We start from the raw sequence: 57,068 nt of genomic DNA, 5'->3' as shown, positions 1-57,068 counted from the left end.
ACCGAGCTCCGGTTGCGTCGCGCCTGGCGGGAGCGTCTGGCCAATGGGACGCGAGAACGCCTGGCCCGAAACGCCGATGGAGGACGCACGGCCGTGATAGCCGATGGGGACCCATTTGTAGTTTGGCATCAGGGGATTGTCCGGGCGGAACAGCTTGCCGATATTGGTTGCGTGATGCACAGAGGTGTAAAAATCCGTGTAGTCACCGATGCGTGCCGGAACCGTGTACTCCGCCTGCGCTTGCGGGACCAGCGTGCCAGCCAGGATCGTAGCCTCGGGCGCGCCTGTGCGCAATGCTCGAGATAGCGCGAGCCGCAGTGCGGACCAGATCGCGGGTCCCATCGCCATCAGCCGGTTCAGACTTGCGTCGCCGCACGCAGTTGCGCCGGAGGCCGCTTCACCCGAGAAAACGCCGCTGCCTGCGGCCGCCCCAAGATCGACGATCTGGTCGCCAATGGCTATGCCACCGCGGAACGCCTCGTCGCTACCCTTGCGGCGAAACACGGCGAATGGAAGATTTTGGATCGGGAAATCGCTTCCCGGTTCGTTTGCCTGCGCGACCCAACTCTTCAGACTCGGGTCGTGCGATTCATTGATCAATGACATACGGTATCTCCTTGGTGCGGATTCAGCGCTGCGCCGGATTAAAATGCTTCTTCAGACCTTGCCAGCAACGGTAGTACTCGCTCTGCAATTGGGACGATTCGAGCGCGTAGCGCGTCGGCCGGATGACGGCAGGTGTTTCGAACATGAATGCCATGGTGTTCGTGATCTGGTCGGGCCGAGTCGTGTCTGCTTTGCTGGCCTTGGCGAACGTATCGGCGTCCGGACCATGGCCGCTCATGCAATTGTGAAGCGACGCACCGCCTGGCGCGAAGCCTTCCGCCTTCGCGTCGTAGGCGCCATGAATCAGGCCCATGAACTCGCTGGCAAAGTTGCGGTGAAACCATGGCGGGCGAAAAGTGTTTTCCATCGACAGCCAGCGCGGCGGGAAAATGACGAAGTCGATGGCGTCGACGCCTGGCGTATCGGTGGGGGCCTGGAGCACCAGAAAGATTGATGGGTCGGGATGATCGTAGCTGATCGAACCGATCGCGTTGAAGCGGCGCAAGTCGTATTTGTACGGCGCATAGTTGCCGTGCCACGCGACCACGTCGAGCGGGGAATGGTCGATCTCAGCGCGCCACAGATTGCCTTCAAATTTCGCGACCAGTTCGAACTCGCCTTCACGGTCTTCGTACCAAGCCACCGGCGTGAGGAAGTCGCGCGGATTAGCCAGGCCGTTGGAGCCGATCACGCCAAGATCCGGTAGCTTGAACAGCGCGCCATAGTTCTCGCAAACGTAGCCGCGCGCCTCGCCATCGGGCAACTCCACGCGAAAACGGACGCCTCGCGGAATGACCACGATTTCCTGCGGCTCGACTTCGAGCAGCCCCATTTCAGTCGCCAGGCGCAGCCGTCCTTGCTGGGGCACGATGAGCAACTCGCCGTCGGCATTGTAGAAGAAACGATCGGTCATCGAGCAGTTTGCGGCATACAGGTGAATACCGCATCCGCTGCCCCCGTCAGGCGCGCCGTTGCCCGCCATGGTCACCAGGCTCGACACGAAATCGGTCGGTGCATCGGGCATCGGGAGGGGATCCCAGCGCAACTGATTCGGTGGTGTCGGTACTTCGTCGAAGCGGCTCAGCAGGCGCGCGTTCTCGATACGTTCGAACGGCAAATGCATGGCCGCCGGCCGGATCCGGTACAACCAGGAACGCCGGTTGTTATGGCGCGGCGCAGTGAATGCCGTGCCCGAGAGTTGCTCGGCGTACAGACCATAAGGCGCGCGTTGCGGAGAATTGCGCCCCACGGGAAGCGCACCGGGCAGCGCCTCGGTAGCAAATTCGTTGGCAAAGCCGGTTTGATAGTTGAGTGTCATTGTGTCGATCCTCTGCAAAGGACATTGGCCCCCGATGAAGGCGGCGGTGCCGCCCTCGCTTGCATGTGCGCCCGCACCCGGCACTATTCGGGTATCCCCTCGCTGGCATCGTCGATCAGGTTCAGCGCGACGGCCGGGTCGTCGATCGTGTCGATCGCGAGCATTGCGAAACGCGCGAGAAACAGGGGAGCGCTGGCCTCGCCCGCTTGGGTCATGGCCTTGCACAGTCGGGTATAGACGGTATCGAGGTCGCTGTCGGTCATGGCGTTCTCCTTTATGAGGTGGGTCGTGATCACGTGTTAAGGGCGTGGTGGATGGCTGCAGCAATATCCGCGGCGGCTGCCGCGTGCCAGCGTCCCAGTACATGCCCGTCCGGGCGAACCAGATACACGGTGCCGGGTTTGGCCCCGTACATGGCAAACAGCCGGCCCGTATGGTCCCAGTTGTGATCGCTTTTGGTCTCAGGGTGCAGATGCGCAGTCACGGGGATCAGCTTAAAAGGCAGCTTTTCGCTATGAAGTGTTTTTTCGAGCGCGGAGAATTCTGCGGGCACCTGACCGTCTTCGCTAAAATGCAAGGCCGTGAAGCAGGGGGTGATCAGGTCTGTTAGGTGGGCTTCCCTTGCGTTGCCGCCCTCGACGATCGTCAACGGACATTCGGGAAGCACGGCACCCGGCACAGGGCCAGCGGTGAATGCGCTCGACATTGTTTCGGGAGCATTCAATGGCGACGCGTTATAGGTGATGGCCGAAGTCTGCCGCGGATTGATCAAGGAGCGCACGCGTTCATGCTTGATCGCTAAACTCAACACTGCTTTGCGCATCAACTCAAAGGCGAACGACGGCGGCGCCATGAACTCGGTACTCTTGGTGCCGTAACTGAGGTTTTCGTGGGCGGCAAAGACGCGCTCGGATGAGTAGCTGTCGAGCAGTCCCTCGGAGGCGAGGCCCTGCACCACGAAAGCCAGTTTCCACGCCAGATTGTCCGCGTCGTCAATGCCGGAGTTTGCACCGCGCACCCCAAAAATCGGAACCAGGTGGGCTGCATCGCCGCCAAACAGCACGCGGTCGTGACGATAGCTTTCCAGGGTTAGGGCATTGGCCTTGTAGATCGTGATCCAGATGGGGGCCCAATCACCACGCTCGCCCATCATGTCCAACAAGCTCTGCACCCGCGGGAACACATTCTCCGGCTTCACCGCCTGCTCGGCGTCTTCGCCGTCACGCAATTGGTAGTCGATGCGCCAGACATTGTCAGGCTGCTTGTGGACCAGCACGGTGGAGCCCGGGTTGGACGACGGGTCGAAGTAGGCCAGGCGCTCAGTCGGCCGGTCGCTCTCAAGCTCGATATCGACGATCACATAGCGGCCCTCGTAGCTCGTTCCCTTGAGTTGCAGACCTAACGCTTCGCGAACCGTGCTGCGCCCGCCGTCACAGGCGACGACCCAGTCGCTATTGAGCGCATAGTCGCCTTCGGGCGTGGAGAGGCGGAGCGTGGCGCCGTCCGCGCGTGAATCGACGGCCGTGACGCGTGTCTGCCAGCGGATGTCAATCAGATCGGCTTTCTTTTCTGCGGCGTCCAGCAGAAACTGTTCGATGTGATATTGCGCAAGGTTCACCATCGGCGGCAGTTTCTGGTTGTCGTCCTGCGGCATTTTGAAGTGCAGCACTTCGGTGTCGCGGTAGAAGCTGCGCCCACCGGCCCACGGCAGCCCGGTCGTCAGAAACCCATCCGCTGCGCCCAGGCGCTCGATGATTTCCAGGCTCCGTCGCGAGATGCAAATGGCCCGGCTGCCGTGGCACACGGAGTCGTCGGCTTCAATCAATACCGAGGGAACGCCATGGTTGGCCAGGCCGAGGGCTACCGTCAGACCGACCGGACCGCCGCCGACGATCGTAACTGCATGTCGCTTCGCCTCGATGCCGTTGTCCAACTGCGGTAACTTTGCAGCGTATTTTTTTGCAGTGAAGGGATAGGTTTTGAATTCCATCGTTTGCTCCTTAACGAGTTCTCGAACGAAGTGCGGCTCGGGACCATGGTTTGCCTGTCCCTCGTCGCTAAACACTTCGCCATAGTTTGAGTCGCACAACTAGCGCGGCTAGATACCGTCTAACTAGCAGTGTTTGACGGATCCGTGCGGCGCTGACGCGTGGGTTCGATCGGCAGTACGGCCACTACGATCGCGCCGATGACGAGCAGTGCCGCCGCATACAGCAACCCGGCCGAGAAACTATGCGTCAGGTCTTTTAGCCATCCCACCACCAGTGGATTCAAGGCCGAGCCGATATTGCCCGTGGCATTGATCACGGCGATGCCGACCGCGCGGGCGCGGAAACTCAGCGCGTGATCGGGCGTCGTCCAAAAGATCGACATGGCGGTGTACGATCCGGCTGATGCCAGGCAGATCCCCAGCATTTGGACGATGGGGTTTGCCGAGTAAGCCGTGCAAAGCCAGCCAGCAGCGGAAAACAGCATGGGCAACATCAGGTGCCATTTGCGCTCCTGCTTGCGATCGGAACGCCTTCCCCACCAGATCATCGCGACGATCGTGCAAATTTGCGGGATCGCAGCCAGCAGACCGATGGTGCGGTTGCTTGCGTCGGCGCTGAAGCTCTTCACGATCAGCGGGGTCCAGACTGCAACCATCGCGAGCGTATTGACGAGACAAAAATAGGCGAGCGCAAACTTGAGCACGGTCGGTGAGACGAGTTCGCTGAAAAGGCTTCTTTTTTCGGTTGCCGATGTGCGCGGTACCGGATCGGCCCGGTGCTCCGCGGCGAGCGTCTGCGACAGCGTGCGTTTTTCATCGGCGCTGAGCCAGGTCGCCTTTGCCGGACCATCGTGCAGATAAGCGAACACAACCAGACCCAGGATCGCCGAGGGCAAGCCTTCCAGGAAAAATAGCCATTGCCACCCTCTGAGCCCAAGGGTCCCGTCCAGTGCCAGGATATATCCTGACAGCGCGGAGCCGACGGCGGCTGTGACAGGCATTGCGATCATGAACATGGCGTTGGCGCGCGCGCGGTAGGCACTCGGAAACCAGTACGTCATGTAGAGCAGAACGCCTGGCAGAAAGCCGGCTTCAGTCACGCCGACCAAAACGCGCAACAGGTATAACGTGTTCGGGCTGGACGCAAACATGGTCGCGGTGGATGCCAGACCCCATGCGATCATAATGGTCCCGATCCATTTCCTCGCGCCAATGCGGGCCAAAACGATATTGCTGGGAATGCCAAATGCGATGTAGGCGATATAGAACAACGTTGTCGCCAGACCGAACTGGGTCCCGGAAAGGCCCAGATCCTTCATCATGGTGAGTCCGGCGAATCCGATATTGATGCGGTCCAGGAACGAAAAGAAGAACAGGGTGAAGAGGAACCAAAGCAGGTGGCGAGAAACCTTGGCGATGACATGCTGCTCTTGCAGTGAAGCGCCCGGTCCAGCACCGTTCGCCGGCCGGTCAGGCTGTGGGCCACGGTTGGCCGATGGGGTCGTTTCCATGTAGGTCGTCTCCAGAATCAGTCTATGTCGAGCGCCACAGCGCTCAATGCAATCGCGTCAGGTTCGTCAGAGCGGCGAGGTATGGCGATGACTGGAGTATGGTTGTACCGTCGCCTCGCGCTGTCCCCAAAATGGGTACACGTGAAGGGCGAGATGGGCTAGGGGAAACCCTTGGGCGTGCGCGACCGAATGAGCGTCCGACGTTTGATTTGGCGCGGCAGGCAGAATCAGTTTTTACCGGGGGCCAGGCACAAGGCGAATAACTGACGTTGGCTCGAAATGCCAAGGCGGCGGTAAGCGCGCTTCTGGTAGGTCACGACGCTGGAGGCCTTGACGCCCATCAGTTCGCCGATTTCTTGCGCGGTTCGACCCTCCAAGACGCCGCAGAGCACGTCGAGTTCTCGCTTGGATAAATCTGGGCAGATTCCGCGGACTCGCGCCAGCATGAGCTGCGGAATGCCGCTCTGAATTTGGCCAGATAGCGCGTAATGATGCTTGGCGGCATGAGCGATCAGCGGGGCGAAGGCTTCGATCAGCGCGATTTCGCTCGCGTGAAAATTGCCACGCCTACGGTCCCGATAGAGATTGACTGAGAGCCAGATGTCCTGCGACGGCTGCAACAAAAGACAAAGCCGGCCCGACACGTCAGGCTGGTGATAACAAGCGGCTCGATAGCCTTCATGCGAGATGTCTTCGCTGGCCTGCTGGTGAAGCAAAACGGCAGAGTCCAGTTTTTCGGGACGGGCTGCCGAGATAATCGTCTGATTGCCGTCCAGTGTGTAGAAAGTCTTGGTGTACGTATCTGCCACATTGCGCAAGAATCGACCGCCGCGATGGTCCGCCACGGAGACGGTCCGGGGTCGATTGTTAAACTCGTACGCAAACACGGTGCACTGGGAGATACCCGCGGCATCCCCTAGCAACTTCAAGACTTCCGCGGCAAATGCATTGGCATCATCAGCTCCAATGGCAGATACCAGGCTCGTTGCCCGGGAAAGATCCAGGTGTCCTGCGATAGTGGGACGATCGAGCCGCCATGAGCGCATGATTGACTTCGGAGAATCTAGACTGAGGCAATTTTGAACACCGCCTCAGCGGACGATCCCGCGCTCGCGGCCCCTTCGGGTTTTGCCGAGACGATGCCAATTAGCACGGTGCGATGTTCGAACATCATACCCTGTGGGGCCGGTTGCCCCAGCTTTTCGGCGCGAGTCATAGCTTGGGCTCTTTGCAGCGACGAAGGTGGATCGCCCGGTATCACTGCAGAGCGCTCATCCAAAGGTTTGCCATTTTCCGATTCCACGAATGTCCGCATGCAAGTCTAGCCTTTCACGTCGTGTTCTTTTTTTTAACAACTGGAAGGCTCCACGCGTAACGCAAGGCGAGAAATCGGATTACAAAGCAGACGGAGGATGCGAACCAAGGCGTCACCGCGAGTGACCAACCCATTCGCTGTCCAATCACTTGAGTGGAGGCTCCGGCGAGTGCGGCGACTGCATAAATCTCCTTCTGCAGGATTACGGGGATTCTATTGACCAAAACGTCTCTCAACGTGCCTCCGCCGACAGCGGTCACCGCTCCCAGAACGATCGCCACCTCGATGTTCTGATACAGCAGCAGCGCTTTATGTGCGCCCACGACAGCGAAGAAGCCTAGTCCAAGCGAATCGAAGAACACGACCGGATGTCTGAGATGATCGATAGCTGCGCGCGCCCAAATCGCTACCGCTGCGGCTAACGCCGCACATGCTATATATCGCCCGTCCGCCATCCCAGCAGGAGGCAGCGCACCTAGGCACACATCCCGAATAATCCCTCCGCCGCAAGCCGTAACGTAAGCAATCGCCAACGTACCGAAGAGATCGAGACGACGTTGCTCGGCAGCTACCGCACCGCTTACGGCAAACGCGAAGGTGCCAAGCATATCCACCAGCACAAACAAGCTGTGTTCCATTACGCTTCTTGCTTTTCGCTCAGCCAAGCCGAGGCTGCAGTCAACAGCGCTTGCAGACCCGTTTCTAGTGTTGGATCGATGACGGGCGCAAACTTCGGTGAATGATTGCTCGGGATCTTGTTGATTTGCTTTTCTTTTTTTGCCCGCGCGAAGACATCGGGGTCAGTGCCACCAACGAACCAGAAAACGTATGGCACGTTCCAAGTTCGCCCGAAAATGCTGAAGTCTTCGCTTGCCGACGCTGGCTTAGTCTCGTAGGCTTTCTCTCCAAAATGCGCTGCGAACGCGACCGCAACCCTTTGGGTCGCGGCCTCATCGTTCTCGGTCAGAGGGTAGCTGCTGATCGTCGTAAATTCCGGTGGTCGTTCGGCGTTCGATGCGTCGCATTCGGCGCAACAGATCCGTCGGATTGACGACAGCATATACTCTCGTACGTCGTCGTCGAATGTGCGCACGTTGAGCTTGATCGTTGCTTCGTCCGGGATGATGTTTTCCTTGGTACCGGCCTGTAGTGCGCCGATCGTAAGCACCGCATTGTCTAGCGGAGATATCTCCCGAGAGACGATGGTCTGCAAACGCATTGTGGTGGATGCCGCCATGATCACCGGATCGATCGCGGTCTGCGGCTGTGAGCCATGCGAGCCGCGCCCGAACAGTCTTATTTTCAGGCTGTCGCCAGCCGACAGGATGACGCCGGGGCGATACATTACGGTTCCGCTTGGCCCCACCATCACGTGCTGGCCAAGAATGATGTCCGGCCGGGGGAAGCGCTTGTCGTCCCAGTCGTTGACCATGGCGGCCGCCCCGCGTGCTTCCTCCTCGCCGGGCTGAAATACGACAACGACGGTGCCACTCCACGCGTCCTTGTGATGAGCCAGAACGTGCGCGGCTCCCATCAGCCAGGTCGTGTGAAAGTCATGGCCGCAGGAGTGCGCCACGCCCACGTCGATGCCATCTTCGTCCTTTGCTCGCACGGTGCTGGCATACGGCAAACCCGTGTTTTCCTCCACATTCAGACCGGCATGAACGTGTCGGCGCCCACGGTAGGGTCCTCGTATCGCGTCGGGTCCAGATGCAGGGGCAGTTCCGAATGGTGATAGGCGAACATGTCCAATCAGCGAAGCGCTCCCGCCTCCGGCTGGCCGGCACGAACGACCGTCCTTTATCGCTTATCTCCTACTCGGAGACCTGTTATATCGGACGCTGCCTCGCAGTCCTGCTTGCCCATGCGGACGCGGCTCCCGCCTTGCGGCTTCCTTCATTACGAATCGGACATGGCGGAAGTGGTCAAGAACAGCGTTCTGGAAGGCGAGGGACTCGCGTGGCTGCCGCGAAGCTCCATTGTGGCCGGGCTTGACGCTGGCGACCTGGTACCGACCGGAACGGCAGGATGGCGACTTGAAGTCGAGCTTCGGGTGTACGGGGATGCCTGAACCCACAGCGAATTCTGCAGTCACCCGCGTCGGTCACCGCGGAGATCAGCGTTGAGCGGGCGCTGGAGACCGAGATGTGATGATGTCGTCAACCCGAAGGTCATGGGCACCTTCGTCACACCCATGCCGCTGCGAATGCTGGGGTGGATTTCAACCGGTGTGATGGCCGCCGCCGTGATCGCGATGATCGTTTTCATCTGAGAAGCGACTCAGATCGGCACGCGGTAACCGTAAAACTCATGATCCTCGTTGTAGCCGCCTTCGCCCGCGCCGAGGTCGGAGAAATCGTGCACGAACTCTACGGCCGCAATCCACTTGACCATTTTGAAGCCGAGTTCGTTCTCGCAGCGCAGCCGCAATGGCGCGCCATGTAGCACGCTTAGCGGCGCCCCGTTCATCTCATAGGCGAGCATCGTCAATTCGTGCCGCATGTTGGCGATGCTGTGCACATCGTAGTAACGTCCGCCATCGCCGCCATCGGCCAGTGAATAGAAAACCGCGTAGCGAGCGTCGGCCGCCGGTTTCACCAGATCGAGGAGATGGCGCATCGGAACGCCGCCCCACCTGGCGACGCCCGACCATCCCTGGATGCAGAAATGCGTGGTGATCTGTTCCTGCTTTGGCATCGCCTTCAGCTCGGCGTACGTGAGCTCTACTGGCTTTGCAACCAGACCATCGATTCTCAGCCGGTAATGCGCAAAGCCGTCCTTCACGAGCTGATCAAACTCGTCGGACGCCGGCATCGTCCCGTTGGGCCAGAAGTATGGGGAGATGTCCTGTTCGGTGAGCTGGCTCGTCGGGTCCCACCACTGCGTCACGCTATTGAAAGGGCGGGCCAAGAATCCTCCGATCCGCTGAACCAGACGCGCATGACGGAGCGTGAACGGAGACGCCAGCCACCACGTCACAGCCACCAACGCCATGGCCGGGACGAAGACCAGCACGCCGCTCCAGGAGTCACCGTTCGTGCCGGCGAACATCATGTTCAGATTCACCCGAGCACCGGTGATGAACACCAGCGTCACATGCGCAAGGATATAGAACAGGAACCAGCACAGCGCAATGAAATGGATCGAACGCGCCCGCTGCCGGTTCAACGCCCGGCCGACCCATCCGAGCCGGTTGGAGATCGCCGGGCTCTGCATGAAGCCGGTCAGGATGGAAATGGGCGCAGCGACGAACACGGTGATGGAATAGGTGATCTGTTGCAGGCTGTTGTAGCGCAGCCAGCTGTGATCGGTGGGGAATGTGAGCGACAGGTACTGCAGAGCGGTCGAGGCTGCGTTCGGGATCACCTCCCAGGTCGTCGGCACCAACCGCAGCCACTGGCCGGTCGTGAAAAGTAGTGCGTAGAAGACGATTCCGTTAACCATCCACAAGAGCGTAATCGAAAAATGCCACCATCTGGCAAGGCCAATGGAGTGACGGATTCCAGGAATTCCGAGCCACGCGGGTAGCGTGACCGAATCGTCCTTCGCGGTCCACACGCGGCCGGCCGGCACCGCCGTCTGGAAGCGAAACCATTCGGTGCCGGGCGTGCAGTCGCGTTTCCAGTACAGCCGTGGGTGGTCGGCTAGAATCTGGAGTCCTGCGCGAATAATGAACGCCATAAAGAACAAGTTGAGGAAATGCTGCAGCCTGAGCCAGGCGGGGAAGCCCGTGACGACAGCCACTGCGGACAGCGGGGCGCCGGGGTAGCGAATGAGGAATTCCTGAACCGCCGGGACTTGCCGCAGTGCCTGCGCGATGGCCACGCCCATAACCAGCAGTACGAAGCCGAGCGGCAATGTCCACAGCACGTTAATCCAGTGCTGACCGATCCGGATCCGGGGAACCACGCCTGCCTGCGGCGGTAGCCAGTGATTCAGGCGGACCCGGTCGTCCGCGGGGCTCAGACCCGCCTGCACTAGATCACGCGGGGGTGCGGGGTGAATGCCGGCCATCCCATCTCCTCGTTGCGGGTCCCGCAACTTCGCGTTTAATCCGTCGCGCATCAACGGCTGTGATTCAAGCCGACCGGCAAACCATCATGGCCTCGTGTCCAGCGCGCCCTCGAGTCGAGGAACGTAAAAACACGCTCAACGACCGGACGAACGCCTGGAACGCCGCAATACGTTGATTCACCGAGAAGGTCCAGGACGAGCGCAACGCCTGCCGTGCGTTGATCTCGAAATCCTGTGCGCGCCGTCGAGCGGTTCGCACGCGGCGCAGTGGGGGACCGCTGAAGCGCCATTTGCGCGGCGTGATGCCTTGCGGCTCGACTGCGCATGTTGCGATCCACAACGTCAGCTGTTTTTCCGACGCGCCGCTTGCTCCGCACAATCCAACGAGCGTGAACTCGACCTCTTTCTACGTCACTAATTCTTTCAGCTTCCTGTCACCGCGGCGATAGGCGATCGTGCAATTTCGCGTTTCGACAATCTCATGATGAACCATCAATGTACTCCACTATAGATCACGTTGTGACATAGCTTAAAGCTAGTTGCATTGCGCTGATTCCGGGCGCACAAGATAGGATGAAACTGCACCGGGCAGGCGCATCAGGGGAACAGTGGCGCCGATCATTCAATGAGCGGGCATCCCCGCGGCAACTTGGTCGATATAAATCCCGTGGAATGACAAGGCATGGCCGTTGGACTCGGATTGCCCGATAGCCCGAATCGAAGGAGCAACGCATAGCATTCGAACGTATCGATTCGAAGTGTAGTAGAGGTGACTGTTGATGGCGCAGCGCAGACGCTTGCCAGGGCGATTGGCGCGGTCGACCCCAATGCGAAAGTCAATGTCGACGCTGATGCCAGAACCGTAAAGGTCGACTTTTGGATGATGGCCGAGGAATTCCTGGTTGCGTTCGAGGACGCAGGCGACAAGGCTAAGATTGGCTAAGGCTGATCTGATATTCGGACGGGTAGTTGGGCCTCAGCTTGCCCGCGTCGTCATCATTCCGACAGGGTGTGCATTCGGCGTCGCGGTTGTGGCGCCGTCATTGAACCCGCATTGGGAGTCAAAGCCATGGACAAAGCAATGAATCCAACGTCGGGCCCCGGAATCGCTGCAAGGCGCAAAAAATTGGCACCCGGGCCGCTCGCAGCATTCAAGGCATTCAGCGACAGTGCTTTCGCCGATGGCGCGCTGCCCGTGAAGACGAAACAACTGATCGCCATGGCCGTCGCCCATGTCAGCCAGTGCCCTTATTGCATACGCGGTCACACAGCGGCCGCCCTGAAAAGCGGCGCGACCGGACAGGTGATCATGGAGGCCATCTGGGGTGCGGCGGAGATGCGTGGTGGCGCGGTTATGCGAAGTCGGCGCTCGCATTCGACGCGATGGCCGCGAATACGATACGAATACGAGTACGAATCCGAACTTGAACTCGAACCCGGATGAGGCGCCCCATGTCAAAAGTCATTGAGCGCCTGCAAGCCGAACATGGCAGGCTGGGACGACTTGTCCAACTGCTAAATGAGGAGCCGTCGCTGCGCACTGATCCAGGCGCACCGAACATCGCGCTCTTGGTGGATGCGCTTTATTACCTGACCCGCTTTCCCGATGTGGCCCATCATGCGATCGAGGATCGCATCGCGGAGAAACTGCGGGACAAGAATGCGCTGTCCGGCGAGATTGCGCGGGAAATTGAGACGCAGCACGTCACACTGATTTCACAGGGCCACGAACTTCTCCAGGATCTAGAAGCGGCGGCCCGCGAAGAAAACATGTCACAGGAACTGGTCGAAATCCACGTCCGTCTCTACGCGGAGCGGCTGCGACATAACATGAGGGTCGAAGAGCTGACGCTGTTTCCCGCCGCCGTACGCTACCTCGACAATGACGACTGGCATGCCATCGAGCTTGTTGATGCGGGCGAACAACCAGATCCTCTGTTCGAGGGCCCGGTCGATGCGCGATTTGCCCAGCTCCATCGGGTTATTTTGGCGGAGCGGGCGGCTCCGGCGGACATTGACGCTGGGAGTGAAAACCAGCCAGCTCACCGGCTGCCTTATTGATGCGTGACGGCGGAATGCCGTCCCCCATAAGCAGCACGATCGAGCTCAGAACCCGGAACACAAGGTGGAGATGCACGATGAGCGACAGCCGCGTAATTGAGATTTTCCGGTATGACCCGGACACGGAGACCAAGCCGCATATGCAGGCGTTCGAGGTTGACATCGATCCGCGCGACCGGATGCTGTTGGACGTCCTCGTCAGGCTGAAGTCGGTCGACGAATCGATTTCGCTACGGCGTTCATGCCGCGAAGGCATCTGTGGGTCCGACGCTATCAACATCAATGGCAGGAACGCTCTTGCATGCCAGATTAACATGAACGACCTGCCGTCGCGGATTGTCTTGCGGCCATTGCCCGGCTTGCCCGTGATCCGTGACCTGATCGTCGATATGACCTCGTTCTTCAACCAATATCATTCGGTGATGCCGTATCTGATCAACAATACGCCGCCGCCGGAACGAGAGCGCCTGCAAAGTCCCGAAGAACGCGACCAGCTCGACGGCCTGTACGAGTGCATCCTGTGCGCGTGCTGTTCAACGGCGTGTCCGTCGTACTGGTGGAATCCGGACAAGTACGTTGGACCGGCTGGCCTGCTGCAGGCCTACCGGTTCCTCGTCGATTCACGCGACATGGCCACGCAGGCGAGACTGGACAATCTCGAAGATCCGTACCGGCTCTTTCGCTGCCGCACGATTCTAAACTGCACCGACATCTGCCCGAAGAACCTGAATCCCGCGTATGCGATCGGCCAGATCAGATCGATGCTCACGCGCCGCGCGGTGTAATGCTGGGTCACATGCCCGCTATCTTGTGTTGTTATGAATTAGACTCGCGCCGCGACCAGGCCTCCAGGCTTGCCGGTCCGTACGTCACCTGCGCACAAGTGTCGGGCACCTCATAGACGCCAATCACGAGTCGACGCACACATCCCGCCGGTCAATCGAAACCCGCTGGAGACCGACCATGAGACCCGTTGCCCATCCATACGACCCGAGACTGACCCCGGAGTCACTGGTGTTCGGCAGGCTCGCACCCGTCAGTCGACCGGTCAGCAGCAGGACGGGCAAGGGTACGGAAGCCGTCTCTCGCAGCGCTGGATCAAGTCTGTATGGCTTCCGGCAAGTCATTTCCAGCTAGCGATCCCCTAGCGTTGCGCTCGCGCGAGGTGCCGGTGCGCGCTATCCGTTTTCTACCGCGGCCCGGATTTCCGGCATGGTGCGGAGTATGCTATCGCAACACGCGCGGCGGACCGCCTGACGATCCACACTACAACTGACTCGATCGGGTTGTACGTCAAAAAGGAGAGACCGGTGGCTATATCACATCTATCGTCTGGGGAAGTTGCGAGCCTCCTACCGCTCGGAGCCATGTTCGAACAGACTCGAACCACGGCGCTGTTCAAGGAGGAGCGCCTCGAGGTCATGAGGATCGTTCTTCCGGCTGGCAAAGGGATGCCTGTGCATGCGGTTGATGGCCCGGTAACGGTGCAATGCATCGAAGGTGAAGTCGATCTCGAAATGAATGAAGGCCACCAGGTCCTTCATACCGGGGACCTTATCTATCTGGCAGCGGGCGTCCCGCATGCACTGACAGCCTTCCAGAACACATCGATACTCGTAACCGTCGTACTTGTCGGGCCGGACGGCATGGCGGGGTTCGCTGGTGAGCGACGCAAACACCATGACGACAACCTGGAAATGAAGTGGCCGGAAAACGAATAGACCCTCGTCCTTCGCTCGATGCGCTTCTGACTGACGTGCGTGCCTGTCGGACATGTTCGCCGCGCCTGCCACTCGGTCCTCGCCCTATCGTGCGCGCGGGAGCCGACGCGCGCATCCTGATTCTCGGACAGGCGCCTGGTGCGCCCGCGCACGCGTCGGGCATACCGTGGGATGACCCGAGCGGCGACAGTTTCAAAGCGAAATCCTTTCCATACTGGGCAAAGGGTTGATCTGCTCGTAGCGTAACCTGGAGCGGGCCGGGTAACGCGTATCGGGAAATCGGACTGGACAGAGCCCAATGCCACACAAGGAACGGGAGAGCTTGAAGATCTTTGTCAAACGGGCTTACGAGGATGCAGCCCCGGAAGACGGCTATCGCGTCCTCGTTGACCGCCTCTGGCCTCGCGGACGCAGCAAGGAGATGCTGGCGCTTGGCCAGTGGGCGCGCGACCTCGCGCCAAGCGCTGCCTTGCGCAAATGGTTCGGACACACGCCCACTCGATGGAAAGCTTTTCAGCAACGGTACCGTTTTGAACTCGATGCTGAAGAACAGCAGCAACGCATGCGGAGTCTCCTTGCTGATGCGAAAGGGCAGCCAATTACGCTGGTCTATGGCGCGAAGGACGAGGAGCATAACCAGGCGATCGTGTTGCAAGACGTTCTTTCGCATCTGTCGGAGGAGTAACCGCTGATCTTTCAATATCCTGCTGTGTGCCCCGAATGGAAAAAGACAGCGTGCGGGCGACGTCGGCTCGCGCCTGGCCAACCCAATGAGTGACGTGGCGCCGGTGCAACACCGACCCCGCGTCCGCCCGGTCCGAAATGACTCTTTCCAGCTTGCCTGAGACACGCTGTCCGGTACTGTGGCGCCGGGGCAGCTCCGCTGGCGTCAATCTGCCTGTCGAAATCTGCCTGTCGCAGTGCGCCCGGCATCATGCACATCATGCTGGCCAGCACAGGCTGGTGCTCAGCGAAAGCAGTGAAGGCACGAAAGCACGATGGTCACCTCACGGCGCCGTTCCGGTCCTCGCGAGCTGTGCCTTCAGCGCGCGCATCTCTTCTTGGCGCTTCGTCACGTCCCGCATGATGGCCGCCATGCCATCGACCCGCCCTTCATGGTTCTTTAACGGGACGATCGAGAACTCCACCGAAATGCGCGTACCGTCTTTACGGTTCGCGGGTACCGACAACAGATCCCCGCGGTCAAAGTGGCTCTCGCCTGTTTGCATCACCCGACGATAGCCGTCCCAGTGACGCTGACGAAAGTCCTGCGGGACAATGATGTCGAGCGATTGCCCCACCGCCTCGCTGGCTGCATAACCAAAAATCCGCTCGGCGCCCTGATTCCAGAAGTGAATCACGCCGTCCTGGTCACTCGCAATAATTGCATCAGAAGCTGTGCCGAGAATTGCCTGGGTTAATAGCTTGTCGAAGACCATCGTCAATCTCCTGTATGCGGAATCCCGTTTTGTCTCCGGGCGTACCCGGTGGCCGCGATACTGCATCGCGTACCTGCGGTATCGCAGCGATCATCGGGAAATGATATATCTAACGCAACTTAACCACTTGTACCTCGCGGCCGTCGCGACGTAAGCGATAGGTGGTGGCTGCGCTGTACAACGAATCTCGAACGTTGGGTCAAGCCCGACGGGCAGCCGATCAAAGGCTATCTCCCAGACGGCGTTGCCCGCGAAAGGTCCTTCGCAAGCTCCGACAGCTGATAGTCAGCAATGAGGAAGAAGCAGCCGTATTCATTCGAAGCCTGACCCCGTTCTCGAGCGCACATTCAAAGTGGCCAAAGCTCTCAAAGCCCGCGTCCTTCATTGCCTCTGCTTGCGCCAAGCGTGGGAGGAAAGCCGTCGGACACATAGGCACTCGCACGGTCCGGCTGCTGCTGTCGACATCCAGTTATCAGATTGTGCAGCATGGGGAATGAGTTCGCCAGCGTCCATGTGGCGCTTCGCTTCGACGCCGCGCGGTGATCCGGATCCGTCCTTAGTCGACAATCTCGATGGCGGTGACGACAGCGGCGAAGCGCGCCGTAAATTGGGTCGGCGCTGACATCCCAAGTTTCGCGACAGTGCGACTTCCCCAGCGTGCACCGGCCATCACTTAGATTTGTCCCGCACAGCAAATAGGTGGAACACGGCATCCGGAACAGATCAACGGTGCAGCAGTCCGTGACTCAGCCGCGACTACGAGTCTGATCAGTAGCGCTGCCGCGTGCCATGTCACCCATCCCGTTGCGCGGCGGTGCCACCCGCCTTCCGCTTATTTAGAACACCGGCGGTTTGCTATGGCTTGTCGGGCGAAGCTCTGAAGTCGGCTTCGGTGCCGCGCCCGCCAGTTCCCCGTCCGTGTGAAACGCGAGCGGCTGAGAGCCGCATCCAGTGTCGCAGTGCGATCAGCCCGCCAAGCACGCTCATCATCGAACCCGGAATCCATAGCAGCAGACCGCCGATCTGTTGATCGCGCATTGGGCTGAGCCACGTGAATGCGCGCCCACAAATCGAGTAGATCGGGTACAACTCGTGCGGCGTGAAAAAGATGTATGCGCCAAGCAGAATCTGCGGCGGCACTACAGCGATAACGATGAGAATTCGCTGGCCCGGCGCGAGACGAGCGGGCGGCGAAGGCCGGGGATCGAGCACGAGCCACCAGAAGAGCAGGCCGTCGATCACCATGCTCCAGTTCATCACGCGATATAGCCGATAGTCAAGCATTGCCTCGAAGTGGATCCGCGAGAGCAGCCAAAAGTAAATCAGCCCGACAAAGAGCGTTACGGCGACCACCGGATTGAATAGCACAGCGACCAGGGAGCGCGCGGTTCTCGTGCTCAGCGCGGGATGCAGCCAGAGCGGGCGCCACCTCATTGAAACCCCCGCGCGCAACGCGGCGCCTGGATACGATACCGCGATCAGGAACGGTCCGAGGTGATGCAGCACGAGGTGCTGCAATCGATGCATAAAGAACTCATGTTCGAAAAAATAGTCGAGCCGCGTATGCAGCGCAACATAGATTGCTGCAAGACCCAGCCAGAACGCCACGTGCCGCGAGAACGACACCCTGGCATACCGCGCACCGCGTGCAAACAGAACTGCCGCGATAAGCGTTGCAACCACGACGGTCGGTGACGGCTCCCAGGGTTCGAGCCAGTAGAGGATCGACTGCATCATGACTTGGGGCAATTGATCACGCGCCGCAGATCGTGCGCGATGGCATCGATGGAATCGTTGTCGGTGGCGAGCAGGCGGGCGTGGCCTTGCGCGTCGAAGATATAGACCGCGGAACTATGCGTGACTTCGTACTCACCGCTCACGTCGCGCTTCTCCCTCTGGAAGGCGACGCGGTAACGCTTGGCGAGCGATTCGATCGCGCGATCCGAACCCGTCAGGCCGACCGCGTGCCGCGCGTCGAACGCGCGCATATACGCGTGCAGCGCGGCGGGCGTGTCGCGGGCGGGGTCGACGGTGATGAAGACAATCTGCGCGCGACTGACGTCGGGGCCGATCTGTTGCAGCACCTGCATAAGCCGCGTCATCGTTTCCGGACACACGTCCGGGCAATGTGTGTACCCGAAGTAGACAAGTGTCGCGCGTCCTTCAAACGTCTGAGCGGTGACCGCCCGCCCGCCGTCGTCGACCAGCGAGAGTGCGAGGTCGGGCAAGTGGCCGCTGACATTGGCAAGGCGCCACGCTTCGGCGGTCCTGGAGCACGCGGTGAAGACGACACCGAGCAATGCGGCGGCGACGAACAAGCGAACGCAGGGGCCCTTGCGCCAAAGGTGCAACAATCCAAGCATTTGGAGCTCCACGAATTGCCGGTACGCCTGTTTAACAGGATACGTAAGTGCCCAGACAAACGCCTTCCCCCAAGACGATCCGGGCTTTATAACTTGGAAAGTGCGGTCAGGCAGCTGTTTTTTGCTAAATAGCCGGGACCTTCGATTGCGAATCCGCTTTTCGCGACGTCGATGCCTCGCCTCGCAGCGGCATCGAATTCGTCCTCCGTCGGGGGCGCCGCGACGAACGCCCGCGACGATCTCTGCCGAACAAAACTCTCCGAGAGGCACGGTCTTCTTCCCTACCCGCTGGCTTCGCGCAAATGCCAAACGGAGTTCGCGGTATGGTCATTTTCCAGCACGTTCACTTTTTGATGTAATTTGTATCACGAGATGATATATGTTACCTGCAATCTTCGTTTCTCGCTCTGCGGTGACAATGCGTTAGTCCTGACCTGCAGAGGCATCGCTGATCCTTGCAAGCCTTGACCCCAAAGGCCGCCCCCTCGCAACCTTTCTGTTTTCGAGCAACGGTCGTTGACCACTGCGTTAATCGGCACGGAGTTTGCGATGTTGTCTACGTTCGAGTTGTACAGACCTGCTAATCAAGACCTCAATGGCTGAACATCGAGCGAATGTTCAGCTGTCTGCAAGGAGATGGTAATGTCAGAAACCGTCGGCGACTTTCTAATTGATCGTCTTCACGCCTGGGGGGTGCGCCGCATCTTCGGATATCCCGGCGACGGCATCAATGGCGTCTTGGGCGCACTCAATCGTGCTGAGGGAAAGATCGAATTCATTCAGGTCCGCCACGAAGAGATGGCGGCGTTCATGGCATCCGCCCATGCCAAATTTACGGGAGAACTGGGCGTATGTTTGGCGACGTCAGGCCCCGGCGCCTCCCATCTCCTGACTGGCCTGTACGACGCTCGCATGGACCACATGCCGGTGCTCGCCGTCACAGGGCAACAGGCGCGAGCTGCCCTCGGCGGCCACTATCAGCAGGAACTCGATCTTGTGTCGATGTTCAAGGACGTGGGTGCCTTCGTCCAGCAGGCGAGTGTGCCGTCCCAGGTACGCCATCTCGTCGATAGGGCGGTCCGCACGGCCTTGTCGCAGCGGAAGGTCACGGCGATCATCCTTCCGAACGATCTGCAGGACCTTGACTACCAGGCGCCCGCGCGCAAACACGGCACTTTGCATTCCGGCGTCGGATTCAGCGCCCCGAAACTCGTTCCCTATGACGCCGACTTGCGGCGCGCTGCTGAGATCCTGAACGAGGGGAAGAAGGTCGCGATCCTGGTCGGCGCCGGCGCGCTGAATGCAACCGATGAAGTTATCGCCGTCGCCGACAAACTCGGCGCAGGCGTTGCAAAGGCGCTGCTCGGCAAGGCTGTGTTGCCCGATGACCTCGCCTGGGTGACGGGCTCGATTGGTTTGCTCGGCACCAAACCCAGCTACGACCTGATGATGCAATGCGACACGTTGCTGATGATCGGCTCAGGCTTTCCGTACTCGGAGTTCCTGCCGAAGGAGGGCGACGCGCGCGGCGTGCAGATCGACGTCGAAGCCGACATGCTAAGCCTGCGTTACCCGATGGAAGTGAACCTCGTCGGCGACAGCGCCGAAACTCTGCGCGCGTTGCTGCCTATGCTTGCAGAGAAGATGGACCGCGCGTGGCGCAAGAAGATCGAAGGCTGGACCACTGACTGGTGGAAGACGCTCGATAAGCGCGCGCTCGAAACAACGACGGGCGGCGTCAACCCGCAGCGCACCGTCTGGGAACTCTCGAAACGCGTTCCCTCCGACGCGATTGTCACGAGTGATTCGGGGTCGTGCGCGAACTGGTATGCCCGGGACCTGAAAGTGCAGCGCGGCATGATGTGCTCGCTCTCTGGCGGCCTCGCGTCGATGGGGGCGGCAGTGCCCTACGCGATCGCCGCGAAATTTGCGTTCCCCGCACGGCCGGTAATCGCACTTGTCGGCGACGGCGCGATGCAGATGAACAACATGGCCGAGTTGATCACCGTATCCAAATACTGGAAGCAGTGGTCGAATCCGCGCTGGATCTGCATGGTGCTGAACAACCAGGACCTGAACCAGGTTACGTGGGAGCAACGCGTAATGGAAGGCGACCCGAAGTTTGAGGCATCGCAAGACATTCCATCGGTGCCGTATCACAAGTTCGCCGAGCTGATCGGGCTGAAGGGTATCTACGTCGACGATGCGGAGCGTATCGGTGCTGCGTGGGATGAAGCGCTCGCGGCGGATCGTCCGGTGGTAATCGAAGTGAAAGCCGACCCGAACGTGCCACCCTTGCCGCCGCACATCACGATGGCGCAGGCGAAGGCCTTTGCGATGACGCTGATGAAGGGCGATCCGGACCAGGGCCACATGCTGCTCGAAACTGCGAAGCAGGTGCTTAGCGCCGTGCTGCCGGGGCATAAGGACGGCGAGAAGAAGTAGGCGCCCGCAACCATGTCTATTTCGACGCTACCTGACGCCGCGATCAATGCCGTCCGCGCGCAGGCCTACACCATTCCCACCGACGCGCCCGAAGCCGACGGCACCTTTGCGTGGGACTCGACTACGCTCATCGTCGTCGAAGCCGACGCGGGCGGCAAGACAGGCATCGGCTACACCTATACCGATGCGTGCGCGACGTCTTTGATCCGCGGCGCACTGGCCGAAGCGGTGCTGCATCGCGACGCATTCGAAGTGCGCGCCGCATGGGTTGCGATGCAAAAGAGGGTACGCAATATCGGTCGGGCGGGCGTTGCGGCGACCGCTGCTTCAGCCCTCGACTGCGCATTGTGGGACCTGAAGGCCAAGCTTCTCGGACTGCCGCTCGTGCACCTGCTTGGCGTGATTCGCGAGCGGGTTCCGATCTACGGGAGCGGAGGTTTCACTACCTACACCGATGCGCGCCTCAGAGATCAATTGTCGGCATGGATCGCCGAGGGCGGCTGCCGCTGGGTCAAGATGAAGATCGGCACCGAGCCTCAACGCGATCCAAGCCGCGTGCGTGCGGCACGTGAGGCGATCGGCGACGCCGGCTTGTTTGTGGATGCAAACGGAGCGCTCACGCAAAAAGAGGCGCTGCACTACGCCGAGGTTTTCGCGCAATACGGCGTGCAATGGTTCGAGGAGCCCGTGTCCTCCGATGACCTCGCCGCATTGAGCGCCTTGCGCCGCGCGGTGGCATCGATGGAGGTCGCAGCGGGCGAATACGGCTACACCCTTGACTATTTCCGACGCATGCTGGACGCGCGTGCCGTCGACGTCTTGCAGGCCGATGTAAGCCGTTGCGGCGGTATTACGGGCTTTCTGGACGTGGCGACGCTCTGTGACGCGTATCACATGCCGCTCTCCGCGCACTGCGCACCGGCACTGCATCTGCATGTCGCGTGCGCAGTGCCGCGCCTCATTCACCAGGAATGGTTTCATGACCACGTGCGCATTGAAGCGATGCTGTTCGACGGCGCGCCGCATGCAGCCGACGGCTCAATAACACCGGATTTCTCGCGTCCAGGCTGTGGTCTGGAACTGAAGCGCGCGGATGCCCGGGCCTTTGCCGTGTGAGGGGGCATCGATGAGTGCAAGGAATGCGAGGAGTGCGACGACAGTGCGGCTCGGCATCGCAGCCGGCGTCGTGGCCGGTTGCGCGCTACTAAGCGCGCTTGCGCAACGTCGTTCCAGCGCCGCGTCGTTGCCTGGCGTTGAAATAGCCGCACATCTCGATGCCGCGCGCGCGTTCAATCGGAGCTCGGCGCTGCTCGCCTTGTCCGTGCTCGCGGACAGCGGCATCGAGCATTATCGCGGCTCGTTTGCGAACAAGGCGATGTATACGCCGCTCATCAGCTCACTCCTCTCCCTCGCAGCAGGACTGCATGGCAGCGCTGAGAGCGACGCGTGCAAGCATCCGGTGCGCAACGTGATTTATCTCTCGGCTGCGTCTGCCGGCATTGCCGGGACCGGCTTTCATCTCTACAACATCACAAAACGTCCGGGCGGCGTTGGCTGGCACAACCTTTTTTATGCGGCGCCGATCGGCGCGCCGATGGCGTTACTCCTTTCGGGTGCGCTTGGCGCGGTCGCCGAGCGCTTGCGTGATGAACCCGCCGTCGACCCGCAATTGTTTGGCATGCAAGCGGGACGGGCGCTTGGGCTCGTCGTCGCCATCGGTTTGGCGGGTACCGTCGGCGAAGTCGCATTGCTGCATTTTCGGGGCGCGTATCAAAACCCAGCCATGTATGCACCGGTCACGGCGGGGCCGCTCGCGTGCGTGCTGCTCACGCATGCCGCGCTCGCAGCGCCACGCGCGCGCTGGCTCACGCGCGCATGGCTCAGGATCATCGCCGCACTGGGTTTCATCGGCGTGGGCTTTCATGCGCGCGGCATCGCGCGCAATCAGGGCGGTTGGCGCAACTGGAGTCAGAACATCCTCAATGGTCCGCCGCTGCCGGCGCCGCCGAGTTTCTCCGCATTGGCGCTCGCGGGCCTTGCCGCACTACGACTCAGGGAGACGGAAAGATGACACTGCCGCCTGCGACTCGCTATCCCGGCTACGACGTGTTGAACAAGCGCGACACCGTCTCCTGGGACAACGCGACCCGCGCCGTGATCGACGCACGGTTAGCCGTGTCGTCCGATCCCGCCTTCTTCAACTCCGTTGAATGGCGTGCGCTCATCGCGCTGTGCGCCTGCATCGTGCCTCAACGCAGTGACGCGTCGCAAATACCGGTCGCCGCGCTGGTCGACGCCAAGCTCAGTGCGAATCACAGCGACGGCTATCGTGACGCTCGCCTCCCGCGCTTGCGCGATGCATGGAGAAGGGGGCTTGCCGCGCTTGACGCCGAAAGCCGCAAGCGTTTTGAGTTGCCCTTCGCAAGTCTCGGAGAAGAGCCGCAAATCGCACTGTTGAAGGCTATGCAAGCGGGTGATGGGCATGCTGACAACTGGCAGGGAATGCCGTCGAAGCTCTTTTTCTCCGAACGCGTGCTGCACGACATCTGCGGTGCGTACTACTCGCACCCCTACGCGTGGAGCCAGATCGGCTTCGGTGGTCCCGCGAATCCGCGCGGCTATGTACGCATGACTGTCGATCGCCGCGACCCGTGGGAAGCAGTCGAAGCGAGCGACGGCGATGAGGGCAACGCACGCAAGGAGAACCAGCATGCTCGATGATGCCCAGTACCATCCGCGCGGCAAGAACGGACGTGCGCCAAATGTATTTCGCGTGGGCGCCTGGACACCAATGCGCGAGTACCCGCAGCATGACGCCGTCGACTTCGCGATCATCGGGACCGGTGCGGGGGGCGGCACGCTTGCGTGCCGGCTCGCTGAGAAGGGCTACAGGGTCGTCGCATTCGACGCGGGCGCGTGGTGGCGTCCGCTCGAAGAATTTGCGTCCGATGAGACGCACCAGCACAAGCTTTACTGGACCGACGAGCGCATCTGCGATGGCGAGAATCCGCTCAAACTCGGCAACAACAATAGCGGCAAGGCAGTGGGCGGCAGCACCGTGCATTTCGCGATGGTGTCGCTGCGCTTTCGCCCGGAGTGGTTCAAATCGCGAAGCCTGCTTGGCTATGGGGTGGACTGGCCCGTTGACTGGCGAGAAATGTGGCGCTACTACGCCGAAGTCGAAGACGCGCTCAAGATATCAGGGCCTGTCAACTATCCGTGGGGCCCAAAGCGCCGGCGCTATCCATACCGACCGCACGAGCTCAACGCGGCTGCGCTTGTGCTCGCGCGTGGCGCCGAGGTGCTCGGCATTCCCTGGTCGCCGACGCCGCTCGCTACCTTGTCCGCGCCGCGTGGCGAGGCGCATCCGTGCGTCTACCGGGGCTTTTGCGTGTCGGGCTGCGCGACCAATGCGAAGCAAAGCGCGCTCGTCACGTGGATACCCCGGGCGCTTGCCGCCGGCGCCGAAATACGTGATCTCGCGATGGTGGGCCGCATCGAAACGAACGACGACGGCCGCGTGAGCGGCGTTGAATATTTTCGCGAGGGGCGCTGGCAGTTTCAGCGAGCCCGCAACGTGGTCGTCGCGGGTTATGCGATCGAGACGCCGCGCCTCTTGCTGCTGTCGGCCAATGCCCGCTTTCCCGATGGACTCGCGAACAGTTCGGGCCTCGTCGGCAAGAACTTGATGGTGCAGTCGAACCAAGCAGCTTGGGGCGTGATGCCGGAAGAGATCCGCTGGTACAAGGGGCCGCCGTCGCTTGCCCTCACCGAGCACTGGAACTATACCGACAAGGGGAAGGACTTCTTTGGCGGCTATTGCTACATGAGCCAGGGGCCGTTGCCCGACGCCTGGGCTGCGACGCAAAACGGACGCGGACTATGGGGCGAAGCGCTGATGCGCGAGATGCAAAAGTATAACCATCAGGCCGGACTGAAAATCGTGGGCGAAACACTGCCGCAGGAGCGCAACCGTGTGACGCTTGCCGACGAAAAGGACCAGTACGGACTGCCGGTCGCACGCGTGACATATTCCTTTTGCGACAACGACCGCCGCCTGATCGCGCATTCGCTCGACTTCATGGGGCACGCTCTGCATGCCGCGGGCGCCAGCGAAATCTGGAACGAGACGGATGACACTTGTCACTTGAATGGCACCGCACGCATGGGCGACGATCCGCGCACGAGCGTCGTGAACGCGGATTGCCGCAGTTGGGACATTCCGAATTTGTGGATCTGCGACGGTTCGGTGTTTCCAACGGTCGGTGGGGTGAACCCTTCTCTGACGATTCAGGCGATCGCCTGCCGGACAGCGGATCGCATCGCCGTGCTCAGGGCGCGCGGCGAACTCTAGGTCCAGAAGCCCGGCCGCCAAGCGATGCAGTCGCAATTGGTCAGACGAAGAACAATGGAGAGTAGCGTGAGAAAGAGCATACGGAATCCAAAAAACGTCGTCGTCACGGGTGCAAGCGCCGGGGTCGGGCGAGCGGCAGCACTCGCGTTCGCCGGCCGTGGCGCGAATGTGGCAGTGCTCGCCCGCGATCTGAGCGCGCTCGAGGAAGTCGCGTTGCAATTGCGCGAGCTTGGCGTGCGCGCGTTGCCAATCGCTGTCGATGTGAGCGATGCGGATGCACTCGAGGCGGCCGCCGAGCGGGTCGAAGCGGAACTCGGTCCCATCGACGTGTGGGTGAATGACGCGATGGTAACGGTGTTTTCGCCTGTCGAGCGCCTGACACCCGAGGAGTTTCGTCGTGTCACCGAGGTCACTTATCTCGGCTACGTATGGGGAACCATGGCAGCTCTCAAACGGATGAACCGTCGTAATCACGGCGTCATCGTACAGGTCGGCTCGGCATTGGCGTACCGTTCGATCCCGCTGCAATCGGCCTATTGCGGGGCCAAACATGCGATCCGCGGGTTCACCGATGCACTGCGCTGCGAGTTACTGCACGAACACAGCAACGTCCATCTGACAATGGTGCAGATGCCTGCGCTCAACACGCCGCAGTTCGATTGGGCTGTCTCCCACATGTCCCATGCGCCGCAACCCGTGCCGCCGATCTATCAACCTGAAGTCGCCGCGCGGGCCATCGTTTGGGCCGCGACGCACCGTCGACGCGAATTGTTCGTGGGTCTGTCGTCCATCAAGGCGATTCTCGCGAACAAAGTGGCTCCCGGCACGTTGGATCGATACCTGGGACGAAAAGGCTATGCGATGCAGCAGCGTCCGCAAGCGCTGCGTGCCGATCGTCCCACGGACTTATGGCTTCCTGTTTCGGGAGAGCATCGTGTGCGTGGGGCTTTTACCGCAGAATCCCTGGAAACGAGCGCGGCGCTGTGGCTCGATACGCACCGTGCCCTGACCGTGTGTGCCGCCGCGTTGATGGCCGCCGTGGTGGTGTGGCGCCGCACGAGCAGGCGAGTGGGCAAGCCGCTTAGTAAGCCATTGAGTAAGCCCCTGAGCAAGCCACTGAGTAAGCCACTCGACACGCGTTAGGAGGGGTGATGGCCGCACGGATCGAGGACTACGCCTTGCTCGGAGACGGTCGCTCCGCCGCGCTCGTGAATCGATACGGCTCAATCGACTGGCTGTGCTGGCCATCGTTCGACAGCGATACTTGCTTTGCCGCGTTGCTCGGCGACGCGGGCAACGGACACTGGCGCATTGCACCGAGCGAGGCGATCCTATCCGCCAAACGCTGTTATCGGGGTCAGGGACTTATCCTCGAGACGACGTTGGTCACGAGTTCCGGCATGGTCATACTCACGGACTGGATGGTCTGGGGCGCGACGCCCCCGGTCCTGGCGCGTCGGGTGCGCTGCGAGGGCGCTCCGGTGTCCATCGAGTGCGAATTGGTTGTCCGCTTCGATTACGGACGGGCCGTGCCCTGGAACAAGAAAGCGGGCAGCCGCGTGCAGTTGATGGCCGGCCCCCAGACGCTTTGGCTGGACGCTTCCGCAGAACTGAGCTGCGTTGGGAACGACGTGCGAATGAGTTTCACCTTGGCGCCCGGCGAGGAGCGGACTTTTTCGCTCACCTGTGTGCCTTCAACGAGTCCTGCGCCGGCCGTTCCCGATATGGACGCGGCGCTCGACGGTACCGCGACGTTTTGGGCCGGATGGTCGGCGCGCAGTGTGGCGACGGGGCCTTATGCCGATGCGATACAGCGATCCCTGGTCACGCTTAAGGCGCTGTCAAGCCTCGAATCGGGTGGCGTGATTGCCGCACCGACCAGTTCTCTGCCTGAGACAATTGGCGGCCAGCGGAACTGGGATTACCGGTTCTGCTGGCTGCGCGACGCGAGCTTCACTCTCAAAGCGCTGCTGGCCGGTGGCTATCATGATGAAGCGGCGCGTTGGCGGGATTGGCTCGTGCGAGCTGTTGGGGGTGATCCGGCGCAAGTGCAAATTATGTACGCGCTCAATGGTGCGCGCCGCGTCGACGAGTGGGAGTGTCCATGGCTGCCTGGGTATGAGCGCTCAACCCCTGTGCGTTTCGGCAATGCAGCCGTTGGCCAGCTGCAACTTGACGTCTACGGCGAGGTTCTGAATGCGCTTTATATCTGCCGGCGTGCCGGCCTGCCGCCTGATGATGACGCCTGGTCGCTGGAACAGGGGCTGGTCGATCGTCTGGGGAAGGTCTGGCGCGAACCGGACGATGGCATTTGGGAGGTGCGCAGTGGTCGCAAGCCGTTCACCTTGTCCAAGATCATGGCGTGGGTGGCGGTCGACCGCGCGGTGTGTTCTGCACAAGAATTTAACAAGCAGGGGCCCATCGAAGACTGGCGACGGCTTGCGAAGCGCATTCGTCACGACGTGCTCGAACATGGCTTCAATCGAAAACTCAATAGTTTCACCCAAAGCTACGGCGGCGACACGCTCGATGCCAGCCTGCTGTTGATTCCGCTTACTGGTTTTCTCAGAGCGGACGATCCTCGGGTCAATGGGACGGTCGATGCGATCGAACGTGAATTGGTGGAGGACGGGTTAGTCCTGCGCTATCGCACCGGAGCGGCGAGCGATGGGATGGAGAGCGAGGAGGGGGCGTTTCTCGCCTGTTCCTTCTGGCTCGCGCATGTTCAGCACCTTCAAGGTCGAGAATCGAAGGCACGAACGCTATTTGAGCGCGTGCTCGAGCTTCGCAACGATGTGGGCCTCTTGTCCGAAGAGTATGACTTCAGGAAAAGGCGGCTGTGCGGGAATTTTCCGCAGGCATTCTCACACGTGGCGCTGGTCAATGCCGGGATGGCGATGAGTGCGGAAATCCACAGCGCCCCCGAACACAAGAGCCCGCTTCGTCACGGCGCTGAGGCTGACAAATGACCCGTTCCATTCGCGCCGCGCCCCGTATGCCCGACAGGGTCGCCGTGCTGGCGGTTCTCGCCGTGATATTTTTGGCCGATAGGTCTGCGACAGCGTCGGCCGAGGAGAATTCTGCGCCGCTGAACTACTTCCTCCATGCAGCGGGACCCGCGGCGTCGCCGACGCTTTGGCTGGGCTGGATATTTGCAGGGATTTGTGCCGGTGTGTGTCTGATCATCGCGGTGCTACTGACCGCCGCAATCTTGCGGCGGCGACCGATGTCACTCCCCGCTGACCTCAGTGCGTTAGCCGCCACCGGTGGAGGAACAAAATGGATTTACGTGGGCGTCGGCATATCCACAGTCGCGCTCGTCGCCATGCTCGTATATGCATTGATTACACTCGAAAGCGTCGCCAAACCCAACGACTCGCCTTCGCTGACCATTACCGTCACCGCGTACGACTGGTGGTGGAAAATCTCCTACGCCGATGCCGCTGATCCGGGACAACGCTTTGTCACGGCGAACGAGATCCACATTCCGGTCGGTGAACCGGTCAAACTCAAGCTCGAAAGTGCGGATGTCATACACGCGTTCTGGGTGCCGGTGCTCGCTGGCAAGACGCAGACGATCCCTGGTCAAACCAATGAGCAATGGATCCAGGCGGACCGTCCCGGCGTCTATCGCGGTCAGTGTTCGCAGTTTTGTGGTGCGCAGCATGCGCATATGGCGTTTGAAGTGATCGCGCAGAGCCGCGCCGATTTTGCGGCGTGGAGCGCGCAACAGGCTCAACCTCATGCGCAGCCGTCCACGAGCAGCCCGCCAATCGCGGCCGGGCAAAAGCTCTTTGACGAGCGATGCGCCGGTTGTCACGCGATTCGGGGTTCATCCGCGCAAGGCGCACAGGCGCCTGACCTCACGCACCTCAACACGCGTCGATTGATTGCGGCGGGCATGCTCGCTAACACTGCGGCAAACCAGCTTGACTGGATCACCCGCGCGCAGCAGATCAAGCCGGAATCAATGATGCCTAGCATGATTTTGAGCCATCAGGAAGCCGCCGACCTGTCGGCCTTTCTCGCCACATTGCGATAACCACAGGCACGAAGAAGCCATGAGCGCACCTGCTGAACCTGAACGCGATGCGACGCCCCCGAGGCCACTGGCACTCTCGCGGGTGCCGGAGATTGGCCACGTCACGCCCGGAAGTCCGACGCAGTTGCGCTTGCAGAAAATCTGGGAGAGCAAACCCGGCTGGCGGGGCTGGCTTTCAACCGTCGATCATAAGAGCATCGGTCTGCGCTACATCGTCACCGCATTCGTTTTCTTGTTGATGGGCGGCGTCGAGGCTCTGATTATGAGGCTTCAGTTGGCGCGCCCGAACGCCGCCTTGCTCACGCCGGAACAGTACAACCAGCTGTTCACGATGCACGGCGTGACGATGATATTTCTCTACGCGCTGCCGGTGCTCTCGGGGTTTTCGAACTATTTGTGGCCTTTGATTTTGGGCGCGCGCGACATGGCGTTTCCCCGGCTCAACGCGTTCTCGTATTGGGTGTTCGTGTTCGCCGGGATATTCCTCTATTCAAGCTTCCCGTTTGGCCAGGCACCGAACGCAGGCTGGTTCAACTATGTGCCGCTTTCCAGCCTTCAGTATGACACGGGCCCTAACATCGACGTCTATGCGCTCGGCATGGTCCTGCTGGGCATTTCGACCACCGTAGGGTCGGTCAATTTCATTGCCACGCTGGCGCGCATGCGCGCTCCCGGCATGTCCATCGACCGGGTGCCTGTGCTCGTATGGGGCACGCTAACGGCCTCAGGCGGTAACTTGCTCGCGGTGCCGGCGGTCAGTCTCGCCTTTTTCATGTTGTGGCTCGACCGGCAGTTTGGTACGCATTTTTTCGACGTCTTGAATGGCGGCAGGCCGCTCCTTTGGCAGCACATGTTCTGGATGTTCGCTCACCCCTGGGTATATGCCGTGGTGCTGCCAGCGATGGGCATTGTCTCGGACGCGTTGCCTGTCTTTTGCCGCCGGCCGCTCGTGGGCTACACCCCTGTTGCGCTAGCGACGGTCGCGACGATGGTGGTGGGCTTTATTGTGTGGATCCATCACATGTTTGCCACGGGAATCCCGGCGCTCGCTTTGGCATTTTTTGGCTCCGCCAGCATGGTGATCGCGATCCCGAGCGCCGTTGCCACTTTCGCGTGGCTCGCAACGATCTATACCGGCCGTCCGGTGTTCAAGGTCCCCTTTTTCTATTTCGCCGGTTTTGTGCTGCTCTTCGTGATTGGCGGCGTGTCCGGCGTGATGACGGCTGCCGTTCCACTCGACTGGCAGCTCACCGACACATATTTCGTGGTGGCGCATCTTCACTATGTGCTGCTTGGGATCAACGTCTTTCCGGTGATCGGTGGCATCTACTACTGGTTTCCCAAATTTACCGGTCGCATGATGAGCGAACGCTTGGGTAAGATCGGCTTTGCAGTTCTTTTCATCGGCTTCAACGTTGCCTTTTTTCCGATGCATATCGCCGGGCTTCTTGGCATGCCGCGACGTATCTACACCTATCCCGCCGATATGGGATGGAACACCGTCAACCTGATCACCTCAATCGGATCCTTCGTGTTCGCGCTTGGTGTGTTGATCTTTCTGGTCGATCTTGCATGGAGCTACAGGCGAGGGCCGGCTGCTGGCGACAACCCGTGGGATGCGCCCACGCTCGAGTGGTCCATTGCCTCACCGCCGCCGCCTTATAACTTTGCGACCATCCCGTTTGTCGGAAGCCGCCACCCGTTGTGGGAGCGCCGGCTTGCCAGCGAACAAGGAGACCATCCAGGGTCCGTGCTCAATGTAGGCTACATCCTCGACGATGGACGCGAAGCGCTCGGCACGACGGCGCTCGACGGCGAACCGAACATCATCCTGAAGATGCCGGGCGATTCGTATGCACCGCTCTTCCTGGGCGTTTTTTCCACGCTTGTATTTGCGGGCATGATTCTTCACGCATGGTGGTTCGCCGCGGCGATGCTCGTCGCCGCCGCCTTCTCGGTGATCGCCTGGCTTTGGCCCGAGCGCGGCCTGTTGCAACGGGAGCCGTTCCCCGTACACGACGAGGGAGGCGAAATTGGCTGATGCGATCGATGGTTTCAACACCACGCGTGCCTTGCCAATCGGCAGCGCGGGCGAGCGATCCAGTGGTTGGTGGGGCGTGTGGACCATGATCGCCACCGAGTCCGCTCTATTCGGCTATTTGATTTTTTCGTATCTCTATCTCGCCTCACAATCGGCGCAGCATTGGCCTCCGGAAGGTCTGCCAAAACTCGGAATCGGGGGCGCCAACACGGTGGTTTTGCTTTCCAGCAGCGTCTTCGTGTGGTTCTGTGAACGATGCGTTCGGCGCAAACGACTGCGGCTTGGGGTGGCATCGATGGGCGTCGGTATCTTGCTGGGGGCCGTTTTCGTTGGTGTTCAGCTCAAAGAGTGGCACGACCATCCGTATGGCCCGATGACTCATCTGTATGGCTCGCTGTACTTCACCATCACGGGGTTCCACCTGCTGCACGTGCTGGTGGGAATCGTCATCCTGGTTTTGTTGCTGACGTGGACTGCCCTCGGATATTTCGACGAAAGGCGATGCGCCGCGCTAACCATCGGTGGGCTGTATTGGCACTTCGTGGACGTCGTGTGGTTATTCATCTTTACGACGCTGTACTTGTCGCCCTACGTGCTTTAGGTATGTGCCTCAGGTGCGTGCTTTTAGGAGGATGAACGTGCTTGCGCAACTGGTTCGGCCACCGTCCGGTTCTGCGTCGCCGCCCTCCGACGACGCTGGCCGATCGCGGCGCGAAACTCATCCAGCACCGAAGCGCGGCGAGGTCCGCCCGTCACTCGTGCTGGCGGGTATCGTTGCCGCCCCGCTCGCCTGGATCATTCAGATCTGCATATGTGAAGCGCTAGCCTCACACGCCTGTTTTCCGACGGAACATCCGTTGTCTGCTCCGGAGCTCACAGCGCTTTTGCGGATCATTGCCGCTGTCAGTGCGGGGTCGTTCGTGGTCGGGAGCTTGGGCTTGGTGGCGGCGTGGACGAGCTGGCGAGCGGCCAGGAATGAATATGCCGACTCCGATGGGCCGAATTCAGCGGGCTTGCGCGAGCGAAAGCGCGTGCATTTTCTCGCTCTGGTCGGCGTCCTCGGCAGTTTCATTTTTTTGCTTGGACTATTGCTGACAGCGATGGCGGCTTTGGTTGTGTCGCCGTGCGCGAGGTGGTGAAGTCATGTATAGAGCTCGAGCAATTCTTGCGCTGCTTTTCGTGTCGGTCCTGACGACGAACGCCGGCGGGGTTGGCATTGCAGAAGCGACCGACGCGAACCGTCCGGACCAGATCCGTCCGGTTACGACGGTCACGTCGACCGACGACGCGGCGCTGATCGCGCGGGGCGATTACCTCGCCAAGGCCGCGGACTGCGCTGGTTGTCATACGGCGCCGAAGGGCGGCGCACCGTTTGCGGGCGGCTTGGGAATGGCATCTCCTTTCGGTACGATCGTCAGCAGCAACATCACGCCTGACGCGCAATATGGCATCGGCGCCTACAGTTACCACGATTTTGCACGCACACTGCGCGGGGGCGTCGCACGCGGCGGAAAGCATTTGTACCCGGCGATGCCCTATCCGTCGTACTCGAAGATTACGGACGACGATATGCGTGCGCTCTATGCGTACTTCATGCACGGCATTCAGCCCGTTCATACGCAACCGCCTGCGACCGAGTTGCCTTTCCCTTTCAACCAGCGCTGGGTTCTGGCTTTCTGGAACCTGGCGTTCGCACCGAACAATGTCTATGAACCGCGCCATGGGCGCGACGCGCAGTGGAATCGCGGGGCTTACCTGGTGCAGGCACTTGGACACTGCGGAGCCTGCCACACGCCGCGCGGCCCGGCTTTTGAAGAGCGCGCCTACACGGAGAACGCGGATGTTTATCTGACCGGCGGCGTAAATGATCATTGGTTTGCGCCCAATCTCACGTCGGATCCGGGTTCTGGACTCGGACGCGTGCCGGCCGAACACATTGGGTCGTTTCTGAAAAACGGTCACGGTGGCGGGCTTGTGACCTTCGGCAGCATGGTGCAAGTCGTCGAGGACAGCACGCAATACATGAGCGACGCCGATCTGAACGCCATTGCGCGTTACCTGAAAAGCCTGCCAGCCCAGCGCCAATCAGGCACTTATGAGCCGCGTTCGTTGCGCGCTCGACAGGGTGTTGATGCAATGCGAACGGGCGCGGTCCAACGTCCGGGCGCGGGCATTTTTTTGTCGTTCTGCGCTAAATGCCACCAGGCCGACGGCACAGGAAAGCCATTGAAGTACCCGAGGCTCGCGGGCAATCCGGCTGTCCTTGCAGCGGACCCGACATCGCTGATTCGCCTCTTGGTCGAAGGGGGGCAAAGCCCAGAGACCGCGGGCGGTCCACCGTGCGAAAAGATGCCCGCGTTCAACAAAAAGCTGACGAGCGAGGAGATGGCGCGGGTCCTGACGTTTGTTCGCAACACGTGGGGCAATAACGCGGCGCCCGTCACCACCCATCAAGTGACGGCGCTGCGCGACGGTATACATAAATGAAACACCGCCGCAGCTTCGCGGATCGCCTGCATAGGCACCTGATTACCAACGACAAGCATACCGATGGACAAGCTAACACTCGAGGAGCGAATCCGCAAACGAGCCTATCAACTCTGGCAGCAAGACGGAAGCATGGAAGGCTGTGCCGACGAGTATTGGCGACAGGCGCGTGAAATGGTCGAACAGGAAGTCATCGAGGAAAAGTCAAGACCGCAGCCGCAACGCTGACGAACACCATCATTAGACCATCAACATTTGGGCAGAACCGCATCGAAAAGACCCGTCATTGTATGTCACAACGTGATATATAATGCGAAGGAGAGGCAGTTGACATCGAAGGCTCGTGGGAAAATCCCGTTGCAGGAGACATGATGGCCACATATCGCCGGATTCTATTGTGTTACAACGCCACGCGTGAGGGACGCTGCGCGTTGCGGCTGGGCGCCGCACTCGCTCAACAACTTGGCGCTGAGACACATCTCCTTGCGGTGTTGGACGACGCTGCGTGGTTAAGGGGCTTCGACGTCGTGCCGGCCGTACCCTTCAATCTGGAAGAAGAGTCCGCCAAAGAGGTCCTGGATGAAGGCGTCAAAAGGCTCGCCGAACTGGGCGTGGTCGCCATCGGCCACCTCGCGATCGGAAATCCAATGAATCAAATACCGGCGTTTGCCGAAACGCTAAAGGTCGACCTCGTTGTCGTAGGCCACCATCGAAGCGGTCTTCTTGCACGCTGGTGGACTGGCCAGGACGATGGACGACTGCTGGACCGACTTTCGTGCAGCGTTCTCGTTGCGATGGATACAGGGAATCCCGAGGACGCTTGGACGGCGAACGATGAAGGCGTCTCGGCGGGCGATGAGGTGCGGGAGGTAGCGGCGCCACGGGTTGACGAGCACTCAGTTGTCCATTGACTTTGCGAGCACCGATTACTCAGGAAACCGTGCGGCGTCTGATCAAACAGGCGCGCTTGGATCGCCTGAGGCTGCGCCCGCCAGACGCCGTTAAGTCGGCCGCGTCCATTTGCGCCCACACCCTGGCCCATCCCTAGCACCCTCATAAATTGCACATGCGCTATCTAACCATCGCCGACACCATCGGAAAAACCTCCCTCGTTCAGCTCGTGCGGCTTCCCGATGAAGCAATGCGGGAGCGCAACAACGTCATCTTGGGAAAGTTGGAAGGCAGCAACCCAGCCGGTTCGGTGAAGGATCGCGCTGCGCTGTCCATGATCACGGGAGCCGAGCGGCGCGGTCAGATACATCATGGAGACGTGCTAATCGAGGCCACAAGCGGAAACACCGGAATCGCGCTGGCCATGACGGCAGCTTTTCGCGGCTACAAGATGATGCTCGTCATGCCTGAAGATGTGTCAGCGGAACGCCGTACGAGTATGCGGGCGTATGGCGCTGAGTTGATTCTGACCCCATCTCAGGGCGGCATGGAGTTGGCGCGCGACGCCGCAACTGAGATGGCGCGCGAAGGTCGAGGCGTGGTTCTGGACCAATTTTCCAACCCTGACAACCCTCTTGCCCACTATGAGACGACCGGTCCGGAGATCTGGAACGATACAGGCGGTGCCGTTACGCATTTTGTTTCAGCGATGGGTACGACCGGCACGATTATGGGCGTGAGCCGTTATCTGAAAGAACGAAGCGCTGACACGCAGATAGTCGGCGTGCAACCAGAAGAGGGCGCTCGCATTCCAGGCATACGCAAATGGCCGGCGCAGTACTTACCCGCTTTCTTTGATCCTCGCCGGATTGACCGAACTGAAAGTGTGAGCCAGTCGCAGGCTGAAGTGACCGCACGTCGTCTTGCCGCGATCGAAGGCATTTTTTGCGGAATTTCCACCGGTGGAGCATGTGCGGTCGCGCTGCGGATCGCTCACGAGGTGCAAAATGCGACGATTGTCTTCGTCGTGTGTGATCGAGGAGATCGCTATCTCTCGACGGGCGCGTTCCCAGCCTGAGCCGGGAGGGGCGAGTCGATCCTGCGCTATGTTGACGTTCAACCGTTATTGCCTGAAACGCAGTGCTCTGACTGGATTCGTTTGAGAGTGGCAAGTGCATACGCGCGGGTTTCTTTCGGAGCGACCGCGGACAGACGAAGTCATTCCGTGATGTAACTGTCGACTGAACGCACTTCAGACGCAGCCACACATGGGCCGGAGGTGGAAGTGTCCGAGGTCTGTTATTTTTGCTGGTCTCCGGTCACACGCCTCGATCGCTCCTCAACCCGTTGATGAGCCGTAAACGGATCTTCTTTAACACAACTCGACAAACCGAAACCGATGGCGGCGAGCAATACCAGCGCGAGGAAGAAGAGTACCCAGTAAAAGTGAATGTCCATTTCAATAGTAATATGCACCGAACCTACTTACGGCGCGTTTAAGCGGAACGCGACACTCTTCAGTCAAACAAGTCAAACTGACGCGACCGACGCGCTTTCGAACAATACACCGCAGGTCACACGGCGCAGCAGCAGCGTGGAATTGTCGCTCGTCCACCCGCGCGCAAATGCGCTTCCCGGGCTCTGCCCGATCACAATCAGATCCGCCCTTACTATGTTCGCCAATCGGGAAACTTCATCGACAGGATTTCCCAACAGCAAGTGACCCGTTGCCGCGGCCGTCGAAGCGCGCAACCTCTCCACGCCTTCATGAAGAATCGCCATGGCAGTCTTTTCGTCGAGATCGAATTCGACAGCGGGAAGCGGGTCGAAACCACCGGCGCCGCAGCAACACTCGAGCACCGCTAACAAATGTGCTTCGGCGTTCAACTGGCGGACGAGCGCCGAACCGCATCGCAGCGAAGCTTGACCGCTTGCCGTACCGTCATAACAGAGAAGTATCCGATCGATTGAGAACATCGTTGAGGCCGTCGATGAGTCTCCACCGTTGACAAATCCGGTGGGCTATTACCTGTTCGATGACTAGGTAATGAGCGGTACCGCCTCAATCAGCGCAAAACCGACTAATGCACCGATCGCGGCGCCTACGAGCTTAGGGTGCCATCGATCAAGGTGGATAGCGGCAAGGAGCGCACCGACCAGAATGACGCCCAGAAGCGCGGACGCGATGATCAAATAACCGATCTCGAAGTCACTGGTAATAACCATGATCGTTCCCCCTTAGCCGGTCTACCTCGGCCACTGCTCGAAATCAGACCAGCACGACAGGCCCGCTTGCGAGCGGGCAGCGAAAACTGACCCAACCTACGATTTAATTATAGATCACAACGTGAGGTAATGTGTGAGGACGGACGGGCCTCAAAACCGGGTTTGTCTGCAAGTAACGCTTCAAGCATCGTCTCAGCCGCCGCGGCCCGCACGAAATAAACGCGTCTTCGACCCGCCTACGCGAATTCGCCGGAAGCGCTCGCGCTTGTGCTCTTCATCGAAATGGGCGAGCGACGGTTTCACGAGATCGCTGCGCGACACGATGCCGATCAGCCGCCGCGTCTCATTGTCCGCGACAACCGGCAGCCGTTCGAGGCCGTGGACGGCGAGCCGCGTCGCGACCAGCCGGCAGGTTTCGCCGGGCAGCGCGACGACGGGCGCCACGCCGCGCAGCGCATCGGCGACAGTCGTTTCCACATCGAGCGCGAGCGTCGCCCGGTCGACCATGCCGATCACCGCGCCGTCGCGCACGGCCGGATACGCGCGATGCGTCTGCGCGTCGCCGAAGAAGGTCGCGAGCGCGTCGCGCACGGTCAGGCCGGCGTCGATCGTCTGCACGCCGCGCGACATCACCTCGTCGACGTGATGCCGCTCCAGCGGATCGACGCCATATTCGCGATAGATGTGATAGCCGCGCCGCGCGATCTTCTCCGTCATGATCGAGCGCTTCATGACGACGGTCGTGAAGCCGTGCGCGACGAGCGTTGCCGCGAGCAGCGGCAAGAGCGCGTTGACGTCGTGCGTGAGACCGAACGCGAAGACGATCGCGGTAAGCGGCGCGCCCAGCGTGGCGCCGAGCGTCGCGGCCATGCAGACGAGCGGCCACAGCGCCGGCTCGCCGCCGGGCAGCACGGGCGCGAGCACGGTGCCGAGCCCCGCGCCGAGCATCAGGAGCGGCGCGAGCACGCCGCCCGAGGTCCCCGACCCGAGCGCGACGACCCAGATGATCGCCTTCACGGCGAGGATCGCGACGGCGACCTGCAACGCGACGTGCTGATGCAGCAAATCGCCGATCACGTCATAGCCGACGCCGAGCGCGCGCGGCTCGATATATCCGCCGATGCCGATTACGAGTCCGCCGATCGCGGGCCACCACATCCAGTGGATGGGGAGCTTGCCAAAGAGATCCTCGGTCTTGTAGAGCGCCGCCGACAGCCCGGACGCCAGCGCACCCGACAGCAACCCCGCAATCACGCACGACACGAGCGACAACGCGCCGGGCGGCGCCGTCACGAGCGGAAAGAGCGGTCCTTGCCCGAAGAACGCGACCCGCGCGAACCCGGCCACTGCGCACGCGAGCGCGACCGGCAGGAAGCTGCGCGGCCGCCACTCGAAGAGCAGCAGTTCGACGGCGAGCAGCACGGCGGCCACGGGCGTGCCGAACACGGCCGTCATGCCCGCGGCCGCTCCGGCGACGAGCAGCGTCTTGCGTTCCGCGGCGGTCACCTTCACGCACTGCGCGATCAGCGAGCCGAGCGCGCCTCCCGTCATGATGATCGGGCCTTCGGCACCGAACGGCCCGCCGCTGCCGATCACAATCCCCGACGACAGCGGCTTCAGCACGGCGACTTTCGGCGACATGCGACTCTTGCCGAACAAAATCGCCTCGATCGCTTCGGGGATGCCGTGGCCGCGAATCTTCTCGGAGCCGAAACGCGCCATCAGTCCGACGATGAGCCCGCCGATAACTGGCACGACGATCACCCAGAGTCCGAGCGTGTTGTCAGCGGGTGAGCGGTCCGCGAACGAAAAGCTGCCGAAGAAAAACAGGTTGGTGAACAGATGGATGAGCGAGAGCAGCACGAACGCCGCGAGCGTGGCGATACCGCCGATCACGGAGGCGAGCGCGGAAATGCCGGGCAGCCGGGCATTCGCCGCGAAGTCGCGCCGGGTCGAATGAAGGTTCATGAGGCGTTGAAAACCCGTCAGAAGTCGATTTGAGGCACGCGGAAAGAGCCCTGCAGCGACTTTAGCTCCGCGCGATGAAGTTGCGCGAGCCGCGCGAGCGCCTGCTCACCCGCCTTCTGCAAATGCACTTCGACCTGCCGCCGATCCGTCTGACTGACCTGGCGCCGCACGAGATCGAGCGCTTCGCAACGCGTCACCAGCGCGACGACGCCGTGGTGGTGTGACTGCAGTCGTTCGGCCAATTCGCCGATCGTCGCCCAGTCGCGGCCGGGATAGCCGCGAATATGCAGCAGTAGCAGATACTGCAGCGGCGTAACGCCTTCCCCGTGGGCGGCCTGCTCAGAGAAGCGCTCAAAGCGCCGCATCTGGTACCGAAACGCCGAAAGTTGCTCGAAATCTTTTTTGCTTAGGTTGCGCGTCTCGCCGCGGACAAGCTCTTTCATCGTGATGTCTCAAACTCGCAAAGCGCGATTATATATCACAAAGTGATACGAACGGCCGATTCGCGACTGGCGACTCGCGACTCGCGTAGAACGGTCGCCCTGTCTCTAGGCGGCCTGTCGCTGCGGCAATTGCGTTTGCCGATAGAGACCCGAGATCAGGTCGGCTTGTGTGATCATGCCGACCAGCCGCTCGTGCACATCGACCACCGGAATGTGATGGTGGCCGTAATTGGCGAAGAGCGGCACGAGCTCGGCGATCGGCCTCGCGCTGCTTACCGTGCAGACGTCTGTCGCCATCAATGCGCCGACGAGCCGCGGCGAACCGTCGTTGCCTGCGAACCAGCGGGCCGGGCGTCGCAACAGTGCCCCCAACGGGCTGGCGCACGCGTCGCGCGCAAGGTCCGCGCGGGTCACGATGCCGACCACACGACCTTGCGCGTCGGCCACCGGCAGAGCCTTCACGGCACGACGGCTTAACAGGTCGGAAGCCGTTGCAGCCGTTGTTGTCGCGAAGATCGATGCGACCGGGTGGGACATGATGTCCCCACAGGTCAACTCGCCGAAGCCGCGGATGTACGCTTGCAACTGCGCTTCGTTCACGACCGACTCGAAATCGGCGGGGTCGATGTCGAGCATTTCGCCGCGCCGCGCGAGCACCAGTTCCAGATCGGCGCGCGTGAAACCCGGGTTCGTGGCGAGGTTCGAGGCCTGGCTTACCGCATTGCCTTTCACGCTTTGTCCGGCGACGTGCGGATAGCGGTGGCCTGTCAGCGCATGGAACACGATTGCCGCTGCGAGCAAGGCGAACGACTGAATGAGGATCGGTTCGAACACAAAGCCGAAGCCCAACGAATGGATCGATGGACCGCCAAGGACCGCAGTGAGCGCCACCGCTCCAGACGGCGGGTGCACACACCGCAGTGTGAACATCGCGCAGATCGCCAAAGCGATAGCGAGCGCCGCCGCATCGACGGGGTCGGCGATCCAGGTCGCGCAGGCGACCCCGACCGTTGCCGACACGAGATTTCCGCCGATAATTGACCAGGGCTGCGCAAGCGGACTCGCCGGCACGGCGAAGAGCAGCACGGCAGAGGCGCCCATCGGCGCGACAAGCAACGGAATGCTCGCCGACGACCCAAGCATCAGATGCATCGTGCCGCCAGTGAAGCCGATCCCGATCAGCGCCCCGAGGCAGGAGCGAAGGCGTTCAGGCCATCTGACGGCAACTGACGACGGTGCAAAGCTGACAAGCCAGCCAACAGGTGAAGTGCGACTCAAGCTTACTCAGGCAGAAGTGCAAGCAAAGGGACCCACCTTAGGGGCAACAGCATCAGCCGGCAAAGGAACCATTAGAAATAAATATATTACAGCATGATATAAAACGCGACTCCCCGCGTCGGGAAAAGCTCAGATTAAGGCTTTGAGCCCATCTGACTACGCGCCGGACGTGCACTATATCATAGTGTGATGTACAATGAGCGTCTGATAGGTCGATGGTGCTCTGTGTGCCCGACCAGGAATTGACAGCGAGGAGGAGTGTCATGCTGATCACCTTTCAATCGAAAGCCGCGCCGGATGTCACGATGCTCAAGGACCTGGCGGGCTATCTGCTGGGGCTCGTTGGCAAGCGATTGGACGTGCGAGGCGTCATTACGCGGGAGCAACTACCCGGTGCTATCGAGCGCCTTGAGGCCGCGATCGTCGACGATAAAAACACTGAAGAAGGAAGCGCGCCTTTACATCATACGACGCACGCTAATGCTTACGAGCATCGCGCTGGGCTCTCTCAGCGCGCCTATCCATTTCTGGACATGCTGCGCCAGGCACGCGATCAAGAGGCAGACGTCATCTGGGGACTTTGATGACGCTATACAGCACTTAAAGGAAAGATGGGGCGCTGCGGGAGGAATCTAATGTCGTCGGCCCATGGGAGCGGCCATGAAGATTTTGGCGTTTGCAATGCTTTGGGGCGTTTTCGTCGCCAGTTCGTTCGCTCAGCCGCGACTCGCGGCAACGAGCGCGGTCGCAATCGGCGGTTTTCCTGAAACGACGACCTGCGCGCAATCGACCTGCTGCAACTTTTGCGACTGTTGCCACATTGGCGCAGGCTCAGCAGTGCTGCGGGTCATCGGACCATACGGCAACGTACTGCCGGATCTTATTCATACAGGCTCTTTCACCTTGATAAGGTGGCGTAGTGGCGAGACGAGCCCGAAGGCCGGTGCACACGTTATGTTTGTCTGGCCCTCGGCCTGAATCGTCAAAAGTACTGGCGAAAGAACTGTTGCGAACTCTGCCGTGCCCGATAGGGGATAGAACCCTATATCGAAAGTGGCGTGCGGCCCGTCGCAAAGCGCCGTCCCAAAGCGCCGTCCCATGTCTAACGGAGGTCGCCGACTCCGAAAACCTCCGTGCGAATTCGCGATGCGTCGACTCCCAGAGCCCGCAATGCGTCCACCTGCGCGCGCATGAACGGCATGGGTCCGCACACGAAGTACTCCGCGTCGCGAAGCAGCACCGCTTCGCGAATCGTTGCGAGCTCAAGGCGTCCGACGAAATCGTAGTCGCTGCCCTGTACGTCGTTCGGCCCGACTTCCTCGTAAAACGTCAGTTTCGAAGCATTCGGGTGATCGGCTATGACGTCGTCGAGCCATTCTCGAAAGGCATGCACTCGTCGGTTGCGACACGCATGGAGGAAGCTGACGCGGCGGGTGGCAGAATCCATCACAATCGTGGCCAGCATCGAAACCATGGGCGTCAGGCCAACACCGCCGCTTATTAATACGACAGGCGTTCGCTTGGTACGCTCCAGGACGAAATCGCCATAGGGCGCGCTCACTTCGACATGTCCGCCAGCGTGCAATTCGTCATGTAACAGAGTGGAGACTCGGCCGGCCGGTTTTGCAGCGTCGCCCTCGCCGGCGGCCTCCCGTTTCACCGATATGCGTAGCCATTTGCCGTGCGGCGCGTCCGACAGAGTGTATTGACGGGGCTGTTCGAGCCCGATATCGCCGACATAGCGCTTGACGCTCACAAACTGACCCGGCTCGAAAGGAGGAAGCGCCTTGCCGTCGGTGGGAACCAGATAGAACGACGAGATCTCCTCGCTTTCGTCAACTTTGCGCACAACCTCGAACGGACGCCACCCAATCCAGCCACCCGGCTGCGCCGCGCGCTGATCGTAGAGCTCTTTCTCGGCGCCAATCATGACGTCCGCGAGCTGCTGGTACGCGGCGGCCCAGGCGTCGCGCATCTCACCGCTGAAGGCGTCACCCAGCGTCTCGCCCATTGCGGCAAGCAGGTGCTCACCCACGATAGGATAGTGCTCCGGCTGCACGCCAAGGCTGGCATGCTTCTGGGATATACGCTTGACGGCTGGTCCGAGCGCGGCGAGATTGTCGATGTTAGAGGCGTATGCCCAAACGGCATGCGCCAGCGCCTCCGACTGTCCACCGGATCGCTGGTTGGCGTGGTTGAAAAGATTTCTGAGCTCGGGGTGATGTTCAAAGAGGCGGTGGTAGAACCGTGTCACCACCGTCATTCCGTGCTCGCTGAGAACTGGCGCGCTCGACTTGATGATCTCGGTCTGCTTTGGGGTCAAGGCCATTGCGGATCTCCTGTGTACGCGCTCGCCCTTGCTATCGCCGTGGCGGTTTCGCAGCTCAACTGCGCGAGACGCCCAATGCGCGAGCGCGTCCCACGAATAAGAGCAAGGACAACGCTTCGATTATATTTGAGGCGACGACAAAGCGTAGACGCGCTAGTCGGCGCTCATCGAGTTTGTCATCCAGGGTCCAGGCGTGCTTATAGTAGGGGTCAACGATCCTCGCCTCGGCCTCGCGACCACCGCTCGATATCGGCGAGGAGCTGAAGATATTCATTCAATACGGCGGTGTTACGATCCGATGTGGCAACACCTTGATGCACTTCGGTCCGAAGCCGGCCGAGTTTTTCCAGCAAAATAGACGCAGGTATCGTTTGGACCGTCAAAATTCTGAAGTCCATCCGGATTTCGGCGGCGCTACGTTGATAGCGATCTCTCATCTTCTTCTCAGGGCTCTTTGAGTCATGCGATGCATTCCAACGGCCCTTGCCTGTTGGCAGCATTGGCCTAGCCGACCTCTGCAGTGACGTACTGGCGCCCAGTACCGGCCGGCGCCAATCGTCTTCGGGAAAACGCTGATCGCATTTCGCTTAATACGCATCAGCTGAGCGTATCATGGTGTGATACGTTTATCCTAGCGCAGTTGGACGAGGGTAATCATGGCCGTATCTTCCAATTTTACAAGGTGGCTGACGGGTGTTCGTCGTGCCGCGGCACAACTCGACGTCGGTCATTCTTTCCTGGATGAGACGTGTACGCCGGCGGCGGACTCAGACCGTGTGGCGCTGCTTCGCGAGCAGCTCGAACAGCAAGTGTTCTTCAGGAGACTGATGGAAATGACCTGCGTGGAGGTGATGCAGGTTCCCGTTACGAGCGTCACTGATGATCAAACTATTGGTAGCGCACTTAATCTGCTCGATAAACGGCGAGTCAAATTGCTGCCCGTGATCGACACGAGAGGTCGCCTGATTGGCGTCGTCACGCGCGCGGATCTTCAGCCGCTTCACCCGAGCGTCCGCGGCGTTGCTGTGGAACGCAGCGCGATCGAGGCCGCGGAACGGGAAAGGAGACGGTTACCGGTTCGCAGCGTGATGTCGACTGAAGTGACTACAGTTAATGCGGCGACCAGAGTAGCAGAGGTGATCCCCCGCTTCACCGCTCGAGGGCATCATCACATCCCAGTGGTGCTCGACGACAATAAGTTAGTTGGAATGCTCACGCAATCGGATATCGTGGCAATAATGTGCCGAAGGAAGGCGGGCTAACCTCGGTCTGGTATTCGAGCCACACGCAGCGATCGACGGTAAAGGAGATCCCTTCAAAACAGTGCCTGGATCTGTGAGGGAGGCCTCTGCTAGATCATGGCGAAGCGGTCATAGCGCTTTGCCGCGTTATGGTCATTCGGGGCCTCGTTGTGAGTTACGGGTCTTACAGCTGTCAACGGCGCTTTCGGTCCGACGATCCATTGAACTGGTTTATACAATCAGCGGAATGCGCGACACTGCGTCGAGCATCAATCGACCATCGCGTGTCAGATGAAGTCGCTGGCATCCGGAAGCGAGCGTCTCACGGGTGACGAGATGGCGGCCGAGCAGTGCTTCCAGATCGTCGGCCCTCAGTTCTGACTGATCGAGCGCGTCGCGGACGAGCATGAGAGCAGCGAATTCGTGCAGGCTAAGCAATTTTTGTCTCCCAACAGTAGTCAGTCTTGGATGTGATTATTTGGAGCACTACCGCAGGTCTCCGAGGCGTCATGCCGACGACTGCGGCAACTCGCCAGATCTGCTGAAACGACCTCGGCCAGTCCTACCGATGACAGGTCCTGGCGATACACCCGTCATGAATCTCGCGAACGAATGAACGACGAAATCAACTGACTTGGAAGTCGATGGAATTCCAACAAGAGATCGCAATCGCGTTCCATTTACCCGTGCGTGCACGCCCACGCGATTCCCATAGACGAGCACGTCGACGATCTTGCCTCAATATCTGACAGTGATCTCGACAGCGCGGCAAAGACGCTTATTTTGGCCTCGCCGCCTCGCGCGGGTAGCAAGCCAGACGACGCGGAGATACATTAGCAGCCGTTCATGAGAATGGTGTGCAGGAGGGCGATGTCTTGCCTCGCACGGCCAGATGGAAAAGGCCAACTGACCGGCGCGCCGACGCAGGCATATGTCGTCATCCTGATTCATCAACGCGATATCCTCCCGGGGCAATTGCGCCCCAATGCCGCAGCATCAAGCTCTGCGGCGTCTCGTTAGCACTCAGCCCGCGCCGGCGGTGAGGAGTCGCTGAGCTGGTGTGGCAGCCTGTCCGGGTCGGGCCGTGCTAGCCCTGCAAACCTGCCATGCTCTTGCGCAACTACGAGAGCGGACAACGGCATGCAGCATGCAAAGGCGTATGTGGCTGCGGCACCGGCGCCGATCAAACTTAGAGCGGCCGCTGAGATCGATAGATAGTCCATTTGTGCCTCCGTTCGCTAAGAACTGTTCAAATTATGTATCACGACATGATGTAATGCAACCTGGTATGTAGTTACCTGTCGTGCGTGGACGCCTGTAGCGATCATCCCTCGCATGTATCTGGACGTTGTTAAGCGGAATGCTATTGATTTCGCAACACGTACTTGTATGCCTTCGACGTAAGCGGGAGACGGGGCCGCTCAGCGCCAAGCTGTGGAGTTTTCCGCGATTGCGGCCTCTCCCTTAAATCGAGCTGATTGAAATGATTGAGCGAGATCATCGCGTCCTCGCCGTCCTTCCATTTGTCGGGCATCGCAACGTGGTGGGAGTCTGGCAGCTGCAGTGCGTCGACAATGTGCAGGAGTTCGTTAAGCTGCTGCCGATGCTCAATCCCTGTTCAAGCGCCACGCCGCATAAAGGCATCGCGCTCCAAATCAAGGCCAGTGCTACTTGGGTGAATGTTGCTCATCTCGCTGACCTGGTGCGTCCGTAGCCCCTCGATAGACGGCGAGCGTGTTTTGCAGTCTGCTTCGCGGCCAGCCCTTTTGGTGTGAAGGCGGGAAAATCAATAAATGTAACGGCGTGACCACGGGAGGGTGGCTGCACTGCGGCCTGCCTTGCGGCCAACGATCTGGAAGATGGCAACCTCGTCGTTCTCGAACGCATAGGCGCAGCCGGCGAGATAAATGCGCCAGATCCGATACTTCTCCTCGTCGACGAGCGCGTGCAGTCTCATACTTTGTGCTTCGTAGTTGTCGCTCCATATACGAAGCGTTCTGGCATAGTGACGGCGGAGGTTTTCCACGTCGAACGCTTCCAGTCCACCGCATTGCATGGCGTTCAGCGCGAGGCTGAGGTGGGGCAAGTCGCCGTTCGGAAACACGTACTTTTCGATGAACGGGCTGCCGTGTGAGGTTTCGTCACCGCCAGGGTCCGTCGAAGTAATCCCGTGATTCATGATGACACCATCGTCGGCCAGTAGGCTTTGAACGCGCGCAAAGTACCCTGATAGATTCGCGCGTCCCACGTGCTCGAACATGCCAACGCTTGTAATCCGGTCGAACCGTCCGTCAACGTCGCGATAGTCCTGCAAACGAATCTCGATGCGATCCGCGAGGCCGGCGGCTTTCACGCATTCGTTAGCCCAGTCGTATTGGTTTCTGGACAGCGTAATCCCGACGCAACGCGCGCCGAATTTTTGCGCGGCTCGAATCACGAGCGCACCCCAGCCGCAGCCGATGTCGAGCAGTGTGTGCCCCGGCTGGAGCTGGATCTTGGTCAAGATATGATCGATCTTTTTCTGTTGCGCGGTTGCGAGATCTTCATCGCCATTTTCGAAATAAGCGCACGAGTAGACCATCCCGGGGTCGAGCCACAATCCATAGAAATCGTTCGAAACATCGTAGTGATACTGGATCGATTGCTTGTCCGACGCCCTCGAGTGCGTGACACGCCGCGCAAGACGCTGCCACTGACCCGGCGCATTGGCGACGGTTTTGGCAAGCCCGTAACTGATCTCAATGATATCGCTCAGCTTTCCTTCGACGTCGATTTTATCCTGAACATACGCGACGCCGAGATTATCGAGGTTCGGGTCGAGCAACAGTGGCATCGCCGCGGGCGACTTCACGTGCAAGGTGACGGCCGGCTGCCTGAAGTCGCCAAGGTCAAACGACTGACCATCCCACAGTGCCAGCCGTGCTGGCATGTTGACGCCGGCGCGCACTTCGGCAGCCCATTGCGCCAGCCGTTTATCCCAAAGCATCTGATCCTCCGTCATTTCGGTGGTCAAGCGAGTCCTGCTTCGCAAGGTCGCTATGCGCTGCCTGGCGGAGCGCCGCCAGTCGCAGCCTCGAGTTGTCTCTCGACGAGCCTAATGTTTTCTTGGTGCGACGCTAGCATCGCGGTGAGTTCGGCGCGGAGTTGTTTTTCGTCGACGCCGGGCAGCAGCGCATGGAGCTTGCGCACGACCCACGCCTGGCCTCGATTTAGGAATGCCATGCGCTGCCACAGATCTGCGACGGCCATAGCTTTCTCATAAAAGGCACCGGTGCGCCGCGATGGCGACCCGTCCAGCGACTGAATCGCCTTTGTCAGCACGCCGCACCAGCGCGCCTCGTCTTGCCGGACGGCGATCATCATCTGCTTTAGTGATGGTTCGGCGATTTCAACGACCATTTGAGACGCCACCCGTGCGCCGGCGCGCTCGGCCTCCAGCAGTTCGTTCAGTGTCGCCAGTAGCGCGTGACGGCCAGTGGTTCTATGTCGCTCGTCACCCATGTGCTCCGACAGGGCAATGGCTGATTCCTTCCTGTCGAGCACGGATGCAACGCCTGGGTCGAGAAGCGCGCCGGCCTGCAAGACGATCTGGTGTAGGCGCGTAGCTGCTCCCGTTATGTCGCTGATGCGTTCCGCGCCCGTTCCGGCGTACAGTGCCATTGCTTCGAAGTCGCCCGTCATTGAACGCAGTGGCGAATCGGTGCTAAACAGATAGATCGGCCGTCCTTCCTCTTCGCCGATCACTGTGCTTTCCGTGCCGTTCGTGCCGCAAGCGCCGAAGGGGTCGCCGCGCTCCCCGCGCGTGACGCTATTGGCCAGCACGCGCACCCGAGCGCCCTTGGGCCAGTTGATATGAAACGAGTCCGTCAGAAGTGTCTCGTGCTCGCCCGCATCGACAATGCGCTGCTTGTGGTAACTGTGCGCAAAGGACTCGCGAGTCGGAATCATCGCTGTGCCGAGGACGACGCCCTGCGCGCCGAGGGAGAGGGCGGTCGCGACATCTGCGCCTTCGGTGATGCCGCCGGCCGCGAGGACAGGAAGCCGCGTGCCCGCGACGACCTCTGGCAGCAGCACCGCCAGGGGTTGGGTGCCACGCACGTGCCCGCCAGCCTCTCGGCCTTGGACAATCAGGAAATTTACGCCCGCGGCTTCGGCCGAGCGTGCCTCTTCGATCGAGCCGATCTGATAGGCGACCGTAATGCCGGCATCGCGCAGCCGCCGGACAATCGCGGGAATGACGTCCCAAAAAAGCGCCACGACCGGGACGCCTATTTCGATGCAGGTGGCGATTTGAGCGTCGAGCAAATCGACGGGCGTCGCAGTGGGAATCAGGTTGACGCCGAACTTGCGATCTGTGCCGGCGCGAACTTCTCGGACTTCCTTCAAAATCAGAGAGGTCGGCTCACGCACCATGCCTAGAAAGCCGAAGCCGCCGGCAACCGTCGCCGCAGTGACAAGCTCCGCGCGTGAGACGCCGCCCATGCCGGCGAGCACGACGGGCCACGTGCAGCCAAGAAGGTCGCACATGGGACGATGGAGCGTGTTTGCGAACCGATGAAGGTCAGAAGACAGATCGAGCGCAATCGACATAACACTCCTTTCCCTGTGCGGATACCGGGCCCCGCCGGAGCCACAGATGCAATGGCGTCTAGAAAAAGGTGGCTTCGGCTCCGGCGCGTCAGTCATACATTGGACAAATGTTCGGGTTTACCGCGCTCGCGCGGGCAAGATCGAGCGTCGTCCTGTTGGCTGTGAGGTCGACTTCTTGTCAACGTTCTCCACATACATTGCTAGTGTCATTCACCGAAAAAATTGCCCGAGGGAAAGGATGCTCTTGCTCGACGCATGCCCTTCATGTGGATAGTAAGGATGCCTTTGGCGCGAGCGCCGGTGGTTCTGCGGGCCCCTTCAAGCGGCTAAACTTATTCTCGCACCCGCGTTGTCAACACACCAATGCATTATGATTAAAAATGTGAGCAAAATAATTGATATGAAAGTCAATGGACATCACACTGGCGCGTACATTTTTGGAAGTGTCGGCAAGCGGTAGCTTCGTGCTGGCGGCGCAGCGTATGCACTTGACGCAAACAGCAGTGAGTGCTCGGATCAGAACATTGGAAGAACAACTCGGACGTCGACTGTTCGTTCGAAATAAGGCCGGCGCACGGCTGACCGCTGCCGGTGAACGATTTGTTCGTCACGCGACGACTTTGATTCAGGTGTGGGAGCAAGCGCGGCAGCACGTGGCGCTTCCAGCCGGACGCGAGGAAGGTGTGAGCCTCGGTGCCGAACTCAGCTTGTGGCAGCCGTTGCTGGCGGACTGGCTCGTCTGGATGCACCGCGCCTGCCCAGAGGTGGCACTGCGCGCGGAAGTCGATAGTCCCACGCGCCTGCTCGATCGCGTGCACGAGGGATCGCTCGATCTGGCGGTTCTTTATAATCCGCCGCAGCGTCCCGACCTCGTTTCGGAACTGCTTATCGAAGAAAAGCTCGTCATGGTCACGAGCGCGTCCGACGGCACGATGCAGCCGAATCAATATATCTACGTCGACTGGGGGTCCAGTTTCGTCGCGAACCATCAAGCCGCGTTTCCGGAACTTAGTAGCCCGCCCGTATCCATTTCGCTTGGTCCGCTTGCTTTGACTTATTTGCTGACCGTCGGAGGCTCCGGCTATTTCCGCAGCGGCACGGTTCAACCTTTTCTGGTGGAGGGGAGGCTGCGACAAGTCGCCAACGCGCCGGAGTTTTCGTGGTCGGCGTACACGGTGTATCGCACACGTCGTGAGGGGCATGTGATCGAGCGCGTGCGGCAGGGCCTGCATGTGGTCGCGGCGGCTCAAGACACATCTGGGCACGGTTCAAGTCTCCGATCGCCTAGAGCGAAAAAGAAACCGAAGCGCTAGCGGCACGCGGGTCAGCCTGTGAGAGCCGGTTGATGGAAAAACTCAAAGCTTGCAATGTGCTTTCGAACGCACTTTAACGAGCGCTTCCCTTGCGCCGCCGCAGTGCTGCAGTATCGGTCGGTCAAGGGGCCATCTTGCAAATACCCGTGCACGCGAAGACAACCCAGGCCCGACGCCGATTTTTCGGGCGTCGTATGCACGTCCACCCCGTCGGAAGGATGCAGGTTTTGCAAACTTAGCACATAGGATATGGCATTGATCCGAGGCAGGCAGGCGCCCAGCCAGAATTCCTTTAAGCATGTGCCAGTGGTCCGACGGCCTCCTAAACCAATTGGCCGCCCCTGTAAGACTAAGTGCGCGGCTGTACGACGGAACGTTCTCGGCAAGCGCATCGTGCCGCGCCGATCCCGCGTAGCAAAGGTCTTCCACGTCAGTGTGGTCTTACTGCGAAGGGCAACTGCGTTGTCAGAGCGTTCCATTGCGGTGAAACGGCAACGAACACGAACCGCCCACGGCGCATTTTTTTCGTGCGGAAGGGAATGGGAATTGCTCATGGGAAGGCAAACGTTCACCCGAACCGCGAGGCAAAACTCTCGTGGCACATGTTTGAACTGTCTGGCAGATTAGTCGTCGAGCGTGATCGTGCCGACACCCGCCCCGATCGCCTCCCTGAAGTATTCTTGGCGAAAGTCGTACAAGGTCTTGTTGCCCACGATTCGCAGCCTTCGAACTTGACGAGCTCCAACCCCGCAACTTAAGGGACTTAAGGGCACGAGGTGCATCCCCTTGTACACCAGTCTGCTGCTTCCACGACAAGGGCGGGAATAGCTGCCTCGCGGATATGAACTTGCACCCCCAAGACTGTCGGGCGTTGGAGCTTGCTTTATACAGTGAGCAAGGCAAAATTACAGGACCGGTCGCTGGCGCGGATTTACGTGGCGCGCTCGTGGTTGAACTCTAACTGCTGAGAGAAAATGACAAAAGCGGCTTACACCTACGCGCATATCACCGAGAAGGTCGAAAAGGAAATCAGCAGTCTGATGACCGAGGCGCGTGGTGAGGCGACGCTGGAAGAAAAATCCCGCAAGCAACACTATGCGACCGGTGTCTACTTGGCATGGCGCGCGATTGCCGCTTTTGACTATGAGCCCGATGATGCGGAACGGCTCAAGGCGATGCTCTCGACGGGAGGTTGAAGTAAGCGCGCTGAGCCCCGTTACATCCGTGCGTGAGCGCGGCAAAGGGTTCAACCATGCAGATGTCCGGAAGAGGCCTGGGATGCGCGGTGACATGGGCGTCGGGCATGAGAAATTCACTGCGCTCGCACTGCCACGCCAACATCGGGCGCTTGTAAACTTCAGGCGTCAACGATCGGTTACCGCTGCTGCCCGTCCACGACCCGGCGCTGTTGCAGGTCGCTTCGAATGGGCTCGTGACAACTGGGCTCGAGTTCGGGACACGCCTTCAAATGCCGGCCGCGCGCCGTACTAATCGGTCCTTTTGGTGGCGGGGCAATGCGGTCGGTCGCTGTAAGAGCTGCCGCACAGCCAAACCGAAGGGGCGCGGCGGCTCTCCCAGATGCAGATGCAGGGAAAGAAAGAAAAAGCCTCATCAACGGTCAAGGATGATAAGGCTTTGAGAAAGACCCCGATTCATTGCGCCTTTGGAACCCATCAAATTCCAGCGTTCTGGCCGTTCTTCGACGGCCCGGCAAATGTATGTTTTAAGCGGAAGCTTGAATGTGCGCTTCCAGACGTGGGTGCCCTATCTTTGTCCCGCACGAGCAGCCGTCTTAAGCCGCCTCCGAAAGCAACCGACGAAGCGCGATGAGACAAACGAGCCTTTCGAGCACGATTCGAGCGGTGCTAAAGGTACCGTGGCTCTACGTTCGACCGGGCGCCCAATCCGAGACGGTAAAAGAGAGTATTAGTGAAAGTGGGCCTACGTATCGTTGATCGCTGGCTTCGGCGCCGGCGATCACTATTTTGGAGACCAGCGATCGGCATCTGAGCGACAGAAGGAAAATGTGAAAGATACGGCAGATGATGCCGCCAACCGCGCTGACGACACACGCGCCCGGCACGCTACCGATGCCGAGCATCGAAGAGCGACGCAGGTGGATTGGGGTGAGAGGGTTAGCACGGGGGCGCGGCGACTTTCGCGTTATGAATCAATTCACGTGCTGCCTTCGAGCCGTTTTTGAAGGACTTCATGCAGCTTGGAAAGCGCCATTGCGAGGTCGCAATTCTCAGCGAGGATCTTGGCGGTGAGAATTGCGTCTGCCTCAAACGGGTCGAGGTTGACCAAGCGCTCGGTTCGTCGAATCAGCAGATGCACCTCGAGACAGAGCAAACCAGGGTAGCGAGCGTCTGGATTACGGTTGATCTCATTGCATAGAACGGTCCAGCGATCAGTTAGTTGGTTCAGTGTTTCCCGATAGATCCGCTTCACCGCTTCCTCCGAGCGACTGGTGGCGCTGACGCGCGCGACGGCTGGGCCGGGTCGACCGCTTTGCCGCTATTGCCGGACCTAGCATCCTCAGTCCCCCGCGGTCTCAAGGAAAACCGGCACGCGGTGGTTCCCCAGACGTGAACTGCGGCACGGCGTAGCTAGCGCGCGGATCTATACTCGCCTCGGCCGTTGATACGGCTCATTTTATCCGCCGCTTCGGACTCGCGCTGACTGTCCTTAGAGAGTGCGGCGAATCGCCCATGCTCTGCCGCCTCCGCTAGGACGCTTTCAGAAACCAGCTCTCCAATCAGGAACGTGCCAAACGACCCCCCTGCCACGACGACGATCGCAGCTACGATCAACATCTCCATGTGCACTCCCGGCAATTATCGCTTATCGACTCGTTATAGCTGAGACCGCGAATCGATAGAGCATTTAGTGTGCCTCGTTCGGTCGAGCGGGAAATGCGCATGGGTTCGGTACCTGTATTGAGCGACCATGTAACGCCCATCGCCCTTGCCAGCCGATGCGCCCAGCTCTCGAAGCGTTAGCTCATTTTCCCCTATCCGGCCGACCGATTGCTAACTGTATTGACGGTAACTACACTGTGCAGGCTGGGATGCAGCTACACGTGGTCGTGAGCCAAAGGGAAATACAAACTGCGATGGTTGACAGACGAGTGACCGGATGGCCGAGAAAAGACAAGTCGCATTGAAGCGCGGAATGGCAAAGCGCGGAAGAAGTAACAAGGTGCTCTACATTCCCCTTGACGTTGCGACTGCGAATCGTCTCTCGCTTCGGTCGTGGACCGCTCTGGAACGTGCGCGCGCGGGACACGGAGATCGGACGGCAGCTTCGGCACTTGCCCACGCGACGATTGTGACGGATTTCCTCAGCATGGCCGGCTGCGGTTCGATCGACCATACGGCGATGGTGACTGCAAGAACCGGATTGGTGGAGACGATGGAGCGGGGCTTGCAATCAGACGAATGGATCTTTTCTGAAAATCTTTTAACGGTGCTTGGTACTGTGCTTAATGAGCATCATCGGCAATTACGTGAAGAGCGGATGGCCGCGATCGTAGAAGCCACCGAAAAGTTGGAAGTGCATCTAAAGCGTGGAAATAGTATGCTCGACCTGCTTCGTTTCTTCCCGCGAAGCGATACAGAGGTGTGAGCGAGGGTACGCAGATTGAAAGCGCACGCCCTTCCGAGCCAATGGCGCACGATAAACATACGCACTCCGCTCGTCAGGGCGGGTGGCATAGTAGACAGTTTGGTTTTGCAACCACAATCGGCCGCTACGCCTTCGCGCCTTTTCTAGCGGGCTGCGCCCCGTGTTCGTGTTGCGATTCTTGTTGTCGCTGCGCCTGAGCTGCGATTTCCGTTTGTGCGCGCGAGTCGCGATGCTATGGTCACCGTTCCGCCCGCACCGAGCAACCTATCGAGGAACCTCAATGCGAAGTTTTGATCAGGAAGATTCGGAACTGGACACGGCCGAAATAGCGCAGAAAGCTCTCGTCCGTCCCACAGCGAGGGGCAAATTCGCCGGGACCTTGCCACCGATAGCCGCATCTTCGACGGCGGGGCAAGATGGCGAGCGGCAGAGCCAGATGCGCGCACTCATTCAACTGGGCCAGGAGCGAGGCTACCTGACCCACGCGGAAATTAACGATTTCCTGCCGGACAGCTTCGCACAGGCTGCGACCATTGAAACCGTTGTCAGCACCTTCAATGACATGGGCGTGGCGGTCTATGAGCAGGCGCCCGATGCGGAGACGCTGCTGCTGAACGACGCTGCAGCGGCCGCCGCGTCAGACGACCAGGCTGACGAGGAAGCCGAGCTCGCGCTCTCGACGGCCGACTTAGAGTTTGATCACACGACGGACCCCGTGCGCATGTACATGCGCGAAATGGGCGGGACCGAATTACTGACCCGCACGGGTGAAATCGAAATGGCGAAACGCATCGAAGACGGTCTTCAGGAAATGATTCGGGCGATTGCTGCCTGCCCCGGGACGATCTCCACGATTCTCGCAAGCGCGGAGCAGATTGCGGCCGGTGAGCTACACATCGGCGAACTGGTCGACGGCCTCAACGACGACACCGCAGAGGTCGGACAGTTGACCCCGGACTCGACTGCCGTAGAAGAATTCGATAGGGACGCTGTCGACAGCGACAGCGTCGACTGCGAGGATGACAGCGGACTCGTAGCAGCGGATTCGAACAAAGGGAACGAAGCGCGTCTAAAACAGCTGACTAGCGACAGCCTCGCTATTTTTGCGCGAGTGAAAGCTTTATTCCACCAAATACCGCTTGCCGACGTGAGGGAAGGCAAGGGCGCGGCTGCCTTCGCACGCCTGAGTGAAGAAATGCAGCGTGAGCTCGCGACCATTCGCTTCACGGCGCGAACGATTGACCGGTTGTGCGCCGACGTTCAGCAGCAGGTGGCGCACGTGCGCACAGTCGAGCGGCGCATCATGCAGATTGCCGTGGAGCGATGCGGGATGCCGCGCGAGCAGTTTGTCGAATCATTTCCGGGTCATGAGACTGATTTTGATTGGACCGCAAACACTGCGGCGGCGTCCCCGGCGTACGGCGCCGCACTCGAACGCAGCTTGCCCTCGATCCAGGCCGAGCAGCAGAAGCTGATCGATATCGAAACGAACGCGGCATTGCCGTTGCAGCAGTTGAAAAAAATCAACCGGCGAATGATGGCGGCTGAGTCAAAAATGCGGCAAGCAAAACACGAGATGATTGAGGCGAACCTGCGTCTTGTCATCTCCATCGCGAAGAAGTACGTGAACCGCGGGATGCACTTCCTGGACCTGATTCAAGAGGGCAACATCGGCTTGATGAAGGCGGTTGACAAGTTCGAGTATCGGCGCGGCTGGAAGTTTTCGACCTATGCGACCTGGTGGGTGCGTCAGGCTGTGATGCGCGCGCTCGCGGATCAAGGCCGCACGATTCGTGTGCCGGTGCATATGGTCGATTCGATCAACAAACTGCACCGGATTTCGCGCGAGATTTTGCAGCAGACTGGACAGAAACCCCATCCGGCTGTCTTGGCCGAGCGCATGGGAATGCCGGAAGAAAAGATCCGGGTCATGCTTAAGGTCGTCAAACAGCCAATTTCGTTGGAAACGCCAGTGGGCGAGGACGCCGACGCCACATTTGGCGACATGATCGAAGATCTATCTGCGGCATCTCCGGCCGACGCGGCCGTTCACGCCAGCCTGCGGGCCGCGATCAATGAGGCGCTTGAAGCCCTCCCGCCGCGCGAAGCGAAGGTCCTGCGGATGCGCTTCGGGATTGATACAGCGTCCGATTGTACGCTTGACGAACTGGGCATGCAGTTCGATGTGACGCGCGAACGGATTCGCCAGATCGAAAGCAAGGCAGTGCGAAAACTCATGCATTCGAGGCGCGCCGCTAAGTTGCGAGAATTTCTCGATCGGTGAGTCAGAGAACGCACCATCGGAGCGTCGAGTTCTATCGGGAAAAGTGTCGTTACACGATTGAGGAGGCGTTCCGATACATCGCGAAGCGCTGTCTTGCAAATCGATGGTAAGGAGCGCGGCGAGGTATGGGGACACGACCCCATGTAGCCTGCGTCAATTTCGGGTCGGGCGTTGCAGGCCAACTGTAACAGTTCAAATAAGGATTGGCCTGTCGGTTCATCGACCGTTAGCTCAACGTCGCATACGAAGTCGCCAGGCACTGCTGCAACGACATCAACGATGTCCATGAATAACGGTTGCCCGGTCAAACGGCTCTTTCTGCCTCGCTCGCTGCAATCATTGGGTGTTCGACGCCGCGGTAAAGAATGCGATTGGCACGAACGGGGAGGGTAACGCCTGAATTTAACAAGCGATTGCGTGGGATCGGCAAGAGCCATCCGAGCTTCCTCGACGCAGACCTGGAAAACGGATGAACCAGTGCCGTGCCTCAAAAAGAAGCCCGCCTTTCGCGAGCGACTGGCGACGGGCTTCATCGATGTGCTTCGCGCGAATCATGACGAGGCGATTGCCGGATTCGACAGGCGCAAGAAGCTGAAAATTGAGGCAAAGGAGCGGCAAGCACGCGAGTTAGGCGCCTCTCTCGCTCCGATGCAAATGCCGCGACTAGCGCACATCCGCGCGGACCTGCGCGGCGCTCCCGTTGCCATGACGGCTCGCGCGCAGCACAGCCGCGACGAGCAGCGCGCCCAGCACCAGTCCGCCCGACACGACGAACAGCGCGGTATCGGTGCGGCCGGTCAGGTCCTTCAGATAGCCGATCATGTACGGCGAAACGAAACCCGCGAGATTGCCGATCGAGTTGATCATCGCGATGCCAGCCGCTGCCGTCACGCCGGTGAGGAACGCCGTCGGCAGGCTCCAGAACAGCGCAGGGATCGACAGCACGCCCATGTTCGCAAGACACAACGCGATTACCCCGAGCACCGGCTGGTTCTGCCACAGCACGCAGAGCGCAAAGCCGATGGCGGCCATCGAGAATGCCACGATCAGATGCCACTTTCGTTCGTTATGCCGGTCCGCGCTGAAGCCGAACACGAGCATGCTGACGATCGCGCACACGCCGGGGACGGCGGTCAGGATGCCGATGGTGAAGGCATCGGTCACACCCATC

General features: G+C 60.1%; 53 protein-coding genes and 4 pseudogenes (1 of these 57 running past the window's edge). 30 read left to right on the top strand and 27 right to left on the bottom strand.

Annotated features, from left to right (window positions below; translation table 11 throughout):
• From fahA to AWB81_RS44215, 9 genes and pseudogenes are all read right to left on the bottom strand, one after another.
• Positions 1-606: the 5' portion of a fumarylacetoacetase gene (gene fahA, locus AWB81_RS22530; RefSeq protein ID WP_062638762.1), read on the bottom strand. 711 nt of this gene lie to the left of the window's left edge; only the first 606 of its 1,317 coding nucleotides appear in the window; it begins with the start codon at positions 604-606; its stop codon lies off the left edge, out of view.
• Between the two features lie 22 nt (positions 607-628).
• Positions 629-1,924, bottom strand: a complete 1,296-nt coding sequence (hmgA, locus tag AWB81_RS22525; RefSeq protein ID WP_062638761.1) for a homogentisate 1,2-dioxygenase — start codon at positions 1,922-1,924, stop codon at positions 629-631.
• Between the two features lie 83 nt (positions 1,925-2,007).
• Positions 2,008-2,187: a hypothetical protein gene (locus AWB81_RS22520; protein WP_062638760.1), complete on the bottom strand. Its 180-nt coding sequence runs from the start codon at positions 2,185-2,187 to the stop codon at positions 2,008-2,010.
• Positions 2,188-2,216: 29 nt separating this feature from the next.
• A complete protein-coding gene (locus AWB81_RS22515) occupies positions 2,217-3,914 on the bottom strand; it encodes an FAD-dependent oxidoreductase (protein WP_062638759.1) in 1,698 nt (565 codons plus the stop codon).
• A 119-nt stretch (positions 3,915-4,033) separates the two neighbouring features.
• Positions 4,034-5,425 (bottom strand): MFS transporter, encoded by a 1,392-nt coding sequence (locus AWB81_RS22510; protein ID WP_062638758.1) that lies wholly within the window; start codon positions 5,423-5,425, stop codon positions 4,034-4,036.
• Positions 5,426-5,652: 227 nt separating this feature from the next.
• Positions 5,653-6,471 carry a helix-turn-helix transcriptional regulator gene (locus tag AWB81_RS22505; RefSeq protein ID WP_062638757.1) on the bottom strand — a complete coding sequence of 273 codons (819 nt, stop codon included), beginning with the start codon at positions 6,469-6,471 and terminating at the stop codon, positions 5,653-5,655.
• Positions 6,472-6,754: 283 nt separating this feature from the next.
• Positions 6,755-7,378, bottom strand: coding sequence for a trimeric intracellular cation channel family protein (locus tag AWB81_RS22500; RefSeq protein ID WP_087135117.1), 624 nt, complete (start codon positions 7,376-7,378; stop codon positions 6,755-6,757).
• Positions 7,378-8,394, bottom strand: a pseudogene (locus AWB81_RS22495) (amidohydrolase); the annotation flags it as partial. The pseudogene AWB81_RS22495 and the gene AWB81_RS22500, both read right to left, overlap by 1 nt.
• Positions 8,394-8,486 (bottom strand): annotated as a pseudogene (locus AWB81_RS44215) (LysR substrate-binding domain-containing protein); the annotation flags it as partial. The pseudogenes AWB81_RS22495 and AWB81_RS44215, both read right to left, overlap by 1 nt.
• Positions 8,487-8,490: 4 nt before the next feature.
• Here AWB81_RS44215 and AWB81_RS48795 point away from each other — a divergent pair.
• Positions 8,491-8,808, top strand: a pseudogene (locus AWB81_RS48795) (LysR substrate-binding domain-containing protein); the annotation flags it as partial.
• A gap of 23 nt (positions 8,809-8,831) precedes the next feature.
• Here AWB81_RS48795 and AWB81_RS45795 read toward each other — a convergent pair.
• Positions 8,832-9,008: a hypothetical protein gene (locus AWB81_RS45795; protein WP_159938923.1), complete on the bottom strand. Its 177-nt coding sequence runs from the start codon at positions 9,006-9,008 to the stop codon at positions 8,832-8,834.
• Between the two features lie 12 nt (positions 9,009-9,020).
• Complete coding sequence (locus tag AWB81_RS22490; RefSeq protein ID WP_062638755.1) at positions 9,021-10,754, bottom strand: molybdopterin-dependent oxidoreductase; 1,734 nt, start codon at positions 10,752-10,754, stop codon at positions 9,021-9,023.
• 769 nt (positions 10,755-11,523) lie between these two features.
• Between AWB81_RS22490 and AWB81_RS22480 the strand changes: the two genes are divergently transcribed.
• The 7 genes and pseudogenes from AWB81_RS22480 to AWB81_RS22450 all read left to right on the top strand — a co-directional run bounded on the left by AWB81_RS22480 (position 11,524) and on the right by AWB81_RS22450 (position 15,221).
• Complete coding sequence (locus AWB81_RS22480; RefSeq protein ID WP_235025870.1) at positions 11,524-11,697, top strand: copper chaperone; 174 nt, start codon at positions 11,524-11,526, stop codon at positions 11,695-11,697.
• Positions 11,698-11,823: 126 nt separating this feature from the next.
• Entirely contained in the window at positions 11,824-12,198 is a 375-nt protein-coding gene (locus AWB81_RS22475) for a carboxymuconolactone decarboxylase family protein (RefSeq protein WP_235025869.1), read from the top strand.
• Positions 12,199-12,206: 8 nt separating this feature from the next.
• Positions 12,207-12,815, top strand: coding sequence for a hemerythrin domain-containing protein (locus AWB81_RS22470; RefSeq protein ID WP_062638770.1), 609 nt, complete (start codon positions 12,207-12,209; stop codon positions 12,813-12,815).
• A gap of 77 nt (positions 12,816-12,892) precedes the next feature.
• A complete protein-coding gene (locus AWB81_RS22465) occupies positions 12,893-13,600 on the top strand; it encodes a succinate dehydrogenase/fumarate reductase iron-sulfur subunit (protein ID WP_062638753.1) in 708 nt (235 codons plus the stop codon).
• Positions 13,601-14,182: 582 nt separating this feature from the next.
• Entirely contained in the window at positions 14,183-14,536 is a 354-nt protein-coding gene (locus AWB81_RS22460) for a cupin domain-containing protein (protein ID WP_327366833.1), read from the top strand.
• Positions 14,533-14,721, top strand: a pseudogene (locus AWB81_RS46915) (uracil-DNA glycosylase family protein); the annotation flags it as partial. The gene AWB81_RS22460 and the pseudogene AWB81_RS46915, both read left to right, overlap by 4 nt.
• Before the next feature lie 137 nt (positions 14,722-14,858).
• Positions 14,859-15,221 carry a DUF488 domain-containing protein gene (locus AWB81_RS22450; protein ID WP_235025445.1) on the top strand — a complete coding sequence of 121 codons (363 nt, stop codon included), beginning with the start codon at positions 14,859-14,861 and terminating at the stop codon, positions 15,219-15,221.
• A gap of 322 nt (positions 15,222-15,543) precedes the next feature.
• On the opposite strand, the gene AWB81_RS22445 is transcribed toward AWB81_RS22450, so the two are convergent.
• The 3 genes from AWB81_RS22445 to AWB81_RS22435 all read right to left on the bottom strand — a co-directional run bounded on the left by AWB81_RS22445 (position 15,544) and on the right by AWB81_RS22435 (position 18,338).
• Positions 15,544-15,975: a PAS domain-containing protein gene (locus AWB81_RS22445; RefSeq protein WP_062638751.1), complete on the bottom strand. Its 432-nt coding sequence runs from the start codon at positions 15,973-15,975 to the stop codon at positions 15,544-15,546.
• Positions 15,976-16,830: 855 nt separating this feature from the next.
• Positions 16,831-17,709 (bottom strand): cytochrome c oxidase assembly protein, encoded by an 879-nt coding sequence (locus tag AWB81_RS22440; protein WP_087135119.1) that lies wholly within the window; start codon positions 17,707-17,709, stop codon positions 16,831-16,833.
• Positions 17,709-18,338, bottom strand: coding sequence for an SCO family protein (locus AWB81_RS22435; protein ID WP_062638750.1), 630 nt, complete (start codon positions 18,336-18,338; stop codon positions 17,709-17,711). Before AWB81_RS22435 ends, AWB81_RS22440 begins: the two co-directional genes overlap by 1 nt.
• A gap of 642 nt (positions 18,339-18,980) precedes the next feature.
• Between AWB81_RS22435 and AWB81_RS22430 the strand changes: the two genes are divergently transcribed.
• From AWB81_RS22430 to cysM, 15 genes are all read left to right on the top strand, one after another.
• Positions 18,981-20,783 carry a thiamine pyrophosphate-requiring protein gene (locus AWB81_RS22430; RefSeq protein WP_062638749.1) on the top strand — a complete coding sequence of 601 codons (1,803 nt, stop codon included), beginning with the start codon at positions 18,981-18,983 and terminating at the stop codon, positions 20,781-20,783.
• Between the two features lie 12 nt (positions 20,784-20,795).
• Positions 20,796-21,899 carry an enolase C-terminal domain-like protein gene (locus tag AWB81_RS22425; RefSeq protein ID WP_062638748.1) on the top strand — a complete coding sequence of 368 codons (1,104 nt, stop codon included), beginning with the start codon at positions 20,796-20,798 and terminating at the stop codon, positions 21,897-21,899.
• A gap of 10 nt (positions 21,900-21,909) precedes the next feature.
• Positions 21,910-22,854, top strand: coding sequence for a hypothetical protein (locus AWB81_RS22420; RefSeq protein WP_062638747.1), 945 nt, complete (start codon positions 21,910-21,912; stop codon positions 22,852-22,854).
• Entirely contained in the window at positions 22,851-23,504 is a 654-nt protein-coding gene (locus AWB81_RS22415; protein WP_062638746.1) for a gluconate 2-dehydrogenase subunit 3 family protein, read from the top strand. The genes AWB81_RS22420 and AWB81_RS22415 overlap by 4 nt, the downstream gene beginning before the upstream one ends.
• The gene (locus AWB81_RS22410) at positions 23,494-25,137 is read left to right on the top strand and encodes a GMC family oxidoreductase (RefSeq protein ID WP_062638745.1); all 1,644 of its coding nucleotides are present in this window, start codon (positions 23,494-23,496) and stop codon (positions 25,135-25,137) included. Before AWB81_RS22415 ends, AWB81_RS22410 begins: the two co-directional genes overlap by 11 nt.
• Positions 25,138-25,203: 66 nt before the next feature.
• On the top strand, positions 25,204-26,280 hold the full coding sequence (locus tag AWB81_RS22405; protein ID WP_235025399.1) for an SDR family oxidoreductase: 1,077 nt from the start codon (positions 25,204-25,206) through the stop codon (positions 26,278-26,280).
• Positions 26,281-26,288: 8 nt separating this feature from the next.
• Entirely contained in the window at positions 26,289-28,106 is a 1,818-nt protein-coding gene (locus AWB81_RS22400; protein WP_200822532.1) for a glycoside hydrolase family 15 protein, read from the top strand.
• Positions 28,103-29,179, top strand: coding sequence for a cytochrome c oxidase subunit II (coxB, locus tag AWB81_RS22395; RefSeq protein WP_235025868.1), 1,077 nt, complete (start codon positions 28,103-28,105; stop codon positions 29,177-29,179). Before AWB81_RS22400 ends, coxB begins: the two co-directional genes overlap by 4 nt.
• 19 nt (positions 29,180-29,198) lie before the next feature.
• On the top strand, positions 29,199-31,220 hold the full coding sequence (ctaD, locus tag AWB81_RS22390; RefSeq protein ID WP_062638743.1) for a cytochrome c oxidase subunit I: 2,022 nt from the start codon (positions 29,199-29,201) through the stop codon (positions 31,218-31,220).
• Complete coding sequence (locus AWB81_RS22385) at positions 31,213-31,821, top strand: cytochrome c oxidase subunit 3 (protein WP_062638742.1); 609 nt, start codon at positions 31,213-31,215, stop codon at positions 31,819-31,821. Before ctaD ends, AWB81_RS22385 begins: the two co-directional genes overlap by 8 nt.
• Before the next feature lie 37 nt (positions 31,822-31,858).
• A complete protein-coding gene (locus tag AWB81_RS22380) occupies positions 31,859-32,359 on the top strand; it encodes a hypothetical protein (RefSeq protein WP_143328429.1) in 501 nt (166 codons plus the stop codon).
• 4 nt (positions 32,360-32,363) lie between these two features.
• On the top strand, positions 32,364-33,707 hold the full coding sequence (locus tag AWB81_RS22375) for a c-type cytochrome (RefSeq protein ID WP_087135113.1): 1,344 nt from the start codon (positions 32,364-32,366) through the stop codon (positions 33,705-33,707).
• A gap of 63 nt (positions 33,708-33,770) precedes the next feature.
• Entirely contained in the window at positions 33,771-33,935 is a 165-nt protein-coding gene (locus AWB81_RS22370) for a DUF2934 domain-containing protein (protein ID WP_087135112.1), read from the top strand.
• A gap of 143 nt (positions 33,936-34,078) precedes the next feature.
• Complete coding sequence (locus AWB81_RS22365) at positions 34,079-34,618, top strand: universal stress protein (protein ID WP_062638740.1); 540 nt, start codon at positions 34,079-34,081, stop codon at positions 34,616-34,618.
• Between the two features lie 155 nt (positions 34,619-34,773).
• A complete protein-coding gene (gene cysM / locus AWB81_RS22360) occupies positions 34,774-35,676 on the top strand; it encodes a cysteine synthase CysM (RefSeq protein ID WP_062638739.1) in 903 nt (300 codons plus the stop codon).
• A 452-nt stretch (positions 35,677-36,128) separates the two neighbouring features.
• On the opposite strand, the gene AWB81_RS22355 is transcribed toward cysM, so the two are convergent.
• The 5 genes from AWB81_RS22355 to AWB81_RS22335 form a co-directional block, all read right to left on the bottom strand.
• Positions 36,129-36,575: a universal stress protein gene (locus AWB81_RS22355; protein WP_062638738.1), complete on the bottom strand. Its 447-nt coding sequence runs from the start codon at positions 36,573-36,575 to the stop codon at positions 36,129-36,131.
• A 63-nt stretch (positions 36,576-36,638) separates the two neighbouring features.
• Positions 36,639-36,824 carry a hypothetical protein gene (locus AWB81_RS22350; protein ID WP_062638737.1) on the bottom strand — a complete coding sequence of 62 codons (186 nt, stop codon included), beginning with the start codon at positions 36,822-36,824 and terminating at the stop codon, positions 36,639-36,641.
• Positions 36,825-37,016: 192 nt separating this feature from the next.
• Positions 37,017-38,792 carry a chloride channel protein gene (locus AWB81_RS22345; RefSeq protein ID WP_062638736.1) on the bottom strand — a complete coding sequence of 592 codons (1,776 nt, stop codon included), beginning with the start codon at positions 38,790-38,792 and terminating at the stop codon, positions 37,017-37,019.
• Between the two features lie 17 nt (positions 38,793-38,809).
• The gene (locus AWB81_RS22340) at positions 38,810-39,235 is read right to left on the bottom strand and encodes a MarR family winged helix-turn-helix transcriptional regulator (RefSeq protein WP_062638735.1); all 426 of its coding nucleotides are present in this window, start codon (positions 39,233-39,235) and stop codon (positions 38,810-38,812) included.
• Positions 39,236-39,340: 105 nt separating this feature from the next.
• Positions 39,341-40,513: an HPP family protein gene (locus tag AWB81_RS22335; RefSeq protein ID WP_062638734.1), complete on the bottom strand. Its 1,173-nt coding sequence runs from the start codon at positions 40,511-40,513 to the stop codon at positions 39,341-39,343.
• Positions 40,514-40,776: 263 nt separating this feature from the next.
• Between AWB81_RS22335 and AWB81_RS22330 the strand changes: the two genes are divergently transcribed.
• Positions 40,777-41,097, top strand: a complete 321-nt coding sequence (locus AWB81_RS22330; protein ID WP_062638768.1) for a DUF1840 domain-containing protein — start codon at positions 40,777-40,779, stop codon at positions 41,095-41,097.
• Positions 41,098-41,615: 518 nt separating this feature from the next.
• Here AWB81_RS22330 and hmpA read toward each other — a convergent pair.
• Complete coding sequence (hmpA, locus tag AWB81_RS22325; RefSeq protein ID WP_062638733.1) at positions 41,616-42,842, bottom strand: NO-inducible flavohemoprotein; 1,227 nt, start codon at positions 42,840-42,842, stop codon at positions 41,616-41,618.
• Between the two features lie 209 nt (positions 42,843-43,051).
• On the bottom strand, positions 43,052-43,342 hold the full coding sequence (locus AWB81_RS44825) for a hypothetical protein (protein ID WP_143753494.1): 291 nt from the start codon (positions 43,340-43,342) through the stop codon (positions 43,052-43,054).
• Positions 43,343-43,498: 156 nt separating this feature from the next.
• On the opposite strand from AWB81_RS44825, the gene AWB81_RS22315 reads away from it, so the two are divergent.
• Positions 43,499-44,104: a CBS domain-containing protein gene (locus tag AWB81_RS22315; protein ID WP_062638731.1), complete on the top strand. Its 606-nt coding sequence runs from the start codon at positions 43,499-43,501 to the stop codon at positions 44,102-44,104.
• A gap of 210 nt (positions 44,105-44,314) precedes the next feature.
• On the opposite strand, the gene AWB81_RS22310 is transcribed toward AWB81_RS22315, so the two are convergent.
• Positions 44,315-44,491, bottom strand: coding sequence for a hypothetical protein (locus tag AWB81_RS22310; RefSeq protein WP_327372390.1), 177 nt, complete (start codon positions 44,489-44,491; stop codon positions 44,315-44,317).
• 1,075 nt (positions 44,492-45,566) lie between these two features.
• Here AWB81_RS22310 and AWB81_RS22305 point away from each other — a divergent pair.
• On the top strand, positions 45,567-45,797 hold the full coding sequence (locus AWB81_RS22305) for a hypothetical protein (protein ID WP_062638729.1): 231 nt from the start codon (positions 45,567-45,569) through the stop codon (positions 45,795-45,797).
• A gap of 72 nt (positions 45,798-45,869) precedes the next feature.
• On the opposite strand, the gene AWB81_RS22300 is transcribed toward AWB81_RS22305, so the two are convergent.
• Both AWB81_RS22300 and AWB81_RS22295 read right to left on the bottom strand, forming a co-directional pair.
• A complete protein-coding gene (locus tag AWB81_RS22300; protein WP_062638767.1) occupies positions 45,870-47,069 on the bottom strand; it encodes a class I SAM-dependent methyltransferase in 1,200 nt (399 codons plus the stop codon).
• Between the two features lie 50 nt (positions 47,070-47,119).
• A complete protein-coding gene (locus tag AWB81_RS22295; RefSeq protein ID WP_062638728.1) occupies positions 47,120-48,673 on the bottom strand; it encodes a DUF6306 domain-containing protein in 1,554 nt (517 codons plus the stop codon).
• Between the two features lie 410 nt (positions 48,674-49,083).
• Between AWB81_RS22295 and AWB81_RS22290 the strand changes: the two genes are divergently transcribed.
• Positions 49,084-49,986, top strand: a complete 903-nt coding sequence (locus tag AWB81_RS22290; RefSeq protein WP_062638727.1) for a LysR family transcriptional regulator — start codon at positions 49,084-49,086, stop codon at positions 49,984-49,986.
• A gap of 974 nt (positions 49,987-50,960) precedes the next feature.
• A complete protein-coding gene (locus AWB81_RS22285) occupies positions 50,961-51,182 on the top strand; it encodes a hypothetical protein (protein ID WP_062638726.1) in 222 nt (73 codons plus the stop codon).
• Between the two features lie 979 nt (positions 51,183-52,161).
• Here the strand turns inward: AWB81_RS22285 and AWB81_RS22280 are convergent.
• Positions 52,162-52,437 (bottom strand): hypothetical protein, encoded by a 276-nt coding sequence (locus tag AWB81_RS22280; RefSeq protein ID WP_087135111.1) that lies wholly within the window; start codon positions 52,435-52,437, stop codon positions 52,162-52,164.
• A 158-nt stretch (positions 52,438-52,595) separates the two neighbouring features.
• A complete protein-coding gene (locus AWB81_RS22275; protein ID WP_062638725.1) occupies positions 52,596-52,808 on the bottom strand; it encodes a hypothetical protein in 213 nt (70 codons plus the stop codon).
• A gap of 316 nt (positions 52,809-53,124) precedes the next feature.
• On the opposite strand from AWB81_RS22275, the gene AWB81_RS22270 reads away from it, so the two are divergent.
• Together AWB81_RS22270 and rpoD are read left to right on the top strand one after the other, a co-directional pair.
• Positions 53,125-53,613, top strand: coding sequence for a hypothetical protein (locus AWB81_RS22270; protein ID WP_062638724.1), 489 nt, complete (start codon positions 53,125-53,127; stop codon positions 53,611-53,613).
• A gap of 280 nt (positions 53,614-53,893) precedes the next feature.
• Positions 53,894-55,897 (top strand): RNA polymerase sigma factor RpoD, encoded by a 2,004-nt coding sequence (gene rpoD / locus AWB81_RS22265; protein ID WP_062638723.1) that lies wholly within the window; start codon positions 53,894-53,896, stop codon positions 55,895-55,897.
• Between the two features lie 663 nt (positions 55,898-56,560).
• Here the strand turns inward: rpoD and AWB81_RS22260 are convergent.
• Positions 56,561-57,068, bottom strand: a 508-nt coding sequence (locus tag AWB81_RS22260; RefSeq protein ID WP_062638722.1) for an MFS transporter, incomplete at its 5' end; no start/stop codon positions are given.

The sequence above is a fragment of the Caballeronia arationis genome (assembly GCF_001544975.2).
GTDB classification, from domain to species: domain Bacteria; phylum Pseudomonadota; class Gammaproteobacteria; order Burkholderiales; family Burkholderiaceae; genus Caballeronia; species Caballeronia arationis.
The sequence above is the reverse complement of the archived record's forward strand: the minus strand, read 5'-3'. Positions and strand labels throughout refer to the sequence as shown.

What these genes read in the sequence shown, in the direction of transcription:
- hmgA (WP_062638761.1), bottom strand. Translation starts at nt 1,924, where the DNA reads ATGACACTCAACTATCAAACCGGCTTTGCCAACGAATTTGCTACCGAG.
- AWB81_RS22520 (WP_062638760.1), bottom strand. Translation starts at nt 2,187, where the DNA reads ATGACCGACAGCGACCTCGATACCGTCTATACCCGACTGTGCAAGGCC.
- AWB81_RS22515 (WP_062638759.1), bottom strand. Translation starts at nt 3,914, where the DNA reads ATGGAATTCAAAACCTATCCCTTCACTGCAAAAAAATACGCTGCAAAG.
- AWB81_RS22510 (WP_062638758.1), bottom strand. Translation starts at nt 5,425, where the DNA reads ATGGAAACGACCCCATCGGCCAACCGTGGCCCACAGCCTGACCGGCCG.
- AWB81_RS22505 (WP_062638757.1), bottom strand. Translation starts at nt 6,471, where the DNA reads ATGCGCTCATGGCGGCTCGATCGTCCCACTATCGCAGGACACCTGGAT.
- AWB81_RS22500 (WP_087135117.1), bottom strand. Translation starts at nt 7,378, where the DNA reads ATGGAACACAGCTTGTTTGTGCTGGTGGATATGCTTGGCACCTTCGCG.
- AWB81_RS45795 (WP_159938923.1), bottom strand. Translation starts at nt 9,008, where the DNA reads ATGAAAACGATCATCGCGATCACGGCGGCGGCCATCACACCGGTTGAA.
- AWB81_RS22490 (WP_062638755.1), bottom strand. Translation starts at nt 10,754, where the DNA reads ATGGCCGGCATTCACCCCGCACCCCCGCGTGATCTAGTGCAGGCGGGT.
- AWB81_RS22475 (WP_235025869.1), top strand. Translation starts at nt 11,824, where the DNA reads ATGGACAAAGCAATGAATCCAACGTCGGGCCCCGGAATCGCTGCAAGG.
- AWB81_RS22470 (WP_062638770.1), top strand. Translation starts at nt 12,207, where the DNA reads ATGTCAAAAGTCATTGAGCGCCTGCAAGCCGAACATGGCAGGCTGGGA.
- AWB81_RS22465 (WP_062638753.1), top strand. Translation starts at nt 12,893, where the DNA reads ATGAGCGACAGCCGCGTAATTGAGATTTTCCGGTATGACCCGGACACG.
- AWB81_RS22460 (WP_327366833.1), top strand. Translation starts at nt 14,183, where the DNA reads ATGTTCGAACAGACTCGAACCACGGCGCTGTTCAAGGAGGAGCGCCTC.
- AWB81_RS22445 (WP_062638751.1), bottom strand. Translation starts at nt 15,975, where the DNA reads ATGGTCTTCGACAAGCTATTAACCCAGGCAATTCTCGGCACAGCTTCT.
- AWB81_RS22440 (WP_087135119.1), bottom strand. Translation starts at nt 17,709, where the DNA reads ATGCAGTCGATCCTCTACTGGCTCGAACCCTGGGAGCCGTCACCGACC.
- AWB81_RS22435 (WP_062638750.1), bottom strand. Translation starts at nt 18,338, where the DNA reads ATGCTTGGATTGTTGCACCTTTGGCGCAAGGGCCCCTGCGTTCGCTTG.
- AWB81_RS22430 (WP_062638749.1), top strand. Translation starts at nt 18,981, where the DNA reads ATGTCAGAAACCGTCGGCGACTTTCTAATTGATCGTCTTCACGCCTGG.
- AWB81_RS22425 (WP_062638748.1), top strand. Translation starts at nt 20,796, where the DNA reads ATGTCTATTTCGACGCTACCTGACGCCGCGATCAATGCCGTCCGCGCG.
- AWB81_RS22420 (WP_062638747.1), top strand. Translation starts at nt 21,910, where the DNA reads ATGAGTGCAAGGAATGCGAGGAGTGCGACGACAGTGCGGCTCGGCATC.
- AWB81_RS22415 (WP_062638746.1), top strand. Translation starts at nt 22,851, where the DNA reads ATGACACTGCCGCCTGCGACTCGCTATCCCGGCTACGACGTGTTGAAC.
- AWB81_RS22410 (WP_062638745.1), top strand. Translation starts at nt 23,494, where the DNA reads ATGCTCGATGATGCCCAGTACCATCCGCGCGGCAAGAACGGACGTGCG.
- AWB81_RS22400 (WP_200822532.1), top strand. Translation starts at nt 26,289, where the DNA reads ATGGCCGCACGGATCGAGGACTACGCCTTGCTCGGAGACGGTCGCTCC.
- coxB (WP_235025868.1), top strand. Translation starts at nt 28,103, where the DNA reads ATGACCCGTTCCATTCGCGCCGCGCCCCGTATGCCCGACAGGGTCGCC.
- ctaD (WP_062638743.1), top strand. Translation starts at nt 29,199, where the DNA reads ATGAGCGCACCTGCTGAACCTGAACGCGATGCGACGCCCCCGAGGCCA.
- AWB81_RS22375 (WP_087135113.1), top strand. Translation starts at nt 32,364, where the DNA reads ATGTATAGAGCTCGAGCAATTCTTGCGCTGCTTTTCGTGTCGGTCCTG.
- AWB81_RS22370 (WP_087135112.1), top strand. Translation starts at nt 33,771, where the DNA reads ATGGACAAGCTAACACTCGAGGAGCGAATCCGCAAACGAGCCTATCAA.
- AWB81_RS22365 (WP_062638740.1), top strand. Translation starts at nt 34,079, where the DNA reads ATGGCCACATATCGCCGGATTCTATTGTGTTACAACGCCACGCGTGAG.
- cysM (WP_062638739.1), top strand. Translation starts at nt 34,774, where the DNA reads ATGCGCTATCTAACCATCGCCGACACCATCGGAAAAACCTCCCTCGTT.
- AWB81_RS22355 (WP_062638738.1), bottom strand. Translation starts at nt 36,575, where the DNA reads ATGTTCTCAATCGATCGGATACTTCTCTGTTATGACGGTACGGCAAGC.
- AWB81_RS22350 (WP_062638737.1), bottom strand. Translation starts at nt 36,824, where the DNA reads ATGGTTATTACCAGTGACTTCGAGATCGGTTATTTGATCATCGCGTCC.
- AWB81_RS22345 (WP_062638736.1), bottom strand. Translation starts at nt 38,792, where the DNA reads ATGAACCTTCATTCGACCCGGCGCGACTTCGCGGCGAATGCCCGGCTG.
- AWB81_RS22340 (WP_062638735.1), bottom strand. Translation starts at nt 39,235, where the DNA reads ATGAAAGAGCTTGTCCGCGGCGAGACGCGCAACCTAAGCAAAAAAGAT.
- AWB81_RS22330 (WP_062638768.1), top strand. Translation starts at nt 40,777, where the DNA reads ATGCTGATCACCTTTCAATCGAAAGCCGCGCCGGATGTCACGATGCTC.
- hmpA (WP_062638733.1), bottom strand. Translation starts at nt 42,842, where the DNA reads ATGGCCTTGACCCCAAAGCAGACCGAGATCATCAAGTCGAGCGCGCCA.
- AWB81_RS44825 (WP_143753494.1), bottom strand. Translation starts at nt 43,342, where the DNA reads ATGCTGCCAACAGGCAAGGGCCGTTGGAATGCATCGCATGACTCAAAG.
- AWB81_RS22315 (WP_062638731.1), top strand. Translation starts at nt 43,499, where the DNA reads ATGGCCGTATCTTCCAATTTTACAAGGTGGCTGACGGGTGTTCGTCGT.
- AWB81_RS22310 (WP_327372390.1), bottom strand. Translation starts at nt 44,491, where the DNA reads ATGCTCGTCCGCGACGCGCTCGATCAGTCAGAACTGAGGGCCGACGAT.
- AWB81_RS22305 (WP_062638729.1), top strand. Translation starts at nt 45,567, where the DNA reads ATGATTGAGCGAGATCATCGCGTCCTCGCCGTCCTTCCATTTGTCGGG.
- AWB81_RS22300 (WP_062638767.1), bottom strand. Translation starts at nt 47,069, where the DNA reads ATGCTTTGGGATAAACGGCTGGCGCAATGGGCTGCCGAAGTGCGCGCC.
- AWB81_RS22295 (WP_062638728.1), bottom strand. Translation starts at nt 48,673, where the DNA reads ATGTCGATTGCGCTCGATCTGTCTTCTGACCTTCATCGGTTCGCAAAC.
- AWB81_RS22290 (WP_062638727.1), top strand. Translation starts at nt 49,084, where the DNA reads ATGGACATCACACTGGCGCGTACATTTTTGGAAGTGTCGGCAAGCGGT.
- AWB81_RS22285 (WP_062638726.1), top strand. Translation starts at nt 50,961, where the DNA reads ATGACAAAAGCGGCTTACACCTACGCGCATATCACCGAGAAGGTCGAA.
- AWB81_RS22275 (WP_062638725.1), bottom strand. Translation starts at nt 52,808, where the DNA reads ATGGAGATGTTGATCGTAGCTGCGATCGTCGTCGTGGCAGGGGGGTCG.
- AWB81_RS22270 (WP_062638724.1), top strand. Translation starts at nt 53,125, where the DNA reads ATGGCCGAGAAAAGACAAGTCGCATTGAAGCGCGGAATGGCAAAGCGC.
- rpoD (WP_062638723.1), top strand. Translation starts at nt 53,894, where the DNA reads ATGCGAAGTTTTGATCAGGAAGATTCGGAACTGGACACGGCCGAAATA.